Source organism: Amycolatopsis taiwanensis DSM 45107, assembly GCF_000519205.1.
In the GTDB taxonomy this organism is placed as follows: domain Bacteria; phylum Actinomycetota; class Actinomycetes; order Mycobacteriales; family Pseudonocardiaceae; genus Amycolatopsis_E; species Amycolatopsis_E taiwanensis.
In genome coordinates this window covers 57672-105203 of the sequence record NZ_JAFB01000034.1, presented here as the reverse complement: position 1 = coordinate 105203, position 47532 = coordinate 57672, and the positions used below count along the sequence as shown (strand labels likewise).

Annotated in this window: 40 protein-coding genes and 1 pseudogene (1 of these 41 cut by a window edge); 31 read left to right on the top strand and 10 right to left on the bottom strand. The window is 68.2% G+C overall.

Annotated features, from left to right (window positions below; translation table 11 throughout):
• From A3CU_RS0125870 to A3CU_RS0125855, 3 genes and pseudogenes are all read left to right on the top strand, one after another.
• Positions 1-231, top strand: a pseudogene (locus tag A3CU_RS0125870) (IS630 family transposase); the annotation flags it as partial.
• A 260-nt stretch (positions 232-491) separates the two neighbouring features.
• Positions 492-1370 (top strand): SwmB domain-containing protein, encoded by an 879-nt coding sequence (locus A3CU_RS0125865; protein WP_027944754.1) that lies wholly within the window; start codon positions 492-494, stop codon positions 1368-1370.
• 278 nt (positions 1371-1648) lie between these two features.
• Positions 1649-2254, top strand: coding sequence for a class I SAM-dependent methyltransferase (locus A3CU_RS0125855; protein WP_027944753.1), 606 nt, complete (start codon positions 1649-1651; stop codon positions 2252-2254).
• Between the two features lie 975 nt (positions 2255-3229).
• On the opposite strand, the gene A3CU_RS0125845 is transcribed toward A3CU_RS0125855, so the two are convergent.
• Positions 3230-3688: a hypothetical protein gene (locus A3CU_RS0125845; protein WP_027944752.1), complete on the bottom strand. Its 459-nt coding sequence runs from the start codon at positions 3686-3688 to the stop codon at positions 3230-3232.
• A 44-nt stretch (positions 3689-3732) separates the two neighbouring features.
• Positions 3733-4074 (bottom strand): DUF2231 domain-containing protein, encoded by a 342-nt coding sequence (locus tag A3CU_RS46620; RefSeq protein ID WP_245617339.1) that lies wholly within the window; start codon positions 4072-4074, stop codon positions 3733-3735.
• A 33-nt stretch (positions 4075-4107) separates the two neighbouring features.
• Between A3CU_RS46620 and A3CU_RS46615 the strand changes: the two genes are divergently transcribed.
• The 9 genes from A3CU_RS46615 (at position 4108) to A3CU_RS0125800 (ending at position 12516) form a co-directional block, all read left to right on the top strand.
• A complete protein-coding gene (locus A3CU_RS46615) occupies positions 4108-4581 on the top strand; it encodes a helix-turn-helix domain-containing protein (RefSeq protein ID WP_052372170.1) in 474 nt (157 codons plus the stop codon).
• Between the two features lie 220 nt (positions 4582-4801).
• A complete protein-coding gene (locus tag A3CU_RS52710; protein ID WP_156960548.1) occupies positions 4802-4945 on the top strand; it encodes a hypothetical protein in 144 nt (47 codons plus the stop codon).
• 20 nt (positions 4946-4965) lie between these two features.
• On the top strand, positions 4966-5118 hold the full coding sequence (locus tag A3CU_RS52705; RefSeq protein ID WP_156960547.1) for a hypothetical protein: 153 nt from the start codon (positions 4966-4968) through the stop codon (positions 5116-5118).
• A 137-nt stretch (positions 5119-5255) separates the two neighbouring features.
• Entirely contained in the window at positions 5256-6884 is a 1629-nt protein-coding gene (locus A3CU_RS0125825; protein ID WP_169739691.1) for a peptide ABC transporter substrate-binding protein, read from the top strand.
• A gap of 93 nt (positions 6885-6977) precedes the next feature.
• On the top strand, positions 6978-7904 hold the full coding sequence (locus A3CU_RS0125820; RefSeq protein ID WP_027944749.1) for an ABC transporter permease: 927 nt from the start codon (positions 6978-6980) through the stop codon (positions 7902-7904).
• Entirely contained in the window at positions 7897-8859 is a 963-nt protein-coding gene (locus tag A3CU_RS0125815) for an ABC transporter permease (protein WP_027944748.1), read from the top strand. The genes A3CU_RS0125820 and A3CU_RS0125815 overlap by 8 nt, the downstream gene beginning before the upstream one ends.
• Positions 8860-8865: 6 nt before the next feature.
• Entirely contained in the window at positions 8866-9867 is a 1002-nt protein-coding gene (locus A3CU_RS0125810) for an ABC transporter ATP-binding protein (RefSeq protein WP_027944747.1), read from the top strand.
• Positions 9860-10858 carry an ABC transporter ATP-binding protein gene (locus A3CU_RS0125805; protein WP_027944746.1) on the top strand — a complete coding sequence of 333 codons (999 nt, stop codon included), beginning with the start codon at positions 9860-9862 and terminating at the stop codon, positions 10856-10858. The genes A3CU_RS0125810 and A3CU_RS0125805 overlap by 8 nt, the downstream gene beginning before the upstream one ends.
• Positions 10859-11244: 386 nt before the next feature.
• Complete coding sequence (locus A3CU_RS0125800; protein ID WP_027944745.1) at positions 11245-12516, top strand: HNH endonuclease signature motif containing protein; 1272 nt, start codon at positions 11245-11247, stop codon at positions 12514-12516.
• Positions 12517-13246: 730 nt separating this feature from the next.
• Here the strand turns inward: A3CU_RS0125800 and A3CU_RS46610 are convergent.
• Entirely contained in the window at positions 13247-13768 is a 522-nt protein-coding gene (locus A3CU_RS46610) for a GbsR/MarR family transcriptional regulator (protein WP_052372168.1), read from the bottom strand.
• Between the two features lie 128 nt (positions 13769-13896).
• Between A3CU_RS46610 and A3CU_RS0125790 the strand changes: the two genes are divergently transcribed.
• Positions 13897-15450: a GMC family oxidoreductase gene (locus A3CU_RS0125790; protein ID WP_027944744.1), complete on the top strand. Its 1554-nt coding sequence runs from the start codon at positions 13897-13899 to the stop codon at positions 15448-15450.
• Positions 15451-15598: 148 nt separating this feature from the next.
• On the opposite strand, the gene A3CU_RS0125785 is transcribed toward A3CU_RS0125790, so the two are convergent.
• Positions 15599-16888 carry a COG1470 family protein gene (locus A3CU_RS0125785; RefSeq protein WP_027944743.1) on the bottom strand — a complete coding sequence of 430 codons (1290 nt, stop codon included), beginning with the start codon at positions 16886-16888 and terminating at the stop codon, positions 15599-15601.
• Between the two features lie 85 nt (positions 16889-16973).
• Positions 16974-20531, bottom strand: coding sequence for a choice-of-anchor D domain-containing protein (locus A3CU_RS0125780; protein WP_027944742.1), 3558 nt, complete (start codon positions 20529-20531; stop codon positions 16974-16976).
• Between the two features lie 152 nt (positions 20532-20683).
• On the opposite strand from A3CU_RS0125780, the gene A3CU_RS0125775 reads away from it, so the two are divergent.
• The 7 genes from A3CU_RS0125775 to A3CU_RS46605 all read left to right on the top strand — a co-directional run bounded on the left by A3CU_RS0125775 (position 20684) and on the right by A3CU_RS46605 (position 26855).
• Positions 20684-21313 (top strand): Pvc16 family protein, encoded by a 630-nt coding sequence (locus A3CU_RS0125775; RefSeq protein ID WP_027944741.1) that lies wholly within the window; start codon positions 20684-20686, stop codon positions 21311-21313.
• Positions 21313-23286, top strand: coding sequence for an ATP-binding protein (locus A3CU_RS0125770; RefSeq protein ID WP_027944740.1), 1974 nt, complete (start codon positions 21313-21315; stop codon positions 23284-23286). Before A3CU_RS0125775 ends, A3CU_RS0125770 begins: the two co-directional genes overlap by 1 nt.
• Before the next feature lie 99 nt (positions 23287-23385).
• A complete protein-coding gene (locus tag A3CU_RS0125765; protein ID WP_027944739.1) occupies positions 23386-24081 on the top strand; it encodes an eCIS core domain-containing protein in 696 nt (231 codons plus the stop codon).
• A gap of 153 nt (positions 24082-24234) precedes the next feature.
• Entirely contained in the window at positions 24235-25770 is a 1536-nt protein-coding gene (locus A3CU_RS0125760; RefSeq protein WP_027944738.1) for a phage tail sheath family protein, read from the top strand.
• A gap of 47 nt (positions 25771-25817) precedes the next feature.
• On the top strand, positions 25818-26261 hold the full coding sequence (locus A3CU_RS0125755; protein ID WP_027944737.1) for a phage tail protein: 444 nt from the start codon (positions 25818-25820) through the stop codon (positions 26259-26261).
• A 1-nt stretch (position 26262) separates the two neighbouring features.
• Positions 26263-26700, top strand: coding sequence for a hypothetical protein (locus tag A3CU_RS0125750; protein ID WP_027944736.1), 438 nt, complete (start codon positions 26263-26265; stop codon positions 26698-26700).
• Positions 26694-26855 (top strand): DUF6760 family protein, encoded by a 162-nt coding sequence (locus tag A3CU_RS46605; RefSeq protein WP_425388281.1) that lies wholly within the window; start codon positions 26694-26696, stop codon positions 26853-26855. Before A3CU_RS0125750 ends, A3CU_RS46605 begins: the two co-directional genes overlap by 7 nt.
• Before the next feature lie 516 nt (positions 26856-27371).
• Here A3CU_RS46605 and A3CU_RS0125740 read toward each other — a convergent pair.
• Entirely contained in the window at positions 27372-27695 is a 324-nt protein-coding gene (locus A3CU_RS0125740) for a hypothetical protein (protein ID WP_027944735.1), read from the bottom strand.
• A 430-nt stretch (positions 27696-28125) separates the two neighbouring features.
• Here A3CU_RS0125740 and A3CU_RS52700 point away from each other — a divergent pair, with 430 nt between their 5' ends.
• The 10 genes from A3CU_RS52700 to A3CU_RS0125685 all read left to right on the top strand — a co-directional run bounded on the left by A3CU_RS52700 (position 28126) and on the right by A3CU_RS0125685 (position 37060).
• Positions 28126-28806, top strand: coding sequence for a hypothetical protein (locus A3CU_RS52700; protein ID WP_156960545.1), 681 nt, complete (start codon positions 28126-28128; stop codon positions 28804-28806).
• Positions 28807-28834: 28 nt separating this feature from the next.
• Entirely contained in the window at positions 28835-29272 is a 438-nt protein-coding gene (locus tag A3CU_RS0125725) for a phage tail protein (RefSeq protein WP_027944733.1), read from the top strand.
• 7 nt (positions 29273-29279) lie between these two features.
• A complete protein-coding gene (locus A3CU_RS0125720; protein WP_027944732.1) occupies positions 29280-30053 on the top strand; it encodes a CIS tube protein in 774 nt (257 codons plus the stop codon).
• Position 30054: 1 nt separating this feature from the next.
• Complete coding sequence (locus tag A3CU_RS0125715; protein ID WP_027944731.1) at positions 30055-31890, top strand: VgrG-related protein; 1836 nt, start codon at positions 30055-30057, stop codon at positions 31888-31890.
• Between the two features lie 17 nt (positions 31891-31907).
• Positions 31908-32189: a PAAR domain-containing protein gene (locus A3CU_RS0125710; RefSeq protein WP_027944730.1), complete on the top strand. Its 282-nt coding sequence runs from the start codon at positions 31908-31910 to the stop codon at positions 32187-32189.
• A 2-nt stretch (positions 32190-32191) separates the two neighbouring features.
• On the top strand, positions 32192-32674 hold the full coding sequence (locus A3CU_RS0125705; protein ID WP_245617337.1) for a GPW/gp25 family protein: 483 nt from the start codon (positions 32192-32194) through the stop codon (positions 32672-32674).
• A complete protein-coding gene (locus tag A3CU_RS0125700) occupies positions 32674-34629 on the top strand; it encodes a putative baseplate assembly protein (protein ID WP_027944728.1) in 1956 nt (651 codons plus the stop codon). Before A3CU_RS0125705 ends, A3CU_RS0125700 begins: the two co-directional genes overlap by 1 nt.
• Entirely contained in the window at positions 34619-35221 is a 603-nt protein-coding gene (locus A3CU_RS0125695; protein WP_084143748.1) for a phage tail protein, read from the top strand. The genes A3CU_RS0125700 and A3CU_RS0125695 overlap by 11 nt, the downstream gene beginning before the upstream one ends.
• A 9-nt stretch (positions 35222-35230) precedes the next feature.
• Positions 35231-36280: an NADase-type glycan-binding domain-containing protein gene (locus A3CU_RS51390; RefSeq protein WP_052372161.1), complete on the top strand. Its 1050-nt coding sequence runs from the start codon at positions 35231-35233 to the stop codon at positions 36278-36280.
• Positions 36281-36406: 126 nt separating this feature from the next.
• Positions 36407-37060: a COG1470 family protein gene (locus A3CU_RS0125685; RefSeq protein WP_156960544.1), complete on the top strand. Its 654-nt coding sequence runs from the start codon at positions 36407-36409 to the stop codon at positions 37058-37060.
• Positions 37061-37078: 18 nt separating this feature from the next.
• On the opposite strand, the gene A3CU_RS0125680 is transcribed toward A3CU_RS0125685, so the two are convergent.
• Entirely contained in the window at positions 37079-37675 is a 597-nt protein-coding gene (locus A3CU_RS0125680; RefSeq protein ID WP_027944724.1) for a helix-turn-helix transcriptional regulator, read from the bottom strand.
• 268 nt (positions 37676-37943) lie between these two features.
• Positions 37944-39209, bottom strand: a complete 1266-nt coding sequence (locus A3CU_RS0125675; RefSeq protein WP_156960543.1) for a hypothetical protein — start codon at positions 39207-39209, stop codon at positions 37944-37946.
• 481 nt (positions 39210-39690) lie between these two features.
• On the opposite strand from A3CU_RS0125675, the gene A3CU_RS46595 reads away from it, so the two are divergent.
• A complete protein-coding gene (locus A3CU_RS46595; protein ID WP_052372159.1) occupies positions 39691-40413 on the top strand; it encodes an IclR family transcriptional regulator in 723 nt (240 codons plus the stop codon).
• On the opposite strand, the gene A3CU_RS0125665 is transcribed toward A3CU_RS46595, so the two are convergent.
• Together A3CU_RS0125665 and A3CU_RS0125660 are read right to left on the bottom strand one after the other, a co-directional pair.
• The gene (locus tag A3CU_RS0125665; protein WP_027944722.1) at positions 40407-40742 is read right to left on the bottom strand and encodes a hypothetical protein; all 336 of its coding nucleotides are present in this window, start codon (positions 40740-40742) and stop codon (positions 40407-40409) included. The two genes, A3CU_RS46595 and A3CU_RS0125665, sit on opposite strands and share 7 nt — an antisense overlap.
• An 18-nt stretch (positions 40743-40760) precedes the next feature.
• A protein-coding gene (locus tag A3CU_RS0125660; protein WP_211246510.1) for a preprotein translocase subunit SecA crosses the window boundary here: on the bottom strand, positions 40761-47532 show its 3' portion. 12404 nt of this gene lie beyond the right edge of the window; the window shows 6772 of its 19176 coding nt (coding positions 12405-19176); its start codon lies beyond the right edge, outside the window; it ends in the stop codon at positions 40761-40763.

Genomic DNA, 47532 nt, shown 5'->3' with positions numbered 1-47532 from the left:
ATCGAGCTGGTGTACTTGCCGACCAACGCCTCGTGGCTGAACTGGATCGAATGCGAGTTCACCGCGCTGCGCTACTTCGCGCTCAACGGCACCGACCACCGCAGCCACGCCGAGCAGAACGCGGCCATTGCTGACTACGTCCGCTGGCGCAACGCACGTGCTCGACCGAAACGCCACTTCGCGATCAACTCACCCATCCGAGAACCCAATTACATGATCAACGTTGCTTGACGAGGCACTAGCGCTTGTCACGCCGATGATGCCGGTTCTCGAACCCACATCGGCGGCGTGAGCCAACCCCTCCATTTAGGGCTTCCCCAACCACCGACGGCGAACAGGAACCTAGCCACGCGTCCCGCAAATCCGGCTCAGCGCCCCACCCGGTCACGGGACGTGGAACGTGGCGATCGGCCACGCCCGAGGGGCCACGGTCGTGTTCGCATCCCGCATTACGTCCAATAGTTGACCGATTCACAAGGCGGCCAAACAACATGATACTGAAGCAACGACTGGGGCGGTATGCGCTCGCTGCCCTGGTGGGCATTTCCCTGTCCGTCGCATCCGGCGGCATCGCCTCGGCCACCACCGGGTCACCGGACAGCGGTGGCGGTGACATCGCCCGGCTGCGGCTCAGCGGAACCTGCGGCGACCAACTGGACATGCGGCTGAGGACGGTCGGTGGACCGCTCAAGATCGCCATCACGATCCCCTCCGCCGACCCCACCGAGCAATGGACCATCACCGCAACCGAGCAGGACTACGGCGTGGTGACCGGCGGCCGGGTCGGCAACCCGGTCGACCTGATCGGGAGCGGCCTGCTGCCACCCCCGGCGTTCAACTCCGTTGAGGGCGGCTTCTCCACCGAGGGTTTCGTCCCCAACACCTCGGGTGTGACCCACGGATTCAGCTACGTGGCCACCAGGACCTCGCCCACTCCGATCACCTGCACCAACACCGGCTACTGGACCACGCCGTCCGGCGCCAGCGGTCCGACGGCGCAGAACCCCACCGGCAAGCCGAACACCCCGCCCGCGCTGACCGGCGCCACCGAGGCCGACACCGGCGCCAACGACGCGGCCCTGCAGTTCGACCAGGAAATGCTGACGACCGCGCAGGGCACACCGGACACCAGCCGGTTCTCGATCACGGTCGACGGTGTCGCGCGCACCGTCACCGGGGTCGCGATCACCGACGACTCACCACCGGCACACGCGATCGTCGACATCACGTTCGATGGCGCACCACTGACCAGCGGTCAGACGGTCGCCGTCGCCTATCGACAGCCGCTCACCGGCGGTGCCCCCGCCCTACAGGACATGGACAGCCTCCAGACGGCCAGTTTCGGACCCGTCTCGATCCCGGTGTTCTGACCCCACCACTGGGCGCCCGGCAAGTGCCGGGCGCCCAGTGCAACCGGTCAGCGGGCCTGTCACGGCCGCCGGGTGGAGGCCCATCGGCCGGCAGCCTGTTAGGCCGCAGGCCTCCCCTACGCGGCTGGGCGTCGCTCGCCCGCGACGACATCACCGACGCCAACCACCGGGGCGACCAGCACCGGCGGCGGCACGACCAGGCCGGCATTCACCACGGTCCCGCGCCTTTCCGGGTCGGCGGTCGCTGGTCACCCACTCTGGTTTGGGACAATGCAGGCATGGTCGAGCAGAGCATCTGGATGCAGAAAGTCACCGCAGACCCCGGTCACTCCAGCTGGTATATCGAACGCTTCCGTTCGATGGCTCGGGCCGGCAACGACCTCGCCGGGGAAGCTCGCCTCGTGGACGCCATGGTGCCGCGCCACGCCCGCATCCTCGACGCCGGCTGCGGACCCGGCCGGGTCGGCAGCCAGCTGGCCGAAGCCGGCCACGACGTCGTCGGTGTCGACGTCGACCCGGCCCTGATCGAGGCCGCGGAGCAGGACCATCCCGGGCCGCTGTGGATGGTCGGCGATCTGGCCGAACTCGACCTACCTGCGCAGGGCATCACCACGCCATTCGACGCAATCGTCTGCGCCGGGAACGTGATGACCTTCCTTGCCCCAAGCACCCGGGGTGAGGTGTTGAAACGGTTCCGTGCGCACCTTGCGCCGGGCGGCCGGGCCGTAATCGGCTTCGCCGCCGGCCGAGGCTATGAGTTCAGCGAATTCTTCGAGCACGCAGCAGCTGCCGCGCTCGAACCCGACCTGCTGCTGTCCACATGGGACCTACGCCCCTACACAGACGACTCGAACTTCCTTGTTGCAGTGCTTCGCGCTGCGTGAGTAGCGGCTTGGGGGGTCGATGTGGCGTCGCCCCGGTTTGCCGGACTCTGGTCGGCCGGTTCAGTGCGGGTTTTCCATTTTCGTCGGCCGCGGAGTTCGCCTTGCATCTTCGGCCAGTACGACTCAATCATCGCGTTGTGATAGCCACCACCGACCGTTCCGAGCGAGGCCGCTGTGTCCCCGCTCCGAGCCGCTGAGTTCCCGCTCCAAGCCGCTGAGTTCCCGCTCCAAGCCGCTGAGTTCCCGCTCCAGGCGGCTGAGTTCCCGCTCCAGGCGGCTGTGTTCCTAGCTCAGGAGTGCGTGTCCCCGGTTCAGGACGCGAGTTCGTCGCGCCGGCGGGGGTGGGACGGTCCTGGCGGCGTGCCTCTCAACGTTGCCGGGGTAATCCTGCCTTCGGTGCCTGTTGTTCCCAACCCGGAACTCAAGTACTCGGACCAGGGACACGCCCGCCTGAACCGGGAACTCAGGCGCCTGAGCCGTGAACTCGGGTGCCTGAACCGGGAACTCAGGCGCCTGAGCCGTGAACTCGGGTGCCTGAACCGGGAACTCGGACTCCTGGGCCGGGGACACGCCCGGTGCTGGCGTGTCCCCGGCTGGGGAGGGCGAGTTCTGGGTTCAGGTGACTGAGTTCTGGATTCAGGCGGCGAGTTCTGGGTTCAGGCGGGTGAGTTCTGGGGCGGGGGGAGGTGAGTTCTGGGTTTGTGACGAGTTCGGGGGTTCCGGCAAGGGCGCCAGGATCAGCCCATCCCAACCGACTTCGATACAGGCCCTAGTCGAAACCCTGGCCGCGCAATGCTTCCGCGGCCTTGGCACCGGCGAGGCCGGCGCCGACGATCACGATCCGGCTCGTAGCCACGAGTGAGCTGCTCCTTGCTGGTTGCGGACGGTGTTAGTGGGACGATCCGGCATCAACGCCGGTGAGGTCGATGCCGGGTCCGGGTTCGCGGACCACCTGCGGGGCGGACGCGGAGTGCATCAACTGCCGCCCACACCGAGCGCGCTCAGCAGGACCAGCACCACCGTGGCGAGCGCCAGCAGGCCATGCGCGCCGACCACCACGACCGGGAAGTGCTGCTCGGCCGGGGCCGTCTCGGCGGCGGTCGCGGCGCCCGGTCCACCGGCATCGGCGGCAGCGGTGACCGTGCGGCGTGCCTGGTAGCTGGGAATCCAGCGGACGAACATGGTGAAGCCCAGCAACGCGACCAAGACCAGCAGCCCCAGCGCGATCCAGGCCAGCATGCTGCTGTCCACGATCAGATAGATGATCCACACGACCAGGCCGGCCGCGGCCAACGCGAAGTGCCCGAAGATCACCGCGGGCGGGAAGTGGCTGGTGCGGGGTGCGCGGATGCCGCCTTTCGCGATCCAGGTGCCGAGCAGGACGAAACCTCCGCCGGCGGCGATGATCCAGGCGATCAGTGCGGCGATGGACATGATCAGCCTCCTCAAAGGTGTGGTTGGGTTGGGAATGCGGTGAATCAGTGGCTGAGTCGGTAGCCCTCGGCCTGCGTGCGCTCCTCGGCGACGCGCACGCCGTAGCGGTAGGCGAGCTTTCCGCCGAGGTAGCCGGACGCGGCGAGTGCGGCCAGGCTGAGCACGGACAGCACGAGCGGGCCAATGGCCACCGGGCCGGGGTGGTCGTAGCCGGCGTGCCGCCAAAAGAAGTTGCCGACGTAGGCGACGGTGACCACCAGGTTGAGGCTCATGTGCACGAGCCCGGTGCGGAACGCGCGAGTTCCGGTCGGGATGGCCATCAAATCGAGGAACCCGATCATCGCGGCCAGCAGCGCGCCGACCACGCCGATCGCGATCAGCCACACCGAGCCTTGGGCCAGGAGGGCCGGGCACCGAAGGTGTATAGGCCGGTCGACACCGACATCCGGATCAGCATCCCGTCTCGCCGGCACGATCTGCTCGCGGACATCCTGCTGGACGCGGTACTCACCAACGGCCGCGCCAACGACGACGGCAACAACGAGGACGCCCAGCACGCCGTGCTGCGGGCGGCCCACGAACGCGGCCACCAGATCGGCGCCGACGAGCGCAAGCGCACCCGACCCGGTCGGCTGGGCGCCGAACGCGCGCTCACGCTCACCGAGTCCCTGCTGCACAAGAACGGGTTCGAACCGGAACGCAGGTCATCGACGTGCGTGCGGCTGGGTGCCTGTCCGTTCCATCCACTGGCCAGCAGGGCTCCAGAGATGGTGTGCGGCATCAACCACGCCTTCCTCACCGGCGTGCTCGACGGGCTGGGCGCCGGGACGGTCGAAGCCGTGCTCGATCCGGGCGCCGGCGAATGTTGCGTCGAAATGCGCGCCTGCCATTGACGCGAATTGGTCGGCGAGCTCGCGCCGCCATCGGGTCCACAGTGGTCTCATGCGGCACTGAAACGCTCCCCCAAAGACAACGCCCTATCTCTCCACTTTCGTTGCACAGGAAATAAAATTCCATTCGCCGACACTACATTGTGGATCGAACCCGCCACCTTGCCCGGCGCCCGCCCGATCTCACTCCAGCGACTTCCCCTGCGTTGCTCACGTCTTCGCCGTGCTGCGACTGCTGCCGCCCAGGAAGCTGCCGGAGTACCACGCCGAGCGCACGCACCTGTCGAAGCCCTCCCACGCCGAGATCGACCGCCTCGTGGCGAGCCTGCCGGCAGCCGACCGCGCCACCCTCGCGGCCAACCCGTGATCCATTTCAGGAGGGTCAACGTGATCGGCGGGGGTGCGGTGATCATCCAGGTGCTCGCGGAACAGCTCGCCGTCGGCGGTGGTCCAGGCCAAATAGCCGCCAGCGAGCACGACATCCTCGACGGAATCGCGCTGCCTCTCGCCCAAGCGGACCAGCACGGGCACCCTCGGTGATCATTAATACCCTTGGTAGTGCTCTTCCCGGGCGAAGGAAAAGTTTGTCACTTATTTGCAACCCCACGATCTGGTTAAGAAGCCCCTTCTCCCGATAGCGTGCGTCTCACTTTTCGGAACCTGAGATGAGGTGGAACATGTGGGGTTCACGCAGACTCTGGCAAACCGCTGCGGTGGCGACAACCTTGTCGTTGGTGCTCACCGCGTGCGGCGGTAGTTCCGGCAACAGCAGCGGGTCATCCGGCGAGGTGGATCCGAACGGGACCTTCACCGTCTACGGCACCGAGCCGCAGAACACGCTGATCCCCACGAACACCAACGAGCTCGGCGGCGCGAAGGCCGTCGACCCGATGTTCACCGAGCTGGTCACCTACCGAGGTGACAACGCCCAGCCGTACAACGGGATGGCCGAGTCGATCACCACAACCGACTCGAAGGTCTACGACATCAAGATCAAGCAGGGCTGGAAGTTCCACGACGGCACCGAGGTCAAGGCCAAGAACTTCGTGGACGCCTGGAACTACGGCGCCTACGCGCCCAACGGCCAGATCAACAGCACGTTCTACGAGAACATCCAGGGCTACGACGATGTCCACCCGGCCGACGACAACGCCAAGCCGACCACGGACAAGATGTCCGGCCTGGTCGTGAAGGGCGACTACGAGTTCGAGGTGACGCTCAAGGCGCCGTTCTCGGTGTTCTCCACCATGATCGGCTACACGGCCTTCGCACCGCTGCCCGACGTGTTCTTCAAGGACCCGACGGCCTTCGCCTCCCACCCGATCGGCAACGGCCCGATGAAGTTCGTGAGCCGCACGCCTAACGCGGACATCAAGCTGACCCGCTTCGACGACTACCAGGGCCAGGACAAGGTCAAGTTCAAGGACCTGGACGTCAAGATCTACGCGAGTCAGGAGACCGCGTACCAGGACCTGCTGAGCGGCCAGCTCGACTTCCTCGAGGCGCTCCCGCCTTCGGCGCTCGCCGGTAGCAAGTACAAGGCCGATCTGAAGGACAACCTGGTCATCGGCCACCTGCTCGGCATCAGCACCATCGCGGTCCCGTACTACGTGCCGGGTTATGACAACCTCGAGCTGCGCAAGGCCATCTCGATGGCGATCGACCGCACGCAGATCACCAAGACCGTCATGAACGACACCTACGTACCGGCCGACGGTTACATCTCGCAGGGCATCGAGGGCTACCGGCCCGGTGTCTGCCAGTTCTGCAAGTTCGACCCGGAGGCGGCCAAGGCCGCGTTCCAGAAGTCCGGCTTCACGGGCAAGCTCACCATCGCCTCCAACGCCGACGGTGGCCGCAAGGAGCCGCTGGTGGCCGCGTGCAACAGCATCAAGAACGTGCTCGGCGTCGAGTGCGACTTCGTGCCGGCCACGGACTTCGGCCAGTGGCGCAGCATCGTGACCGGCCACAAGCTGACCGGCATGGGCCGTTCCGACTGGTCCGCGGACTACCCGTCGATCGAGGACTTCCTCAACCCGATCTACCGCACGGGTGCCTCGTCCAACGACTCGGTCTACTCCAACCCGGCCGTCGACCAGCTCCTGAAGCAGGCCGACGCCACGCCGGACAAGGACGCCGCGATCAAGATCTACCAGCAGGCCGAGGACCTCATCGCCAAGGACCTGCCCTCGATCCCGGTGTGGGACGAGAAAGGTGTGGCCGCGAAGTCCAGCCACGTCAAGACCGTGACGCTCGACTTCCGCCGCCGCGCCGACTACTCGTCGGTCGAAATCCTCAAGAAGTGACGCGCTGATCGACGTCCCACCACCGGGACAGCCGCGGACCGTCCCAGCGGACGGTCCGCGGCTCGCCCGGCGCGCACTCCTAGGAGCTGACGCATGATTCGCTACGTCCTGCGACGCCTGCTCCAGCTGATCCCGGTGTTCTTCGGAACCACGTTCCTGATCTACACACTGGTGTGGGCAGTCCCCGGGGACCCCTTCTCCGGCAAATGCGGTCAAACGGCCTGCCCCCAGGCCTACATCGACCTCATGACCGAGAAGTTCCACCTGAACGACAACCTGATCGTCCAGTACTTCAAGTACCTCGGGAGCCTCTTCAGCGGCGACTGGGGCGAGACCTTCAACGGCAACTCCGTCGGCGAGCTGATCGGCAACTCGTACCCGATCACGCTGCGCCTGGCACTCATCGCGGTGCTCATCGAGGCCGTGATCGGTCTGACCGCGGGTGTGCTCACCGGCCTGCGCGGCAAGGGGTTCCTCGACAACCTGGTGCTGGTCTCCACCACGTTCCTGATCTCGCTCCCGGTGTTCGTCACCGCGATCCTGCTGCAGATCGTGCTGGGCACGGAACTCGGCATCATCGACGCGAGCGTGTCGAACGACCCCTCCGTCGGCGAGCTGATCGTCCCCGGCCTCGCGCTGGGCAGTCTTTCCATGGCGTACGTCGCGAGACTGACGAGAACGTCGATCGCGGAGAATCGCCACGCCGACTACATCCGCACGGCCATCGCCAAGGGGCAGCCGAACAGCCGCGTGGTAGGCATCCACTTGCTGCGCAACTCGGTGATCCCGGTGCTCACGTTCCTCGGCACCGACCTGGGCGCGCTGATGGGCGGCGCGATCGTGACCGAGGGCGTGTTCAACATCAACGGCCTCGGCGGGCTCATCTTCCGCGGCATCCAGAACCGGGAGAGCGCCACCGTGACCGGCGTCGTGGTGCTGCTCGTGCTGGTGTACCTGCTGATGAGCCTGATCGTGGACCTGCTCTACGCCGTTCTCGACCCAAGGATCCGTTATGACTGACCCCAACCTGGTCGGAGGCGGGGGCAGCAAAGTCGCTGACGCGGCGGAGCTGTCGCGCATCGACGACTCCGCGACCGAGACGAAGAAGCCCCGCAGCCTGTGGGGCGACGCCTGGCGCCAGCTGCGCCGCAAGCCCGCCTTCGTGATCTCGGCGGTGATCATCGTGCTCGTGGTGCTCATCGCCATCGCGCCCGGCCTGTTCTCCCACCGCGAAGCCGGCTTCAGCGACCTGGCGAAGGCCAACCAGGGCCCGTCGGCCGACGCGTGGTTCGGCTACGACAACCAGGGCTACGACGTGTACGCCCGCACCATTTACGGCGCTCGGGCCTCGCTGTTGGTCGGCGTGTTCGCGACGATCCTGACTGTGCTCTTCGGGTCGCTGATCGGCATCCTCGCGGGTTACTACGGCCGGCTGATCGACAGCCTGCTCTCGCGGCTGGGCGACATCTTCGCCGGCCTGCCGTTCGTGCTCGGCGCCATCGTCATCCTCACGACGTTCAACGCACCGGGCTCCAGCCCGGGCGCGGTCACGATCATCGTGCAGGTGGTCTGCTCCATCGCGGTGCTGACCTGGCCGGTCGCCATGCGCATCATGCGCTCGGCCACGCTCGTCGCGAAGCAGCTCGACTACGTGAAGGCAGCACGTGCGCTCGGCGCCAGCACCCCGCGCATCGTGTTCCGGCACCTGCTGCCCAATACGCTGGCTCCGGTGCTGGTGTACGCCACCATCGCGCTGGGCGCGGCGATCGGCGCGGAAGCGACGCTGGCGTACCTCGGTATCGGTGTGCGGCCGCCGGTGGTCTCGTGGGGCGTGCTGATCAGCGACTCGCGCGACTACTTCCGGGCCGACCCGCACATGCTCCTGTTCCCCGGTGCGTTCGTCACCGTCACCGTGCTCGCGTTCGTGATGCTCGGCGACGGGATCCGCGACGCGCTCGACCCGAAGTCGAGGTAGCGGCCGATGTCCGAAACAACCAACGAGCTGCTGCTCGAGGTCGAAGACCTCCAGGTGGAGTTCCGCACTTCCGACGGCGTGGTCAACGTGCTCAACGGCGTCAGCTACTCCGTGCACGCCGGCGAGACGCTGGCGGTGCTCGGCGAGTCGGGCTCCGGCAAGAGCGTGACCGCGCAGACGGTGATGGGCATCCTCGACACGCCGCCCGGCGTGGTCACCGGCGGCTCGATCCGATACCGGGGCGAGGACCTGCTCACCGCCACCGACGAGCGGCGGCGCGAGCTGCGCGGCACGGAGATCGCGATGATCTTCCAAGACGCGCTCTCGGCGCTGAACCCGGTGTTCACCGTCGGGTTCCAGATCGAGGAGCAGCTCCGCGTCCGGTACGGACTATCCAAAAAGGATGCTCGCAAACGCGCCGTGGAGCTGCTCGACCTGGTCCGCATCCCGGCCGCCGAGCGGCGCATCAAGGATTACCCGCACCAGTTCTCGGGCGGCATGCGCCAGCGCGCGATGATCGCGATGTCGCTGGCGCTCGACCCCGACCTGCTGATCGCCGACGAGCCCACGACCGCGCTCGACGTGACCGTGCAGGCCCAGATCATGGATCTGCTCGGGGAGATCCAGCGGGAACGGCGGATGGGCTTGGTCCTCATCACGCACGACCTCGGGGTGGTCGCGGAGGCCGCCGACCGCATCGCGGTGATGTACGCGGGCCGGGTCGTGGAGCAGGCCGACGTGCACGAGCTGTTCTCCTCGCCGGGCCACCCGTACACGGCGGCGCTGATGGACTCGCTGCCGCGACTCGACCTCAAGGGACAGACGCTTGAGACGATCAAGGGCCTGCCGCCGAGCCTGCTCGACATCCCGCCCGGGTGTCCCTTCCACCCGCGATGCAAGCGGGCGGAACAACGCTGTTCGGAGGAACGGCCGTCGTTGCACCGCCTCGGTTTCGGCCGGGTCAGTGCGTGTCACTTCGCCGAAGAGGTGGTCCGAAGCCGTGGTTGAGCCGATCCTTAGTGTGCAGAACCTGGTCAAGCACTTCCCGGTGCGCCAGGGGGTGCTGTTCAAGCGCACCGTCGGGCAGGTCAAGGCCGTGGACGGGGTCTCGTTCGACCTGATGCCGGGCGAGACGCTCGGTGTCGTGGGCGAATCGGGCTGTGGTAAGTCGACGCTCGCGCAGGTGCTGATGCGGCTCGAAGAGCCGACCGCCGGCGGGGCGACATTCGAGGGCCGCGACATCTTCAAGCTGCGCGGCGGCGAACTGCGGCGGCTGCGGCGCGAGATCCAGATCGTGCTGCAGGACCCATACACGTCGCTGAACCCGCGGATGACCGTCGGCGACATCGTCGGCGAGCCGTTCGAGATCCACACCGAGGTGGCGCCGAAGGGTTCGCGCGCACAGAAGGTGCGTGAGCTGCTGGAGGTGGTGGGCCTCAACCCCGAGCACCTCAACCGCTACCCCCACCAGTTCTCCGGCGGGCAGCGCCAGCGCATCGGCATCGCGCGGGCGCTCGCGTTGCGGCCGAAGGTGATCATCTGCGACGAACCGGTGTCCGCTTTGGACGTCTCGATCCAAGCGCAGGTGATGAACCTGCTCGGTGAACTGCAGAAGGAATTCGGACTCTCCTATGTGTTCATCGCGCACGACCTGTCCGTGGTCCGGCACCTGTCCACGCGCGTGGCGGTGATGTACCTGGGCAAGATCGTGGAGATCGGCACCGAGGACGAGATCTACGAGCGGCCCTCGCACCCGTACACGCAGGCGCTGCTCTCGGCGGTCCCGGTGGCCGCCCCCGAGGTGCGCGGGCAGCGGCAGGTGATCCGGCTGGAGGGCGACGTGCCGAGCCCACTCGACCCGCCGTCGGGCTGCCGGTTCCGCACACGGTGCTGGAAGGCGCAGGATACCTGCGCCACCGAGGTCCCGGAGTTGGAACCGCGCACCGACGGGCACCTCTCGGCGTGTCACTTCGCGGAGGTCCGGTCCGTGGTGCCCTGACTTTAGTCTGGATTGTGGGCCGGCTGCGGTTGCTCGGCCGTTCGTCGACGTCCAAGGACGTCGGCCTTTTGTTGCTGCGTCACAGGATCGCAGTGCTGCGTTGGCATCGTCGCTTGGTGGCCAAGAAGCGCATGTATCCACACCGCATCGGGCGTCCGTTCATCGATGACGATGTAGCCGGGTTGATCCAGCGCGGGGCCGAGGAGAATCACACTTGCGGATACCAACCCAGGGTGACTGCTGATGCGCTGGGTAAGGTTCGCTGCACCGTTACCGCGGCAGTCCCGCTCCTCTCACCACGAGGTGGCGCACTGACCAGTTGAACCTTCCCGCAATCACTCGAACGTGTATCGAACGTACGTCTGAAAATAGGTTAATATGGTGGCATGTCCGAGCAGACTCCCGCTTCCCAACTTTGGCAGGTTCCCGATGGGGACCTGGCCGAGGTTGCGGTGGCGTGTGAGGAAAGGCTGCGGATCGCCTATGCGGAGATGGTCAAGGTTGTGGGCGAGAGCGAGCAGCGCGGACTGGGGAAGTCTCTGGGGTTCAAGGACACTGTCGCGTTCCTGACCGATACGTTGCGGATCTCCGCACGGGAAGCCAGACAACGCATCGAACACGCTGCGGCAACCATGCCCTCCTCATCGCTGACCGGGGTGCCGCAGCCCCCTCCGCAGGCCGTCACCGGGCACGCCTTGACCGCCGGGGAAATTAATGCAGAACACGTCCACGCGATAACCACGACTCTGCAGGCGTGCCCGGCCGGGATTCCGGTCGAGCAGCGCGAGGCGGATGAGCGGATTCTGGTCGAGCTGGCTCGACAAGCCGGACCGGAAGCGGTGCGCAAAGCCGGTCGTCGGTTGCGCGCGATCTGGGAGCAGGACACCGCACCACCGGAGGACAAGGACCGCGAGCAAGCCCATCCGCTGCGGCGGTTGGACATCACGCGCCGCAAAGACGGCAGCATCCGCTTCAGCGGTGAACTCGACCCCGAAACCGCCGAAGAACTCGACGGGCTACTCGGGCCACTGGCGAAGCCACACAAGAATCCCGAGACCGGTGAACATGATTCCCGCACCCCCGCCGAACGAGCAGGAGACGCCCTCGCCGAGATCATTGGCTTGGCCGCGCGTTGCGATCAGTTGGCGACCCAGGGCGGTGAACGCGCCGTGATGATCGTGTCGGTCACTCTCGCGGAGCTGGAGAACCGTGCCCGGCACGCCTTCCTCGACATCCCCGGGATATCGAGTGTGGACGCGCTCCGGCGGCTGGCGTGTGAGTCGAAGGTGGTGCCCGCGATCTTCGGCAACAACGCCGCGCCCCTGTATGTGGGCGACGCGTCCCGGTTCGCCACCCCCGCCCAACGCCGCTACCTGGCCGTCCGAGACGGTGGATGTAGTTTTCCGGGCTGCACTCGCGGTCCTAAGTGGACGACACCGCATCACGTGGTCCAGTGGTCGGTGGACAAGCGCACCGACGCCGACAATCTCGTGCTCCTGTGCGCTAAGCATCACCGGGTGATCCACCACACGCAGTGGGAGGTAAGGATGAACGGGCATCTGCCCGAATTCATCCCGCCACCCTGGTTCGACAAGGAGCGAAGACCCATGCGCAACCTCGCACACACTACCCCACCCAGATACCAACAAGCCGCATGACACCACGGGGTCAGCACCCGGACATACCGCGCCATTGTCTGGGCGCCGCCCCTGTCATGCACCCAACTCACACCGAACCAAGGGACGCCACACTCCGAATCCGAAGGCGATACCAGCGCCACCGCTACCGGCGCTGGGCGACGCGTCGACGGGAGGCGGCCGATTCCCGCCACTACGGCAAGTGCGAGGTCAGCATCAATGGCAGCAACTTCGCCTCGCTGTCGCTGCACGGAGAACTCAGCTTCCACGACGAGGGCCGATCACGCGGTACTGAGTTCCGCGCGGACAAATCAAGTATCCGGTGCTGACGAACCTCAACCGCGGACCAATTCGCCGCACATCGCCTGACCCTCACCGCTGCTCGCGGCCCCGTGCGGCCCGAAAACCTGCGCCGAATCGCGCCGTAGAGGACCCACATTCATGCCGATGTGCTGATGTTTCCGGTCGCCGTGTCAGGTTGGCGTCGCATCGGTGGGTAGACACGTTTGGTCGCGATCGTGCGGGCGAGCGCGAGTTCAGCGTTGCTGGTTCCCTTGTATTCCTCGAAAACAGCGTGCCACCGATCGAACCGGTGTCGACCAACGTAGCGGCGAAGATTTTGACCGGTTGGTCACGCCCTGCTCGATGGCGTGCTGGGAACGTGGTCTGCGCGCGGCCGCTGCGCCAACCACACCCAAGCGGCGCTGCCCGCCTACGACGAGGGCTGGTCAGCCACAGACGGACACGGCTATCACTGCGGCGGGACGGCCCCCGCGGGCGAGGGCGGCGGTGGCGGAGTGCCATCGGCGACGAGGCGGCCGCTGAACTCTTGCTCGGCTTCCCGCAGTTTGTCGGTGACGAGCGTGTAGTACGCGCGCATGTCGGCGAAGCGACCTCTCGCGTGTTCGGCTTTCGCCTCCGGGGTGTGACTCGATGATTCGGCGAGGCGCAGTAGTTGCGTGGTGATCGCGATTTGGTGCTGCAGGCAGCCGAGCCAGGCGTCGTGGCGGTACGTGTAGCCGGTCTGACGCGTGTTGGGAATCTTGACCCTGGTGACAACCCCGTTGCGATCGAGAAGACGAGCCATCTCGGAAATGGCGCCGGCACTCACACCCAGGGCCTCGCGGAGTTGCTTCATCGACATCGGTCCATCGTGGAGCATCAGCGTGGCAAGGACGCGGCCCGCCATGCGGGGCCACCCCATCGCGTTGCCGATCTCGATGCCGAAGTTCTCGACAGTGCCGGGCAGTCCCGCTGCCGTCGCGTTGTCCATCAGCCAACCCCATCGATAACGTTCAGACAACAGTGAACATTCACTATTGCCTGAACGTTCACTTCTTGATGATCATACAGGCACTTCGCGTCAGCCGCCGGCGGAGCGCGCCGGGACAGGAGGTTCGTGTGACTGGCCCATGGGAAATCATCGTGGTGGGCGCGGGTTCGGCAGGCGCCGCCCTCGCAGCGCGTTGCGCCGCGAAAGGACGGCGTGTCCTGCTGCTGGAAGCAGGCATCGACTACCGGTCGGCAGCGCTTCCGCAGGAGTGGCGCTCGCCGAATCCGATGAACGGCTTGCTGAGCCCGACCGTCGGTGACTACCTGTGGCCCGAGTTGAACGCCACCCGGACCGAGCAACAGGAACCTTATCTGTACTGGCGAGGCCGGGGTGTCGGCGGGAGCTCGACGGTGAACGGTCAGATCGCGATCCGGCCTCCGATGGAGGACTTCGAGGAGTGGGTCAAGGCCGGCTGCGCCGGCTGGGGACCCGAGGATGTGCTGCCATACTTCGCCAAACTGGAGTCAGATGCGGACTTCGGCGCACTCGACTACCACGGTTCGACCGGACCGATCCCGGTGTACCGCGCTCCGGTAGAGACCTGGGGCGCAGTGGACGAGGGTCTGCGTGCTGCGGCGCTACGGCACGGCTTCGACTGGGCAGAGGACGTCAATGCGCCCGGCGCCACCGGCGTCTCCCCCTATCCGATCAACTCCAGGGACAGCCGCCGCGTCTCGACGAACGACGCCTACCTCGAGCCCGCGCGTGAGTTGCCCACATTAGAAATCCGCGGGGACGCTCTCGTCGACACCGTGGTGTTCGAGGGGACCCGGGCTGTCGGCGTCCGGCTCGCGGGCGGGGAGGTTTTGCGGGCCGAGCAGGTCGTGCTCAGCGCGGGCGTCATCGCCTCGCCCGCAATCCTGCTCCGCTCGGGCATCGGACCGGAGGCCGCGCTGGGCAAACTGGGCGTCGGCGTTCGTGTCGACGTACCTGTGGGCCAGGGCCTGCAGGATCACCCGATGAACATGATCGGGCTGCCGCTGACACCGGAGAACTCTGCGGAGCCCGACGACCGGCATACCAACTGCTGTGTCCGCTACGACAGTGGCCGGCCGGACCTGCCGAACGACATGATGCTCGTAGCGCTGAACCAAAACGTGCTGGCGATGGGCAACGCCGACGTACGCGCCGGTGCCGGCGGAGTGGGCGTGTGGGTCAACATGGTGTTCTCCCGGGGCTGGATAGAGCTCACCGATCTCGACCCGGCCACTCAGCCAATGGTGCACGAGAACATGCTCTCCGACGAGCGCGATCTCCAGCGCCTGCGTGAGGGCGCCCGGCTACTCGCCGGACTCGTGGACACCGACCCGATTCGCGAGCTATGCGACGGCGATCCCTGGCGCGTCAACCAGGCCTTGCGTGCCGCGCTCGACGGCACCGATGCCGACCTCGACCGGCACCTGCTGGCCACCGCCGTCGACACTCAACACGGGACCAGCACCTGCCGCATGGGCTCGCCGGACGACCCGGCGTCCGTGGTGGACCCGGAGTGCCGCGTGCTGGGGGTAGACGGCCTCCGCGTGGTCGACGCGTCGATCTTCCCCTTCGTCTCGAGAGCCAACACCAACCTGACCGCGATCATGGTGGGCGAACTCATGGCCGGCCGGTTGGACGCCTCGTGACAACGGTTCACGTCAGGTCGTTCGCCACGTGACGTCGAATTCTCGGTGGAAGTCGGCGGAACTCGTCCTTCGAACCGCTGGGGGCACAACTCGGGAGACGGTTCGGCGAACCGCGAGTGGGACTTGCCGAGGTGGAGGGCGAGTCGGTTCAGGGGCCGGCGCTCTTGGCGTGGTCAAGTCCGCCGACCAGGGAGGCCACCGAACAAGTGCCGGCGCCACCGCCGGGAGCGGTGCAGGACAAGTCCATCACCAGTCTCTGCCCGGCGTCGATCTGGATCGGGGTCACGAAGTGATAGTCCAAATCCCGGAAGTTGGCCAGCGCGGAGCGCAGCAGGATGTCGTCACCCCGGCGAAGGGTCAAAATTCCGTTGTCCCCCTGCGGGTTCTGCAGCACGATATCGGTGATCTCCAGCAATCGTCCGTCCCGCACCTGCAGGGTGGCGCTCGCGGTGGCTCCGGGGCCGGCGACGGCGAACAGCCGGGTCGACATGGGCGCCCCGGCCAGTGCTCCGGCCGCGGCGGGATCCAGTCTGCCGGCCGCGGTTTCCGCGGCACCGGCGGCCCGGTTGGCGGCATTCTCCGAGGCGCCCGCGTCCTTGGCCGCGTTGGCCGCCCTCGACGCGTCCTGCTGGGCCTGGGTGACCGGTTCGGCCACCGCATCCTGGGCAGCCGACCGGATCGTCGGGCGTAGCAACCCGAACCACAACCCGGCCAGGGCCGCCACCACCCCGGCCGCGACCAACGCGGCCCGCAACACGGTCCGGGAGATCACCGGCAGTTGCAGGAAGGCCCCGTCCAGCGACACCGGCGGAGCCGCCGCGACGGCGTGCTCACTGTCCGCTGTGGACACCAGTACCTGGAACGGCCGCCCCGCGGACTGGCCCCGCCAGATCAGCCGGCGGGCCCGCGGCCGGACGAGGACGAAACCGGCTTTGCCAGGTGCCACCTCGATCCGCTCCGGTTTGATCCGGAAATTCAGCAGGTCGTCCGGATTTGCGGCGGTCAGCACCGCGGTCGCCGGTTCGTTGCCCCGGTTGTCCACCGCGACCTCATGCCGCGCCGAGCGGCGCCCCTGGCTGTTGTGCGGGATGAGTTCGGCGGTCAGTTCCGCGAACGGCGCGACCGATAACGTGGCCTCTGGCAGCACCGCCGCAGCGGGCTGCTCCGAGGGCAGCACCCTGACCCCGAACGGCATCGGACCCGTGGCCGTCTCGGGGGCGCGTGGCGGCGCGATCCGTACCCGCACCTCGGCCTCGGTCCCCGGGTACAGCGAAACCGTGGGCGGCTCCACGGTCACCCAGCCCGCGGGCAGCCCGACCGGTTCGAAGGTGTAAGAGTCCACAATAGACCCTACGTTGCGCAGCTGAAGGTTCAGCGACACCTCACCTCCCGGGTCGACCTCGGCGACCTGGACGGGAAATCGCGCGGTAACGCTCATGGGCCGATCCTCCCCGGACTGTTCCGGCAGGCCCAGGGACGCTGGGGTGCCCTAATGGGCAGCCCGCGCTGCACCGGCAGGGCCGTCACGGCCGGAAAACGAACTTGGGCGGATTCGTGGCGGCGGGTACCACCAGGAAATCGGTGCGGGCCTCGCCCCAGCGCGGATCGCTGGTCAGCGCCACCCGAGGTCCGATCCGATCCTTGGGGAACACCAGCAGTTCCGCGGTGAACCCCCCGTCGGGGCGCACGACCGCCTCCGTCGAACCCAGCAGCGGTTCACCCGCCGGATTCGCCCAGCGCAGCGTGAGCACCGCACCCGGCGGGAACCCGGTTCCGGTCACCGACGCGACGCTGCGGGTGGGCCCCAGTACCGGATCGATGCGCAACGCCGGCGCCCGGCCCGTCGCCCGCAACGGCAGCCGTAACGGAGACTCCGCGGCCGAAGACGTGATGGCCAACTCCCCCGAGCGAGCCGCGACAGCGCCGGCCCGAGCTCGCAAATCCACCGTGCAGGTGGCCGCCGGAGCCAAAGTGATCCCGATACAGTTCTCGCCCTGGACCTGGAAATCCCCGGCATCGGGGCCGGCCAGGTTCAGCCCGGTCACCGTGACCGGGCCGCTTCCGGCGCTGGTCACGGTTACCCGAGTGAGCGGCCCGGGCAGGCCCAGCGGTCCGTCCCCGAGATCGGCGGGGTTCGGGGTAGCGCCAAGGCCCGGCACCGGCATCGGAGTGCCGGTGCCGGTCAATGCGCTGGTCACCACGGCACCGGGCGCGGTATGGCTCAGCCGCAGGGTCGCGTTCCGCGCGCCAAGGGTGGCCGGGGTGAACCGCAGCCGGACCGGGCAGGACGCACCAGGCGCCAACCGCACGCCCTGGCAGCCGGTGTCCACTATGGAGAATTCCCCGGCGGCGGGCCCCTGCACGGCGATCCCGGTGACGGTGAAGGACCCTTTTCCGGTGTTGGCCACGGTCACCGTGCGCGGCTGGCCGGGCGAGGCGACGGTCTGCCCGCCGAAGTCCAGCGGGTCCGGGGCGAGTACCGGGTTACCGACCACCCCGGTGCCCTGCAGCGGATCGGCGGCCGGGCTACCCGGGGCGGAATGGCTTACCGTCAAAGTGGCCGCCCGGTCGCCCGCGGCGGTCGGCGCGAACACCACGGTGATCGGACAGGAGGCTCCCCTGTGCAACAATTGCCCGGTACAGCCGTTCGCGGTGATGTGGTATTCCCCAGCGGCCGGACCGGCCACCGCGGCCGCGGAGACCGCCAACGGGCCGGTGCCGTCATTGCGCAGGGTCACCGTGACCGAGGGGGAGCTTTCTCCCACCACCGTCTCGGCGAAGGTCACCGGAATCGGGGCCAGCACCGGAACCGGCAACCGGTCCCGGACGAACACGTCGTCGCTGTCATTGGTGTCCCCGGACACCAGTTGGTCCGAAAAGGATGTGAACGAGACGTACCGCCCCTCGGCGGATATTTGCGGCCGCGACCCGGCGCCGGCTTCGTGCGGAAACCGGCCGCCGGCGCCGCTCACCTGGTTGCCATCGGAATCCACCGACACCCGCTCGGTGAAGGGCGTTCCGCTTTCGCCGGGGAAGGTACCCTGGAGATCCCGGACGAACGCATCCTCGGAAATGTTGGTATCGCCGGGAACCAGGTTGGTGGCCGTCGAGGCGAAGGCGAGAGTACGCCCATCTGCGGACAGCGCGGGTGACCCCGCGGAGCCGTCCGGTTCCGCGGAATTCGCTTGTGGACGGTCACCGCGCACGGTGGCGCCGGCGCCAAGGTCGCGGACGAACACCCCGGCCGGGGGCGGACTGGCGGCGGGTCCGCAGGGATCGGGGTCTGCCACATCCACCACCGTGGCGGTGAAGCCGACCCGGCTGCCATCGGCGGAGATACTGGCCTGGGTGGCCGCTCCGAAACTTCGCTGTGCGGCCAACGCGGTACCGGGCCGGGAGACCACGGTCACCGCCGTGCTCGCGCTGGTGTCCCGCCGGTAGACGGTGCGGCAGGACGCGGGTGGAGTGCTGACCGCGGCGGTGGTCGCCACCGGCGCGGCCGGAGGCGGGCTCGCCGACTCGATACTGTCGAAGGCCGCGAACCGGGCATCGGCGGAGACCGAGGACCGCCGCCCCTCGATGGTGGTGCCCGCAGCGTTCACCGAAACCACCTTGGCCGGCCCGGACACCGCGTCGTCGAAGCGGCCGCTGCCGTCATCACGGGCGAGGTAGACCACCGGCCTGGTGGCCACACCGACCAACCGGGCGTTGTCCAACAGCACCTCCGGGGCAGCGCCGGTGCCATCGAGGGTGCCGCCACCGTCGTCGGGTTGCCGGGATGGGGGCGGCTCCGCGAACGAATAGCCCTCCATCACCAGAGTGGCCACCGCCAGACCGAATCCGGTCGGCTGGAACCGGTAGTTGATCAAGCACTGGTCGCCGGGAGCCAGTACCCGCAGGCAATCGGTGGTGTCCAGCCGGAACCAGGCCTGCTCCGATCCGTCGACGAGAGCCGAGGCCACACTCAGGTAGGAGCTGCCGTTGTTGGTTACCATGACGGACTGCTGCTGCTGTCCGTATCCGTCCGCAGTGGACAGTGACGGGTTGGGGCTCGCGGTCAGCGGTAGCGACGGGCAACCGTCGGAATTGGGTTGGCACGCCCGGGTCGCGGCCAACCCCACGCTGGTGCCGGAGTGCCGCTCCGGCCCGGTGGTCGACAGCACCGCGTGGTAACGCCCAGCCCCGATCGGCGGCTGGCTGAACGTGACATAGACCCGGCAGCTCTCGCCCTTGCGGAGGGTGCGGCGGCAGTCGTCCTCGGTCATCGCCTGGAACTCGGCGGCGTCCCGGCCGGTGACGGTGACGCCGGTCAGGGTCACCGGAGTGGCACTGTCGTTGACGAAATCCACGTACCGCCATGTGTAGCCGGTACCGCGGGAGCGGTCTGTACCGAAGTCGACCAGTTCGGTGGGGCCGGTCAGATCTGCCCCGTCGGTGTTGACCACATGCGCGCTCAACTTTCCGGGGATCGGAGATTCGTGCACGGTGAACCCGATCGCGCCGCCCCGGCCGGCCAGCGCGGGTTCATCCGCGGATTCCCCGTCCGGCAGCCCGAACGCGGGCCCGCTGACCAGAGTCTCCCTGGTGCCCCCTGGTTCGTCGAAGATCTCGTTGTGGTCGGCGTCCCGGTCGTAGAGGTACACCATGCTGCCCGAGTCCCCGCGATTCCGCACCGTGTAACCGATGAACCGGCCATCGGCGGAGATGGTCGGATCGGTCACCGCCGCCTGCTCGGTGGCCGGGCCGTCGATCCACACCGTGCGTCCCGCGGCTTGCCGGTCCCGCACATAAAGCTTGAGAAACTCGTTGTGCGGTTCAGGTCCGACCGCCACCGCCAGGTTGGACCTGCTGAGAAAGGCCACGTACCGGCCGTCCGCCGAGATCGCCGAGTCGTGCTCTTCCCCCGGTTGCGTGCCGTCGGGGCCTTCGCCGCCGTCGGTGCCCACCGAAACCCGTTCGGTGCGGCCGGTCGGGGCGGCTGTCGCGGTGCCGGCAACCAGCAGCGCGCCGAGGACGACCAACAGTGCAGCGAGAGCGGCGGCCGGCACCCACCGGCGTTGTCCACGCAGCAGGAACTCCACCAGGCAAGGCAACGGCACCGATGCCGGTGGCGGAAGGACGCCCGGTGCGATAGCTCGGGTATCGCCGGTTGCCCGTTGAGGCAAGCCGGCGGCCCGCGCGGACGGCCGGGGGATTCTGGCCGCGTCCGGCACCGCCGCGGCATGCTCGGAGCGTGATCCCGGAGGTGGACGAGACGATCCGCGCACTGATCCGGACCGAGGCGGTACCGGACGCGGCGGTGGAGGTGGTCTTCGACGCCCCCACCAAGGATTGGGCGGCCCGCCGCAACGCCCCCACGGTCAATGTCTACCTCTACGACATCCGCGAGGACCTGCGCCGCCGCCAGCGTGGGCTGGTCAACTCCTACGGCGAGGACGACTCCATCGCCGCCCGCACCCTGCCGCCCCGCTACTTCAAACTGTCCTATCTGGTCACCGCTTGGACCCAGCGTCCCGAGGACGAGCACCGGCTGTTGTCTTCGCTGCTACTGGGTTTCCTGCGGCACGAGGCGCTGCCCCCGGTGACGCAAACCGGAGAACTGGCCCGGTTGGGGCTGTCGGCGCCGATGACCATCGCGCTGCCGCCCCCCGAAGATCGTGCCTTCGCGGATGTGTGGACGGCGCTGGGCGGCGAGCTCAAACCATCGCTGGATCTGCTGATCTCCGTCCCGGTGGACACCGGCCGTAGCTTCCCGGCTGGTCCGCCTGTCACCGAGGGCATGGTGGCCACGCTGGGACCGCAGGAACAACTCGTGCACCCGGCCGGGCGCATCGCGATCCGCCGGCAACGGCGGCGGTCGTGATCGACCCGGAACTGGCGCAGCGGCTGGCCGAACTGGAGCAGCGGGTCCGCCAGGCGATCAGTCAGCGCCGGTGCGGCGATTCGGCGCCGGAGGATCCCTTCCGGGGCTTGTACCTGTCCGAGGCCGCCATCGAGGAGTTGCTCCGGGCCCCACGCGGGCCACTCCCGGCCGCTCCGCCTGCCCCGGGTGGACCCCGGCTGACCCGGCTGGCCGCGGCGGCCGGACTGTCCGAACTGGACCTCGCGCTGCTACTGGTGGCCCTGGCTCCCGATGTGGACAGCAGGTTCGAGCAGTTCTACGGCTACCTCAACGACGATGTGACCCGCCGCAGGGCCACCGTTGGCCTGGCGCTGCGGCTGTGCGGGCTGCCCGAGGCCGGCGCGACCGGGCGAAGCCGGCTGACCGCAGGCGCCCCGCTGGCACGGGCCGGGCTGCTGGTCCTCACCGAACCGGACCGCCCGTTGCTCTCCCGGGAACTGCGGCTGCCCGACCGGGTGGTCGCATATCTGCTCGGGGACGACCAGATGGCCCCCGCGCTGGCCGGTTCGGTGCGTCAGGCCCGCGATCCGCTCGCGCTCGCCGGTGCCACCCGGCTGGCGAGGGCGCTGGCCGGCGGGGTACGGCTGATCTACCTCACCGACAGCCACGGGCACGGTGCGGCCGAACTGGGCGCGCGGGCGCTGGCCGAGGCCGGCTATCCGGCGCTGCTCACGGCGGCCCGCACGGACTCCGCGGACTGGGCGCGAGCGTTGCGGCTGGAGGCGTTGCTGGGTGGGGCCGGGCTGGTGGTGGGTCCGCTGACCGAGGCCGATCCGGCGGCGCTGCTGGCCGAATTGGCGCATCCGGCGATCCCGGTGCTGGTGTACGGCACCCGGCCGTGGGAGCCGGGCTGGAGCCAGGAACCTCCACTGCTGCAGGAGGTCATCCCGCCCGCTCCGGCGGATATCGCCACACTCTGGCGCTCCACAGTGGACGGCCAGTTGGCGGAAGGGGTGGATCCGGCGGAGGTCACCGCGCAGTTCCGGCTCTCCCCCGAGCAGATCCGTGCCGCCGCGGTCGCCGCGGTCCAGGCCGCCGCGGCCGATGCCGTCCCGGTGGACGCCGGACATCTGCGGGCCGGGGCCCGCGGCTGTAACGCGGGTGGGCTGCACCGGCTGGCCCGCCGGATCGAACCCGCCGTGGGCTGGCCGGCGCTGGTGCTGCCGGAGCCGATTCTGGGACAGCTGCGGGAGTTGGCCGACCGGGCCCGGTACCGGGAGCTGGTGCTGACCCGATGGCGGATGCGGCCGGGCGGTGGCCGGGGCCGCGGCGTGGTCGCCCTGTTCGCCGGGGACTCCGGTACCGGGAAGACCATGTCGGCCGAGGTGATCGCCGGGGCGCTGGGCCTGGACCTCTATACCGTCAACCTGGCCACCGTGGTGGACAAGTACGTCGGGGAGACGGAGAAGAACCTGGAACGGATCTTCGCCGAGGCCGCCGGGGTGAACGGGGTGTTGCTCTTCGACGAGGCGGACGCCATCTTCGGGAAACGCTCCGACGTGCGCGACGCCCACGATCGCTACGCCAATATCGAAAGCGCATACCTGCTGCAGCGCATGGAAACCTTCGACGGGATCGCGATCATGGCCACGAACCTGCGGGCCAATCTGGACGAGGCGTTCACCCGGCGCCTGGACGTGGTGGTCGACTTCCCCGCTCCGGACACCGCCCAGCGGCTGCTGCTGTGGGAGCGCTGCCTGGGCGAGCGAGTGCCGCGGGCGGCGGATCTGGATCTCGACTTCCTGGCCGGTTCCTTCGACCTGACCGGCGGGCACATCCGCTCCGCCGTGGTGACCGCCGCGTACCTGGCCGCGGCCGCGCACCGCCCCGTGGGGATGGCCGAACTGGTGGGCGCCGTGGCCCGGGAGTACCGCAAGCTCGGGCGGCTCCAGTTGGCACGGGAGTTCGGTCCCTACCTGGATCTGCTGCCCTAACGGGCAGCCGGCGAGGCTCGATCGACGGTTCCGCCGCCCCTGGCCCACGCCCTCGCCGCCGTGCACCGTCGGGACGAACCGTGCGGGAAGGGGCGAGTCATGCGCAGCCACGATATCGATGCCGACCGGGACCCGCGCCCGAAAGGGGACCGGATCGACCGGGCGGAACCCGATCTGCTCGGACCTGCCCTGGCCGCGCGGCGTCCCGAGCTACTGGGCAGGTCGGGCCTGCTCGATCTGCAGCGCAGCGCCGGTAACGCCGGGGTCGGTGCGCTGCTGGAGGAACAGCGATCGTCGGTGCACCAGGTGATCGGGTCCGTCGGCACCCCGCTGGAACCGGGAATCCGCCAGGAGATGGAAGCGCGGTTCCACCAGGCCGGCCGCCCCGCCGATTTCGGCGATGTCCGGGTGCATACCGATGGCGCCGCCGGGGAATCGGCTCGTTCGGTGGGTGCGCTCGCCTATACCGTTGGTTCGAACATCGTGTTCCAGCGGGAACATTACGACCCCTCTTCCGCAGCCGGGCGGCATACTCTTGCCCACGAGTTGACCCATGTGCTGCAGCAGCGTGAGGGCCCGGTGGAGGGCACCGAGAACGGCACGGGGATCAAGGTCAGCGATCCCGGCGACCGGTTCGAACGGGAGGCGGTGGCCACTGCGGACCGGCTGCTGGCCGCGCCAGCGCCGCAACGGGAAACCGCGCCGCAGGGTGACGTCGAGGAGAATACCGGGACCGCCCCGACACCCCTCCAGCGCGAGACGGAATCCGGCGAGGAAGAGATCGAACACCGGTGACCGCTCCGGGCGGGAAGCGCGGTTGCCCGAAAGTGCGCCCCGCCGATCGTTGGGCCGCAACCTGGTACGGACAAGGCTCGATCGTGCCAAGGCAACTCCGCGGAGCGCGCGGGCCGAGCCCAGCAACCTCACCGGTCAACCCAAGGAGGATGGATGGCCACGTATCTCTCCCCCGGCGTCTACGTCGAGGAGGTGGAGGCCGGGTCGCGCCCGATCGAGGGGGTGGGCACGGCAGTCGCCGCGTTCATCGGCTTCGCCGAGCGGGGACCGTGCCATGAACCCACGCTGGTCACCAACTGGAGCCAGTTCACCCGCCAGTTCGGGGAATTCGTCGAGGGCGCCTACCTGGCGCATGCGGTGTACGGCTACTTCGCCAACGGCGGTGGCGCGGCCTACGTGGTCCGGGTGGGCGCAGCGGCGGCCGGGAGTTCGCCGGAGGCCGAGCCTGCGGCTGCGGCGACCATCGGCGGTTACCGGCTGGCCGCACTGAGCGCGGCCCCCGACGCGCCCGAGATCACCGTCGAGGTTACCGCCAGCCCGGCCACCGAAGGCGAACGGTCCACAGAGGACACCTTCACCGTGGTGGTCAAGCGGGGCGGCAAGGTGGAGGAGACCTTCGAGCAGGTCGGCACCAAACGCGGGCGGACCAACCTGGCCACCGTGATCAAGGAACGGTCCAAGCTGATCACGGTGGAAGAGGTCAGCGGCGGGCGTGCGCTGCGGGCGGGGTCGGTGACCCTCGCGCCCGCCGTGCCGGAACCGGCCTCGGCCCCGGCGCGGGTCACCGCCAAGGAGTATGTCGGGGATGTCGCCGACCGCACCGGATTTTCCGGGCTGGAGACGGTGGACGAGGTCACCATGGTGGCCGTACCGGACCTGATGAGCGCCTACCAGCGGGGTGCGATCGATCTGGACGGGGTGCACGCGGTGCAGCAGGCCGTGATCAGCCATTGCGAGCTGATGGGTGACCGGATGGCCATTCTGGACCCGCCGCCGGGCCTGGGCCCCCAGCAGGTCAAGGAATGGCTGGTGGAGCAGGCGCGGTACGACTCCCGCTACACGGCCTTGTACTGGCCGTGGATCACCGCCTTCGATCCCGCCTCGGGCAAGAACGTTTCGCTGCCGCCCAGCGGGCATATGGCCGGAGTCTGGGCCCGCAGCGACGAATCCCGCGGGGTGCACAAGGCACCGGCCAACGAGGTGGTACGCGGGGCGCTCGGTCTGGCCAGCCAGCTGACCAAGCCGGAACACGATCTGCTCAACCCGCTGGGCATCAACTGCATCCGGAGCTTCCCGGGCCGCGGGATCAGGGTCTGGGGGGCCCGAACCCTGTCCTCCGACGCGGAATGGCGCTACCTCAACGTGCGCCGGCTGTTCAACTACCTCGAAGAGTCCATTCTGAACGGCACCCAGTGGGTGGTCTTCGAACCCAATGACGATGCCCTGTGGGCCCGGATCCGGCGCACCATCAGCGCCTTCCTGGTCAACGAATGGCGCAAGGGCGCGCTGTTCGGGCTGACCCCGGATGAGGCGTTCTACGTCCGCTGTGACCGGGAGACCAACCCGGCGGAGAGCATTGACGCGGGACAGGTGGTCTGCGAGATCGGGGTCGCCCCGGTGAAACCGGCCGAGTTCGTCATCTTCCGGCTGGCCCAGCTGGCCAGCGGCACCAGCCTGGTCAACGAGTGATCTCCGAATAACGGCGCAGCGACGGAAGCGAAAGGACGGTAAGGGGAATGGCCCTTCCCGATATGGACACCTCGGTCGGCCACTCCTTCGGGCTGGAGGTGGATGGTATCCAGATCAAGCAGATCTCCGAGGTCTCCGGCTTGAAGATGGAGCAGGACGTCATCGAGCTGAAGCAGAACACCGCGGACGGCAAGTACGTGATCAAGAAGTTGCCCGGCAGGCCCAAGGCCGGTGAGGTCACCTTCACCCGCGGCCTCACTTCCGACAACAGCTTCGAAAAATGGATCAAGGACTGCCATTTCGGGAAGATGAGCGATGCCCGCAAGGGTGGCGCCGTGATCGTCTACGACTTCGAGGGTAATCCCATCAAGCGCTACAAGCTGACCAACGCCTGGGCCAAGAGCCTGGAAATCAGCACCCTGAAGGCCGGCGACACCAGCGTGCTCACCGAGAAGCTCGTGGTCACCTACGAACAGATGGAAGCGGAGTGACATGCGCCGCACGGTCAGCAGTGCGGCACCGGCCCCGCCGCCGGCACCGGCGGCCGAAGAGCCGGAACCATTGCGCACCACATTCTCGTTCCGGCTGCCCCGCGGCTACCTCGCCGAGGACGGCACCCTGCACCGGGACGGGGTGATGCGGCTGGCCACGGCGCGAGACGAGTTGGTCCCGTTACGCGACGACCGGGTCCGGGAGAACCCGGCCTACCTGACCGTGGTCCTGCTGGGCAGGGTGATCACCAGACTCGGCGAGATCACCGATGTGCATGCGGAGGTGATCGAGAACATGTTCGCCTCGGACCTGGCCTTCCTGCAGGAGCTTTACCGCACCGTCAACAGCGAGGGCCATACCAGGGTCTCGGCGGCCTGCCCGGAATGCCGGCACGAGTTCCTGGTCGAGCTGGCCGGTGGTCGCCTGGGGGAATCCTGACCTACCCGTCCGACCGGTTGTACCGGGAGGTCGGGTACCTGGCCTACCACCTGCATTGGTCCCTCGACGATCTGCTCGATCTGGAGCACCCGGAACGGCTGCGGTTCGTCGACGAGGTCGTCAGGATCAATACCCGGCGCGAGCAAGGAGTGTGAACGGATGCGGCCTTGGAGCCGGTGGTGGCGCGGTGACACCGCGGAAACCGCTGCGGCAGGCGAACCGGAGCGGCCACCGGTTACGGCGCCCCGGCGGGACTGGGCGGCCCTGCCCGCGATCCATCCGGTGGCCACCCTGGATCCCAGAATCAACCCGGCCGCGAAGTTCACCGCGATCCTGTCCTCCTGGCAGGATCCGCGGTTCCTCGCTCCGCTGGGCCACGCCTTCGGCCCCGGTGCGCCCGCCGGGCTGGTGGTCGGTGGGGCGCCCGCGCCTGCTCCGAACGCGCAGACACAGCGCTCGGCCGCGGCCGGACCCGGCCCGCACTCGCCGCACCCCTCGGCCCCGGCACGCCGGCCGGGCTGGCAAACAGTGCTTCGCCGGCTGCGGCCGGCCGCACCGGAAACTGCGGCGACCACAGCCTTACCGTCCCGAATGGACAGTTCGCAGCGGACGGTGGACACGGTCGTACCGCGCACCACGCCCGTATCCACGCCTTTCGGGGAAGCACCGGATCACCCGCGGCTACCGGCCGCCATCCGGAAAGCGGCCGGTACCTCGGCGGCAGGGCCGGCACCGGAGTTGGCGGTCCCCGCGGCACCGCGCCAGACCCGGCCGGCCGTTCCGGCCGAGCACCTCCCGAAGCCGACTCCGGAGGAGATCTCGACCGGCGCGCCACCGGGCACCGCCGCCTCCACGCGGGCCGAGGTGACCGGGCACCCGGTGGCGAGCACCCCCCGGAACAAGACCGTGGCCAGCGCACCGGTGGACGGCGCGAGTCCGGCCCCCTCGCCCGCGCCTCTGCCGCGCCCCGGAGCATCGTCGGACCTCCCGCTCATCCGCTCGGCGCCTGCCCTACCATCGCTGCAACGGCAGGCCGGGCACACACCACCGCTCGCTCCCGGCGCGCCCCACGTTCTCGGCGTTCTTCCCCTGCCTGGTCCGGCACGCGGCTCTGAACACCAGCCGCCGCGAGTTCCCGCCGAACGGTCAGGTACAGCGCCGCCTTCGTTGGTGCCATCACCGCCGGAGCCACTGCCCGTCGGCGGCCTCGGTGCGCCATTGCCTCCCACCGGCCGCGTCTGGAAAGCCGCCTTCCCAACAACGACGCCGTCACCACCAAGTCCACAGTGGAAGACCAACTCGGCCGTGCATCGCCCCGGGCTGGGCGCGCCACTGCCCGCCGCCCCGCAATCGCGTGGCACACCAGAACCGCCCGCAACCAGTGCCTCCCAGCGACCCGGCCGGGCAACCGAACGACACCTCCAGGTGACCGAGCCCACCACAGTGGACCTCCCGCCCGCGTCCCTGCCGCCACGCCTGCTCACCGTCAGCCGGGTAACCACCCCAGCCCGGCCGGAACCATCCGGGGGCTGGCACGACGGGGGCACGACCCCGCCCGGGCACACCGGGCTGCTCCCCGGCCACGGGCTGACCCCGGCCCTCCTGCCCACCGGAGCGCATCCCCCAGCCGCTGCCACGGTCTTGCCCGACGTTTTCGGAGACAACGGCCTGCAGTCGGCGAATCCCCCGGGCCCCGCCGGAACATTCCGCCTGGGCCCGTTCACCCGACCAGCGAGCCCGACCGGTCCGGAGATTCCCTTTCCGCGACACCGGACGTTACCGAACCGCACCCGGCCCCCGGCACTTCCGGTGGCCCCCATGGAATCGTCGCCCACAACCTCCATTGTGGACGAGCCGAACGAGCCGGTGGCGCAGCGGGCCATCGAAACCGCCGAGCCCACCAAGGTGAGTGAGCCAGCGGTGAGCGTGCATCCCGTAAGCGGTAGCGCGACGGCGAATACCGTCGCGCCCGCGGCCCCGCAGGCCAGTCACACCGATCCGGAGGAACTGCTGAAAACCCTCTACGACCCGCTGCTACGGCGACTGCGCACCGAACTGCGACTGGACCGGGAACGCCGCGGCGCCCTGTCCGACCTTCCCCGCTGATCACCCGTACTCACCTACAGGAGGCCCCATGCCGGAGGACGATATCGCCGTCGGAGTCTGCTTCGTGGTGTCCATCGACGATGTGAACCTCGGCGCCTTCAACAGCTGCGAGGGGCTCGGCGCGGAGATCGAGATCGAGCAGCGCAGGGAGGGCGGGAACAACACCATGATCTGGCACCTGCCGACCAGGGTGAAGTACTCCAACGTCAAGCTGACCCGGCCGATCCGCGCCGAGAGCGCGAAGCTGATGCAGTGGTTCATCGCTTCGGTGGGCGGGCACAAGCAATGCACCGCGACCATCGAGGCCCGCACCCTGCACGGGGACAAGGTGGCCAGTTGGGGGCTGCTCGACGTGATCCCCGTACGTTGGACCGGGCCTTCCCTCGGCCCGGACAACCTCAAACCCGCCATGGAAACACTGGAGCTGGCCCATCACGGGTTCTTCGGACCAGGTACCGGGAGCTGACGCGGGCATGAACGCACCGATCACCTTCAGCGCCACCGGCGGTAGCGCCACGAGCGGCGGGCTTCCGGCCCGGCTGGAACGGGCCTACTTCGAGTTGCGAGAGCCACCCGCGCATGGTTCGGCCGCTCCCGGGCCGCCCCGTGGCCGGATCGACTTCCAGTTCAACCCCACCGAACTGTCGCTCAGCAAGAAGGCCAAGTGGACGAAGGACACTCAGCCCAACAGCCGCAGCAGCGGGGTTCCGCATTACAAGGGCCCGGAACCCAGCACGCTCACGCTGGAGATGTTCTTGGACGCCACCGCCACCGCCGATGACCGCGTCGTCCGAACCGTGGACCGGCTGTTCACCTGTTGCGTGCCCACGGACAAGACCAGGAGCAAGGGCAGCGGTTCCCCGCCCTGGGTGGTCTTCCACTGGGGCGGACTGACCGGTTTCACCGCCTACATCTGCAGTGTGGCCGCCAAGTTCACCCTGTTCACCCCCAGTGGAACCCCGATTCGCGCGGTGTGCACGGTGACGCTGGAGGAGATCTCCGGGGAGACCGCCCGGCAGAACCCCACCTCGGGTGGGCGCACCGCTCGGGAGGGTCACCGGCTGGTAGCCGGGGACACTCTCGCGTCGATCGCCCAGCAGGCCTACGGCAACCCCGCCGCGTGGCGGGAGATCGCCGAGGCGAACGGGATCGACAATCCGTTCCGGCTTCGGCCGGGAACCACCTTGCTGCTGCCCGCCCCCGAGGAACTGACGAGCCCGCAGATATCCATAATGGACGGCGGCTGAGATGGCCAACGAGTCCTACTCCGGTTCCCTGCTGGTCGAGGTGTCCGGCGCGGCGCTGCCGATGGAGATCGCGACCAAACTGACGCATGCCTTCGTGGACGGCAGCCGCAACCTGCCGGACATGTTCGTACTACGTTTTTCTGATCCAGAAAGGATCGTGCTGGCCAAGACCGGGATCGAGATCGGCAGCCCGGTACGGATCTCGGCCCGTTCCAGCGATCCCGGCGGCCCGGTTCTGCTGCTGTCGGGGGAAGTGACCGCGCTGAGCACGGAACTGGACGCCACCGGCGGGGTCACCGAGGTGCGCGGCTACGACCATGCGCACCGGCTGTTCCGGGGCAGGCGAGTAGCCGCCTACACCGACACCGATCTGGTCAGCGTGGTCAAACGGGTGGCCCAGCGGGCGCAACTGGAGGCGGGCACCATCGAATCGGTGCCCGGACTCGGCGGCCGCCCCGATGCCCAGATCACCCAGGACAACATCAGCGACTGGGAATTCCTGCGCAGGCTGGCCGATTCGGTGGGTGCCGAAGTCACCGTGGAGGACAAGGCGCTGAACTTCCGCATACCCCAGCCCCCGAAAGGTGCCCCGGCCACCACCGCCAAGGCCAGCACCGATCCACTGGTGCTGGAGGCGGGCCGCAACCTGATCGCACTGCGGGCCGGGGTCACCTCCACCGAACAGGTCCCCGCGGTCTGGGTTCGCTCCTGGGATGCCGAACGGAAACAGGCGCTGTCCGCCAAGGCCACCCCGAGCACCCCGGGCACCGAGGCACCCGGGGTCGACCCGGCACGGCTGGGCAGCCTGTTCTCTGCCCCACCTCTGTCCTCAGTAGACCGTCCTTATCGGACGGCAGCGAAGGTGAAGGCGGCTGCGGACGCACTGGCGGCCGGCATCGGCGGCTGCTGTGCCGAGGTCGAGGGGGTGGCCAGGGGCAATCCCAGGCTGCGCGCCGGGACGGCGGTGGCTCTGGTCAACGTGGGTTCACCGTTCGAAGGGCGCTATACCCTCACCGCCGCTCGCCACCAGTTCGACACCGTGGCCGGCTACACCACCTCCTTCACCGTCTCCAGCCGCCAGGAGCGCTCCCTGTACGGGCTGGTCTCCCCCGGCGGCGCCCGCCCCACCGGACCCAACGGGCTGGTTCCGGCGGTGGTCAGCGATGTGCGGGACCCGCACCACCTTGGCCGCGTCCGGGTGACCTTTCCGTGGCTGGCCGAGGACTACACCTCCGGCTGGGCCCGGACGCTGCAGCCGGGTGCGGGCTCCGGCCGCGGTGCACTGGTGCTGCCCGAGGTGGGCGATGAGGTTCTGGTCGGTTTCGAGCATGGCGACATCGACGCCCCGTATGTGCTGGGTGGCCTGTACAACGGCAGCGACAAACCCCCGCAGGCGACGTTCGATCTGGTGGATGGCAACTCTGGCCAGATCAACGGCCGTGCCTTTGTCACCAGGACCGGGCACCGGCTGGAGTTCGCCGAAACCGCAGGCGGCCCGGAGGGCGTCCGCCTGGTCACCGGGGACGGAAAGTACCTGCTGCATCTGGACCGTACCGGAACGAAGATCGTGCTCGATTCCGACGGCAGTGTCGTGATCAGCGGCTCCACGGGAGTCACCATCGACGCGGGCAGCGAGGAATTGAAACTCACCGGGCGATCGGTGAGCCTCCAGGCACGGCAGGAGATCACCGTGTCCGCCGGTACCTCGCTGAAGCTCAGCGGCACCGGCGAGGCCAGGCTGGAAGCAGCCAAGGTCACCGTGAACGGGACCGCCAGCAGCCGGCTCACCTCGAGCGGAGAGGCCGTGGTACGCGGCACCATCGTGCGGATCAACTAGGGCGGGGGAACGAGCGCATGCCGAACGCGGCCCGGGTGGGCGACCCGACCGGGCATCCAGGGGTGATCGGTCCCCCTGGGGTGCCCACCGTGCTCATCGGCGGGCAACCCGCCGCGGTGACCGGGACCAGTCATGTCTGTTCCTTCCCACCCCCTCCCCCGCATCCGCCGAGCACCATGATCGGGCCGGGCTGCCCGACCGTCCTGATCGGCGGGCGGCCCGCGATCCGGATCGGCGACATGTCCGCCTGCGGTGCCCCGGTGATCACCGGCTGCCCCACCGTCCTGATCGGAGGGTGAACATGAGCGACGGGATGCCGGTGCCCGCAAACGAACGCGGGTTACGCCGTGGCGGGGCGGCACACGCGGCCGGCGGGCCGCCGCCGGAGTTCGTCGGCGTGGGCTGGTCGTTTCCGGTGCGCACCGATGCCACCGGGCGGATCGCGCTGGTCGGCGGAGACCGGGAGATCGCCGAGAGCATCCGGCTGATCCTGGGCACGGCTCCAGGGGAAAGGCCGATGCGGCCGGATTTCGGTTGCGCGATCCACGATCTGATTTTCGCCCCGGCCGATCAGGCCACCGCCGGGCAGATCGCCTTCGAGGTGCGGCTGTCCCTGCAGCGATGGGAGCCACGGATCCTGCTGGAGGAGGTCCTGGTGAGCCTGGACGAGGCGCAGGAGGGACTGCTGCTCATCGACGTGCATTACCGGATCCGGGGCAGTAACGACCCGCGCAACCTGGTCTTCCCGTTCTACACGATTCCCGCGCACGATGGAGGTGCCTGATGGTGCTGCCCGCCCCGAATCTGGACGACCGCAGGTTCCAGGATCTGGTCGACGACGCCAAACGGTACATCCAACAGAACTGTCCTGAATGGACCGATCACAACGTGTCCGATCCCGGCGTGACCCTGATCGAGGCCTTCGCCTACCTGATGGATCAGTTGCTGTACCGGTTCAACCGGGTACCAGAGCGCCATTACCTGCGGTTCCTCGATCTGATCGGGGTACGTCTCGTGCCGCCCGTGGCGGCCAGGTCCGAGGTGACCTTCTGGCTGTCGGCGCCCCGCCCGGAACCGGTGGTGATCAAGGCCGGCACCGAGGTGGCCGGGGAGGTCTCCGAGGTGGACGAGCAGATCGTGTTCACCACGGACGAGGAGCTGTCCATCTCACCGGTGGAGCTGTCCCGGGTAGCCACCATCGCGGCCGGTGAGACCGAACCGGTGGACCGGTCCGTGGCATTGGCGGGTGCGGAAGCGGTGCGCTGCTTCGGCACCGCCCCCGCCGCGGGCGATCTGTTGTTGTTCGGGTTGTCCGAGGCGGCCCCGCGGGCCGCGGTGCTGTTGCGGCTGGACTGCGCGGTGGACGGGATCGGGGTGGACCCCACCGATCCCCCGCTGGTCTGGGAGGCATGGACCGCCGACGGCTGGCAGGCCTGCGAACTGGACCGGGACAGCACCGGCGGGTTCAACCGCCCCGGGGATGTGGTGCTGCACCTGCCGCCGGGGCACACCACCTCGGTGCTGGCCCGGCGCCGCGCCGGCTGGCTGCGCTGCCGGCTGGTGGAACCCGCGCCGGGACAGCCCTTCTACCGGGAGTCGCCCCAGCTGAGTTCGGCCACCGCGGCCACCATCGGCGGCACCGTGGGTGCCCGGCACGCCGAACCGGTGACCGACAGCGAACTGGGGATCTCCGACGGGACTCCCGGCCAGCGGTTCGCCCTGCCCCGCACCCCGGTTCTGGGTGAGGACGGGCCGCTGCGGGTGCTGGTCTCCGACGCACAGGGCTGGCAGGAATGGCAGGAGGTGGACAGCTTCGCCGAATCCACCGCCACCGACCGGCACCTCACCCTGGACCGGGTGGCCGGCGAGGTGTGCTTCGGCCCCGCGATCCGCCGTCCCGACGGCTCCATCCGCGGGCACGGCGCGATCCCGCCGCAGGGTGCGGTGATCACGGTGCCGCGCTACCGGATCGGCGGCGGCCGCCGGGGGAACGTCGGGGCCGGGGTGCTGAACCGGGCCCGTGATCCGATTCCCTTCGTGTACCGGGTCACCAACCGGCGTCCCGCCGCCGGCGGGGTGGACGGGGAGGCCGTGGCCGACGCCGCGGTGCGGGGACCGTTACTGCTGCGTACCCGGGACCGGGCCGTGACCCCCACCGATTACGAGTTTCTGGCCAGGGCGGCGGCCAGGGAACTGGCCAGGGTCCGCTGTGTCCCGGCCGAGCCGGATTCCAATGCGGTGCGGGTGCTGGTGATCCCGCATGCGGGTACCCATGCCGGTGGCCGGATTCTGTTCCCCGAACTGGATCCATCGACGGCGCTGCTTCAACGCGTCACCGGCTACCTGGACCAGCGGCGGCCGGTGGGCACCAGACTGATCGTGGAACCACCGTTCTACCAAGGGATCACTGTCGTCGCCACGCTGCAACCGACTGTGCGGGCCGACGCCGACGCGTTACGAGACGCGGCACTGGCCACACTTTATGAGTACCTGAGTCCGCTGGACGGTGGCCCGGAGGGCACCGGCTGGCCGTTCGGCCGCGCGGTACAGGCCGGCGAGCTGTATGCGGTGCTCCAGCGACTGTCTGGAGTGGACATGGTGACCCAACTGCGGTTGTTCCCCGCCGATCCGGTCACGGGGCGACGCGGCGAACCCACCGACCGGATCGGCCTGGCGCACAATGCGGTGACCTTCCCCTTCGAGCACCAGGTCAGGGTGGAGGTGCATCATGAGAGGTAGCGTAGCCGGCCTGCGGACGCCGGTGAGTATCGGCGAACTGCTGCCGGGACTGCTCCGGGATCCGTCGCTCGGGGACTTCCTGCCACGCTTCACCCGCGGTCTCGATCAGGTGCTGGCGCCGATATTATCCACAATGGACTGTTTCGATTCCTATCTCGATCCCATGCTGGCACCGGATGATTTCGTGGACTGGCTGGCCGGGTGGGTAGCGGTTGAGGTGGACCAGACCTGGCCGGCGTCGCGACGCCGGAGCGCGGTCGCGCAGGCGCTGGCGCGGCATCGGCTGCGTGGCACGGCCGCCGGGTTGGTGTCCCATGTGGAACTCATGACCGGGTACCGGGTGGAGCTGGCGGAAAGCGGCGGGGCCGCCTACGCCCGGCGACCCGGCGGCCCGCTGCCCGGTTCACCGACCCCACTGCTGGTGATCCGCGTCCGGACAGCGAACCCGGACCAGGTGGACCGGCGGCGGCTGGAGCGGGCGGTGGCCGAGGTCTGCCCGGCCCACCTGCCCTATCGCATCGAGCTGGTCCCGCCCATCCCGGGACCGGACACCGGGCAGGCAGGCGAGTACACAGATGGCCAGGCACGGTAAGGAGCGACGGTGAACGGCGACCAGCGCGTGATCTGCGCCCAATGCGGTGAGCACAACGCCGAGGGTGACACGTTCTGCGGGGGCTGTGGGGCGTTCCTGGAATGGGAGACCGCCCGCCCGACCCCGCTGGCCGAACCGGCCCCCGACGAATCGGCCCTCTCATCGCAAACGACCGAATCGCAGACGCCGAAATCCCCCGCGCAGCAACGACCGGCACCCGCCCCCGTGGCCGAGCCGTCCCCGCCGGCGGAGCCCGAGGTGCGGCTGCGCCGTCCGGGAAGCACCGCACCCCCACCGCGGCGGTCGACCACCCGCCCCGCCGAGCCCAACCCCGAGGACGGCAGTCTGGACTGCCCCCGCTGCCAGGCCGGTAACCGCCCCGAACGCACCTTCTGCCGGGCCTGCGGTGCCCGGCTGGCCACGCCGCCCGCCCCGGTGAAACAGCCGTGGTGGCACCGGTTGTTCTCCCGCCGCCCGGCCCCGGCCGGACATCGGAACCGGACCCGCCGCCGGATCCGGCTGGCGCCGCTGATCATGGCGATCCTGATATTGCTCGCGCTCGTGGCCGGTTTCCCGTTACGGGGCAAGGTCACCGAGGTAGTGGACGCGATCCGGGACCGGATCGGACAGCCCACACCGATCGTCGCGGCCGCCACCGCCTCCAGCGAGGCTCCCGGGCACGGTGCCGGGCTGGCCGTGGACGGGACCCGCAACACCTACTGGGCTCCGGCCGGAACCGGTGCGGCCGAAGGGGAATTCCTGGAGTTCTCCTTCTCCGGCCCGGTCCGGTTGACCTCGGTGCTGATCTCTCCCGGGGCAGGCGGCACTCAGCCGGAGTTCCGCGACCAGGCCCGGCCGAAGGGCATCCGGCTGTCCTGGACCACCGATTCGGGCACCGGGCAGCAAGAGACGGAACTGGCCGAGGGCCCGCAGCCACAGCAGATCGATCTGGGTGTCAGCGGGGTCCGCTCGCTGCGACTGACCCTACTGTCCGGATACGGAATCGCCGACGGCAAACGCATCGCCATCGGCGAGGTGGAGTTCTTCGGTCGTACCTAGCTCACCGTTGCCCGTTCGGGCAACGAGCGGGTCTGCTGGACGTGCCGGGGTTTTCCCAACCAGTTCCCCAACCGGTTCCTCAATGACGGCTCACCGCGAGCCGGCTGCGGGCCTAAGGTCATGGAGATGGTGGTACGGATCGAATTACCCCCGGAGCCGATCACGATCGAGCCGGGCGGCCGCAGATCCTGCGAGGTGATGGTGCACAACCTCGCCGCCCACCCGGACCGGTTCCTGCTGGAGGTGATCGGCTCGGCCGCGCACTGGACCGATATCGATCCACCCACCCTGACCCTGGGCGCGCGATCCTCCGGGCGCATCCGGCTGGTGTTCCACCCGCCCCGCGCCCCGCATGTCCGCGCCGGCACGATCCCGTTCGCACTGCTGGCCGGAGCCGCCGCAAGCGGCCGGACCGCGATGGCCGAAGGGCAGCTCTCCCTGGGCACCTTTTTCGATACCGAACTGGAGCTGCTGCCCCGGCGGATCGGCCGCAAACGGGCCTATTACCTGCTGCAGGTGCACAACCGCGGCAATGACGCCGTGCATCTGGAGCTACGAGGCCGGCCCCGGGGACAGCGCCTGCGCATCGATTGCACCCCGGCCGCGCTGGTTCTCTTCCCCGGGCAGGCCGAACAGGCCCGCATCGACGTCCGCCGCACCGCCGGTGACAGGGGAGATCGGCCCACCGAGTTCCAGGTGATCGCGCATCCGGCCGGTCAGGACCCGCGGATCCTGACCGAACGCCTGGCAAGCCGCCGCTGGTGGTCGCGGATCAGCTGACGGTCCCCGGTGCCGGGCTCAGATCAGCCCTTCCCTGACCGCATAGGCGACCGCCTGTGCCCGGTTCCGGACCTGCAGCCTGGTGGTGACATCGTGCAGGATGTTCTTCACGGTACGCTCGGAATAGCACAGGGTACTGGCGATCTCGCTGGTGGCCTTACCATCGGCGACCATCCGCAACACCGCCACCTCCCGCTTGCTCAACCCCGGGGTCAGCAGCGGCCCCAGCGCATCCCGTTGCAGGCGGCCGATCTGTTCCAGCAGCCGGCCGAGCAGATCCGGGGGCAAGGTGCCGTCCCCGGCCACGGCGGCGCGCACCGCGGTGATCAACCGCTCCGGCACCGCCTCCACGCGCCGCAGAACCCCGCAGCAGCCGGCCTCCACCGCCGTGAGCAGATCACGGGAGTCAATCTGAGTGGCCACCACGACCACCCGCGCCCCGCCCCGCCGTCCGGCCGCCCGGATCGCCTGCAGCGACTGGTCATCGATCCGGTCCACGACCACCAGTACCACGGCCGCGTCCACCGGTTCCTCTACCAGACCGACCTCCGGCCGGTAACGCAACTGGCTGGCGATTCCGGCCTGGGATATCGGATCGAAAGCCGTTACTGCCACCGTGATCCGCTGTTGAGGTTGTGCAAAGTTCACCGACCCACCCCCGTTGTTCTGCCCGACTGTCCACCTGGGATTCCGCTGGAACCACAGGGCATCCCGGTATCGCCACCATGCCGCCCTGTTGTGCGTCGCCCTCCCGGCGTCAGTATGAGTGGTGGCCGCCCGGCGAGGAAGGTGTCGGTCCGATGACCGGACCGGAGGCAAACTCTCGCTTGCCCAAGACGCGCCGCGGTGCGACCGTCCGGAGTGGAATCGCACGGGCCGGGGGTCAGATCGGGCCCAGGCCGGCACCGCCGTAGAAGGCCATCCAGACAGTGGTGATGTTCGCCGCTACCCACCCGGGCAGGTCAACCGGGCGTCGACCGAACCACGACAACGGGTTCCAGGTCCGCTCCTCGAGTTCGATCTCCGTCCCGGTCGCCTTCTCGAGCATTTCCCGGTGCCTCATGATGACCGTTTCGACGTCTCGCGTCATCGGCGGCTGATTGCCGACACGGGTCGAGTACAGGTACTCGAAGACTGCACGCCCGCCCTCCATCGTCAGGTAGGTCTTCGGGTCGAGCTCGGGAGGGGTCGGCTGCGGACGCCAGCCGCCCGGCACCGGCACCCAGTTGATCATCTGCGCCATCCGGTCACGATTGATCTTGTCGGCGATGCCCTCGACCTTGCGCAGAATTTCGCAGCAGCGCTTGGTGAGCGGGACCAGGTAGTCGGTCCAATAGGTGCCGAACAGCGGAACCGCATTGATGAGCGGCTTGCCCACCAGGCCGGCGAGATCCACGCCGGCCTCGATCGCATCCGCGCCGCCCAGCAAACTGTCGTCCCCACTGAGCCGGCTCGACAGCAGCAACAGGTTCCGTCCGATGTCCTTGATCGTGATGAGCTCCTCGATGAGGCCACCGAACTTCTCGAGTTTCTCGGAGATGTGGAATATTTTCCTTGCCTGGTCGATGTCGGTCATCAGCCACATCGCCTTGTCGGCCACCCACTTCGCCTTGTCGCTGATCCCCTTGGTGCGCTCGAGGTATTCCTTGGCCGTCGCCAGCTTGTCCTCGTCCGGCCTGACGAACAACGCATGCAGGACCTCCCCGATCGCGTCATTGATCTCTCCGACGTCCGGCGGGTTGAGCAGTCCGCTCAGACCAGCCTTGACGGCGGCGACCACGGCGCTGCGCGCATTGTTCAGAAAACCGTCGAAGGCCATTGAAATGCCGTTCAACTGCTCGGCCTCATGCGTGGTCAGCGCGCCCTCACCGATCAGTTGCGCCCGTTGCCTTGCCAGCGCATCGTGAATGACCTTCGTTTGCTGTGCCACCGTGCCGATCTCGGTGCCCCGGTAAGCTTCCACCTCTTTGAGCAGCTCGCCCAGTGCCACACGAGCGGCGCCCTTGTCGGCAATGGCACCGAAGTCTTCCGGGGCATTCCAGGTACCCGAACCATCGGCTCGCTGGACGATTGGCCGCGGAGCCACGGGCCCGCGGGTGCTGGTCCCCCAAGACTCCGATGCTCGGTTCCCCTCCGCGAGCCGACCCACGACCGCGTTGCCGACCGACCGTTGCAGTCCGAGCAAACCGCGCACACCGAGCACGGACGGGCGGCCGGCGACGGCCGCATCGCCCACCACGTCATCGCGGCGTCGGTCGGCGCGCTCCTGTTTCGGCTGTAGTCGTTTCGTAAGATCAGCGTCGAAGCCCAATTCGCTCATCGCCCACCCCTAATGCTTCTGCGCCGACTGTGCCGCACTCCGGAACCGGGTACAAGCACCCCATCCACGCCCTTAGGACAGCATCGATTGCCCCAAAGGGCACTCAGCTTTGGGTGTGGGGAGCGCTGCGGTCGTACCCGCGATGCCGGGGTCAACGCCGAACGACGCTCGCACGACCACTTCTCGACCGTTCGGTTAGGCCGTTAGAGTGTGCCTGCTCCGCTGAACGAATGAAAACCCCGCATGATCCGGTAACGCGCTGCCGCGTTTGCCGGATATGAGAGCAATCCAGCGGACATCACGGGGCCAGATGAGCATCGTCGACACGAGTCAGAAGCAGCGAGGCCGGGGGGTGCTCGAAGGCGCCTTCCAGGTGCTCAACGCGCTATCCCGGTTCCCGGACGGCGCGGGTTTGTCCCAGTTGTCGCGCGCCTGCGAGTTGCCGAAGGCGACCACCTTCCGGTTACTGGCGCAGTTGGTCGAACTCGGCGCTGTGCAGCGGCACGGCACCGAGTACAGCGTCGGCCACCTGATGGCGCGGCTCGGCGAGAACTGGCAGCCTCACCCACGGCTGCGGCGGGCCTCGCGCGGGCCGATCCGTACGCTTGCCCGACTGAGCACTGCGGCGATCGCGGTGACCATCCTCGACGGTGACCGGGTGCGGGTCGTCGGCGCCACCCGTGGCACACCCGGCGAACTGCCTCATGTAATGGCCGACAGCGCGTCGGTCAGCCGCACCGCCGCCGGTCAGGTGCTTCTCGCATCGCAGCCTCGCCGGGAACGGCCGGAGGCATACACGGCCACCGAATGGCGCCGGCTGCGCAACAGGCTCCGACAGGACGACGCCGTGGTCGTGGAGTATGAGGACGTCCTGCCAGGCATCTGCTGCGTCGCGGCGCCCGCGCCGCTGCCGGACGGGCAGGGTGTGGCCTCGGTCAGCGCACTGGTAATCGGCAGCACCGTACCATCGGCGCTGCCCGGCCTCGTGCTCCGCGCGGCCGGGGAGATCAGCCGCGGCCTCGCGGTTCACTGACGTCGCAGACGATGCCCTCCCAGCTTGGGGTACCGCCGCCGCAACTCGGCGGTCAACTCGTCGACCTGATCGACGACGAGTTGACCGGAGGGTGCGATCGCCGCCTCGGCACGGACCTGCGAAGCAGCGGTCCACACAGCACGGATGACCTCCAGCCGTTGCGCGTCATTGACTCGCTCCGGCCACAACGCACCGACCGCGATGGCGCTCGCCAGCACCTCGCGGGCGGCCTCCGTGGCGACCAGCCCGCCGGCCTGCTCCATGATCCGGTCGAACGTGGCACTCTTGAGGAATACTTCGCCATTGTCGAAGGCTACGATCGACGACATCCGCTCACTCGATTCCACTCAATTCAGAATGTTCGTGTCCTGAATGATGATGATGTTGATCCGCAGGCCCTGCGACAGCGCTGCCTCATAGTCTAGGACCTCCTGGGTCTGGGCTGGATCGAAGCCGGTGAGATCCACCACCGCGAAGTCCGATTTCTGCGCGTGGCGTGGAATCTGGTCCAGGAAGTTCTGGCGTTGCGCCGACCAGTACTGAGCTGCCTTCGGGCTGCCCATCGCGTCGAACAGCGTCCCGTTGCGGTCCTCGAAATCGCCTTCCGGCTTGTTCACACCCCTGAGGCCGGAATCGGGGAAGATCTTGCGCAACCGGTCGAGCGTTGCTTTCTCGTCGTCATTGAGGCCGCCGTCGTCCACGAGTTTCTGGTTCGCGAGCCGGTGTGCCCGCGCTGCGTTCAGCTCGTCGATCAGGACCTTGGCCTCGGCCACGCGGTCCCTCGAAGAATGCCCGCGGATCCGGAATTCCTGCTCGAATTCCAGTACCCGGCCGAGGAAGTCCTCATCGAACCTTGTGTAGTTCTCGACGGACATCACGACTTCGCCGTTGAAGGTGTAGGCCACGACCAGGTCGCCGAACCGCCCGAACGATGCCTGGCCGACCAGCACCAGCGGCGGTCCACGCTCACCATTGATGATCGTCTCCAGCCGCGGTGCACCCTCGATCCGCGGCGCGACCAGTTCCTCGAACTGGGCCTTGTCCGGACCCCTTAGCTCGTAGCCCTCGACCGCGGCCAGTGATCCGTTGCCCGGGGGGTCGCGCCACGGCCGTGCGACGTTGCGGTCGGCCCGCTGGGCCGTCCGCTGGTGGTGGGCCCGCAGGGTCGTGAGCACGGCGCGGAGGGTGCCGACGGTGGCCATGATGGCCAGCCCCACGGGGTGCCCCGTGGCCACGGCGGCGAGTCCGCCGATGACCGCGCTGGAGAGGAGGCGGTTCAGCCAACGCTGCTTGGACTGGTTGCGGGTGGGGCTCTTCATTCGTTCCCACGTCTGTTCGGCCAGCGGATAAGCAAAGCCGGCAACGGCCGTGATCGCGCCGGGTACCAGGGCCCAGAGTGTGCCGCCGAGCAACTGCCCGAGGACCGCCAGCGCGTAGCCCATGAGCGAGGTGTACATGATGAACGCGGCATTGGCGCCTTTCTTGGCCGGTTGGCGGCCAAGAAAGATTTCGGCGTCGAATCCGAGTTTGGTGATGTTGTAGGAGCTGGTGGCCAGGCCGTAGGCGGCGATGGTCAGCAGCAGGCTGTGGGTGGGGCTGATGGCCTGGTTCGCGAGTAGCAGGAAGTTCGCGATCACCAGTGCCGGGAATCCGGCCAGGTGTTGGAGCCTGCGGTAGAGCGGGCGGGAAGAGCTGTCGTAGCCGGAGATCCCGTTGATCGCGACCGGCAGCGTGACGGCGAAGAACACAATGTCGGCAACAAGGTAGAGGGTGTTGATCCCCAACGTTATGGGATCTTGCGCGGTGAGGAGTCCGTACAGGTGGTAGAGACCGTTGGCCTGCCAGGTCAGCGGAAGCAGCAGGTCTCCGATACGGCTGGTGCGTAGCGCGCCGGCGATGACCATCCCGGTGACTGCTTTGATCCGGTCCCAGCCCAGCGAGTACAACGCTGTCAGGGTCCGGTCGCGGTCGGTGTGGTTTTCGGTGCGGCCCTGCACCGGGTCGGCGGCGGTGCCCAGCGGGGCGTGCACCACCAGCTGCATCAGCGCCACCAACTGCAGCAGCAAGCCGTCGGCCTCGGCACGTTTGCCCGGGGAGCGGACTTCTTTGCGGGCGTAGCGGTGCGCCGCCCAGGCGAGGATCTTGACGTCGTCGGTGTCGGCCAGTTGAGCGCGTTCGATAATCGCGTCTTGCTGCGACCGTAGATATTGGGACACCAGGTGCCGGAACGTGCTGATCCCGGTCCGCACGATGTAGGCGGCCATCCCGGCGATCGCGAGTTCGTAGCCGCCGACCCGCAGACCAGCCACCGTGCCCAGGCCGATCGCGATGCCCTGCACCACGAAGAAGATCCCGTAGCCGATCAGGTTGCGGGTCTTCAACAGTGTCACCAGGTTCTTGATCCCGGCCCTGGCCGCCAACTGGGTGCGTTCGTTGTTCTCCACCGCCGCACGGATGGTGCCCAGACGGCCAGCCCGCTCGGCCTCGGCGTCGATGCCGAACCCGTCGTGGAGCGAGTGGGTCAACTCATCGTCGATGGTGAGCCCGTCGTGGAGCAGGCGGGTTTGCTCGTCGGCGATCAGGGTCGCGGTGGTGACCTGGCCGTGTCCGAGCGCATCAGCATCGGTGGCGGGCGGTAGTGCGCGTTGGGTGGGCCGGTAGCGCCACACATCACGCACGAACGCGCCCGCATCAACCCACATGTTCTGCAGCGCAGTGACCAGTGCCCGCACCCGCAGCCGTGCTGCCGGCCGCTCACCCCTGGTGGTCGCGACGTCCATGGCTTTGAGGAACCTGATCGCTTGGGTCAGCTGCCGGTTGTCACGCCAGTTCGCGCCCGGGCCCAACAGTGGGCTCGGTCCGTCCACGGTCGCCCGCATGCCCGCGTTATGCAGGTCGGTGTGGCGGGCCAGCACGTCCCGTGAATACCTGGCGGGCAGTTGGTCAAGCACCGGGCCCCAGGTCGCCGCGTATTCACCCGCCGCACCCGGCTCACCGGCCGCCATCGCGGCTTTGGCCTCGAGCATCCAGGCGATCTCGTCGAACACCCACTGCTCGCTGACCTTTTGCGCCTCACGCCGTAGCCGGGCGGCGTTACCGTAGTTGATCAACCGGACGATCTCCTCACCGTCCGGACGTGCCAACAACGCCCGTATCAGTGACTCGATGTCGTGGTCATGACGCAGGTAGTGCGGCAAGCTCTCCGGCGACACCACATCACTACCACGCAGCAACCGGTCCCGGTTGGCCACGGCGAAATCCAGGAACCGTTCCCGCAGGGCGGGGTTTTTCTTGATGTGGCGGATGGTTTCGTTCCAGGACACATCGAAATACAGGTTGGGGAAGCCGTCCAACGCGAACTGCAACAGGTCCATATGCGCGAAGGTCAGCTCGGTGAACGTGCCCACCCCCAGATGCGCCCACACAATCCTGGCCTGCTTGAACACCGGGTCACTCGCCAGCAAAGCCAGGAACTCCATGGTGAACCGGTCATCGACCGGGCCCTCGGTATAGACACCATCAGCGTCCATCGGCGCGTCCCCACCATCACTGTGCAGGACGATCACCAGCCCGGTCCGCGCCAACGCCTTCAACAACCCCACCAAACGCTGGTTGTACATTTCCGGCGCACTGGTGCGCAGCACCCTGGCCTGACGGTGATGCCCCGCCACCTCCAGCAGGGTCTTCAAGCCCGCCACGTCCTGCTTGAGGATCTGCAACACGTCATAACGCGACACACCACCTTCGTCGCTGAACAGGGCTTTCAACGGGTTGTTTTCCAGCGTGGCGCGCAACTGGTCGCGGTGGGAGCCGGTGGCGAGTTCTTGTTTGACCAGGTTCGCCGCCGCGATCAGCTGCCGGCTCCACAGTTTGTACTCGCTGGTGACAATGCGGGACATCTGCCGGCCCAGCGAAATATGGACCGCTTCTTTCATCAACGTCGTCTCGGCCAAAAATGTCGCGATCGGGTTCAAAATCCGCATGAGCTTCACATAGAAACCCGCGTCGTCGGGGTGGCCGCCCACCGCGTCGTCCACCCGCTGCCCCGAGATCCCCGGTATGACCCGCCACCGCAGATGCGGCGGCAGTTGGGCTATCGCGTTCGCCAACAGGATATCGGTCAACGTCCCGTTCATCCGCAACGTCTGATAGTCGAACAGGGTGACCAGCTTGACCAGGTTCGTCAAATAGTAGAAAGCCTGACCGGCCGGGCCCGATCCCACACCACGCTGTGGGATCGGCGACACGACGATCAACCCCAGATGCCCACTGGCGGCCAACGCGTCCAGGAACTTCGCCAACCGCGCCACCGTGTCATTGATCTTGACGTCATAACCCCACAAGTGGAAATGCACATCCCACACCCGCTCGAACGACAGACGCGCCCCGCCAACACTACGGATGTCATCGATCGGCAGGTCGATACCGAGCACGGTCAGCAACTCGTTGACCTGCTGCGGGAAATCGTCACGACCGGGATCCAACGCCGCGAACTCGGCACGCAAATCCAACCCGCGCACCAGCTCCGCGAACTCGTCGCCCCTGCCCGTGACCGCCATAACCCCGATCGCGACCCGCCGCAACACCGGCAACAACACCCGATCCACAAACGCCGTCCGATAAGCCGGGTTCGGCGCATACCCGCGGGTGATCTCGTCAACCTCCAGGCGGGTCAACCCGGCCAGGAACACAATCCGCTCCAGCGACACACCCGCCTTGAACGCCTCCACCACATGCGGCGTGATCGCCTCAACATAACTGGCGTTCTCCCGCTGGGCACGGGCACGCGCGTAGGTCAACCGGTGCCGCTCCTGCTCCGCCGCCGACACCAGCGCGGCCATCCGCCTGCGCACCTCATCCAGCGCCCCGTCCTCATCCAGCAGCTGTGCCTCGTCGAGTGCCTCCGGGGTCGTGGCCGGAAGATAGTCCGCGGCTTGCACCGCCAGCACCACCTGACCCGGCAAACCCAGCGCACCAGCCAGCTCCCCCGTCAAAACCTGGGCAGGGACATCCCGGATCCAGGCCGGCCGCGCATCCAGCGCCGCCACCGCCTCGGCCAACCTACCGACCGAGTAAGCCTCATCCTCGCGGGCACGCCCACGAGCAGCGGCGAGCTCTTGCGCCTTGGCGGCCAACTTCGCAGGCGGACCGCGGATCGGGCGGGTCTGGCCGGCCAGCCAGCGCACCACCCAGTACGGCCGCCGCACGGTCTCCCCCGCGGTGGTGGAGGTGGGTTCGCGTACCGGGAACTGCGCCAGGCCCAGCAAACTCGCCCGCGCCGCACTACTCAACTTCTCAACCACCGGCGCGAGCCACGGCACCGTCCACACAATGTTCCGGCCCGCACGCCCGATCGCGGCGTCCACGACCGGCACAACGTCATCCCAGTCCCCCAGCGCTTTCCATTTCCTGGCCGCAGCGTGATACAACGCGCGCAGAATCTCGTGATGACGATCCTGCAGCATCCTGACCTGCGTCTCCGGGTCCTCCCCCACCAGCTTCATGGCCAACTCCGGCGGCGGGGAAATCGGCAGGTGCGAGGGGAACGGGCCACGCGTGGCAACCCACACCTCCGGCAGCCTCATCGACCGCGCTACGACAGCAACCGCGCCGGCCTCGTCCAGACCCCGCTCGTGCCGGACCTGCTGCACCCAATAATGCGCGCCATACAACACAAACGCCTGATAACGATCCAACGCCTCCACCAACGCGGCCTGCGCCGCACGCAATTCCCCGCCCACCACCACCGCCGGCCCAACCGGCCACACAAACAACCGCTTCCACAACACCGGCCGCACCAACCGCCCCATCACACCCACCACGGCACGCACCGCCGACCCGCGTACCGCACGCCGGGCGGGAGCCAGCTGTGACCACGTGGCCCGCGCTGTGGCGGGCAACTGCCCAATCCGACCCAGCATCCGAGGGCCGGCGGCGAGGACGCCTTCCCACAACAGCCGACCCGCTGCGGTACGCCCAAACGCTGCCCGCGGAACCAGCACCGACGGCGGTCCACGCTCACCATTGATGACCGTCTCCAGCCGCGGCCTGCCGACGGCCTCCGCCGAGGCGAACTCTTCGAACTCCGCCTTGTCCGTGCCGGTCAGCTCGTAGCCTTCGACCGCGGCCGGTGATCCGTTGCTCGCCCCACGCTCGTTGCCGGTTTGGGGCGGCGCGAGTTCGGTTCGGTCTGGTTGTGGACCGGCCTCCGGCGTCGTGGGAGGGCCGAGGTGCTGGGCGCGTGGCGGCGCCTGACCCTCGTAGAAGGAGTGTCGTGGTGCTGGGCGAATGGCGCGGTAGCGGTTCCAGGCGCCGCGAGCAAGGTAGGTGGCGGGGCCGGACAGGGCCAGGGCGGTTGCGGCCGCCATCATCGCGGGCGATTGGTCGAGCATCATCATTCCGAGGCTCTGCATGGCGCTCATGGCCACATAGGTGGCGGTGGGTCCCTTCTTGGCGGAGTCACGGCCGGTCTTGAGTTCGATCTTGATGCCCATCTTGGCCAGGACCCCGGTGCCTGCGGTGAGGCTGGCCGCTGTCACCGCCTGCGTCCACTGCCCGGCAAACAGGAACTGGGCGGTGAGTCCGGCGTTGGCCAGGGTCAGGGGGGTAAAGGCAAGGTTTTGCAGCTTGCGTAGCCCGGGGCTTGTGGCTTTGTCGTAGCCAGACCAGATAGCGGGCAGGGTGGCGGCGGCGAAGGCGATGTCCACTGGGAGGTATGCGGCGGACACCCATTGCGCCAGGCCGTGGGTGGTGAGGGCCTGGTAGAGGTGTCCGAAGAAGTGGGCCGCCCAGGTTGCGGCGATGATGGCGTTGATCGCGCGGCCCAGCGTTCCCGATTGTGGGTTCAGTCGGTTGACCGAGTCGACCGTTCCGCCGGTCAGCCGGTTGAGGTAGTCCTTCCAGCGGGAGAACAGCATGGTGGCCCAGATCCGCCGGTCCTTTGCGGTGACACCGTCGGGGAGTCGGAAGTGGACAGTGGCCAGGTAGTCGAAGAAGAACTGCCTGGTCCGCTCTTTGATCTTTTCCATGACTTCGGCGGCATGCTGCACGACGCCCGGGTATTCGCTGAGGAATTTCTTTCCACCGGGCTTGATGTCGCGGACGATCAGCTTGATATAC

Bases quoted from the DNA above. Each gene is read 5' to 3' on its own strand.
- A3CU_RS0125865 (WP_027944754.1), top strand. From the start codon at position 492: ATGATACTGAAGCAACGACTGGGGCGGTATGCGCTCGCTGCCCTGGTG.
- A3CU_RS0125855 (WP_027944753.1), top strand. From the start codon at position 1,649: ATGGTCGAGCAGAGCATCTGGATGCAGAAAGTCACCGCAGACCCCGGT.
- A3CU_RS0125845 (WP_027944752.1), bottom strand. From the start codon at position 3,688: ATGTCCATCGCCGCACTGATCGCCTGGATCATCGCCGCCGGCGGAGGT.
- A3CU_RS0125825 (WP_169739691.1), top strand. From the start codon at position 5,256: ATGTGGGGTTCACGCAGACTCTGGCAAACCGCTGCGGTGGCGACAACC.
- A3CU_RS0125820 (WP_027944749.1), top strand. From the start codon at position 6,978: ATGATTCGCTACGTCCTGCGACGCCTGCTCCAGCTGATCCCGGTGTTC.
- A3CU_RS0125815 (WP_027944748.1), top strand. From the start codon at position 7,897: ATGACTGACCCCAACCTGGTCGGAGGCGGGGGCAGCAAAGTCGCTGAC.
- A3CU_RS0125810 (WP_027944747.1), top strand. From the start codon at position 8,866: ATGTCCGAAACAACCAACGAGCTGCTGCTCGAGGTCGAAGACCTCCAG.
- A3CU_RS0125800 (WP_027944745.1), top strand. From the start codon at position 11,245: ATGTCCGAGCAGACTCCCGCTTCCCAACTTTGGCAGGTTCCCGATGGG.
- A3CU_RS46610 (WP_052372168.1), bottom strand. From the start codon at position 13,768: ATGGACAACGCGACGGCAGCGGGACTGCCCGGCACTGTCGAGAACTTC.
- A3CU_RS0125785 (WP_027944743.1), bottom strand. From the start codon at position 16,888: ATGAGCGTTACCGCGCGATTTCCCGTCCAGGTCGCCGAGGTCGACCCG.
- A3CU_RS0125765 (WP_027944739.1), top strand. From the start codon at position 23,386: ATGCGCAGCCACGATATCGATGCCGACCGGGACCCGCGCCCGAAAGGG.
- A3CU_RS0125760 (WP_027944738.1), top strand. From the start codon at position 24,235: ATGGCCACGTATCTCTCCCCCGGCGTCTACGTCGAGGAGGTGGAGGCC.
- A3CU_RS0125755 (WP_027944737.1), top strand. From the start codon at position 25,818: ATGGCCCTTCCCGATATGGACACCTCGGTCGGCCACTCCTTCGGGCTG.
- A3CU_RS0125750 (WP_027944736.1), top strand. From the start codon at position 26,263: ATGCGCCGCACGGTCAGCAGTGCGGCACCGGCCCCGCCGCCGGCACCG.
- A3CU_RS0125740 (WP_027944735.1), bottom strand. From the start codon at position 27,695: ATGAGCGGGAGGTCCGACGATGCTCCGGGGCGCGGCAGAGGCGCGGGC.
- A3CU_RS0125725 (WP_027944733.1), top strand. From the start codon at position 28,835: ATGCCGGAGGACGATATCGCCGTCGGAGTCTGCTTCGTGGTGTCCATC.
- A3CU_RS0125720 (WP_027944732.1), top strand. From the start codon at position 29,280: ATGAACGCACCGATCACCTTCAGCGCCACCGGCGGTAGCGCCACGAGC.
- A3CU_RS0125715 (WP_027944731.1), top strand. From the start codon at position 30,055: ATGGCCAACGAGTCCTACTCCGGTTCCCTGCTGGTCGAGGTGTCCGGC.
- A3CU_RS0125710 (WP_027944730.1), top strand. From the start codon at position 31,908: ATGCCGAACGCGGCCCGGGTGGGCGACCCGACCGGGCATCCAGGGGTG.
- A3CU_RS0125705 (WP_245617337.1), top strand. From the start codon at position 32,192: ATGAGCGACGGGATGCCGGTGCCCGCAAACGAACGCGGGTTACGCCGT.
- A3CU_RS0125700 (WP_027944728.1), top strand. From the start codon at position 32,674: ATGGTGCTGCCCGCCCCGAATCTGGACGACCGCAGGTTCCAGGATCTG.
- A3CU_RS0125695 (WP_084143748.1), top strand. From the start codon at position 34,619: ATGAGAGGTAGCGTAGCCGGCCTGCGGACGCCGGTGAGTATCGGCGAA.
- A3CU_RS0125685 (WP_156960544.1), top strand. From the start codon at position 36,407: ATGGTGGTACGGATCGAATTACCCCCGGAGCCGATCACGATCGAGCCG.
- A3CU_RS46595 (WP_052372159.1), top strand. From the start codon at position 39,691: ATGAGCATCGTCGACACGAGTCAGAAGCAGCGAGGCCGGGGGGTGCTC.
- A3CU_RS0125665 (WP_027944722.1), bottom strand. From the start codon at position 40,742: ATGTCGTCGATCGTAGCCTTCGACAATGGCGAAGTATTCCTCAAGAGT.